At 62.6% G+C, this 56,362-nt stretch carries 56 protein-coding genes and 3 tRNA genes (1 of these 59 cut by a window edge); 16 read left to right on the top strand and 43 right to left on the bottom strand.

Annotated features, from left to right (window positions below):
• Positions 1-1,026, bottom strand: partial view of a ComEC/Rec2 family competence protein gene (locus tag RLDS_RS38560; RefSeq protein ID WP_021225765.1) — the 5' end (the start) only. It extends 1,116 nt beyond the left edge of the window; the window shows 1,026 of its 2,142 coding nt (coding positions 1-1,026); it begins with the start codon at positions 1,024-1,026; the stop codon falls past the left edge of the window.
• Positions 1,027-1,075: 49 nt separating this feature from the next.
• Here RLDS_RS38560 and gltX point away from each other — a divergent pair, with 49 nt between their 5' ends.
• Both gltX and RLDS_RS38550 read left to right on the top strand, forming a co-directional pair.
• Positions 1,076-2,533: a glutamate--tRNA ligase gene (gene gltX / locus RLDS_RS38555; RefSeq protein ID WP_031297965.1), complete on the top strand. Its 1,458-nt coding sequence runs from the start codon at positions 1,076-1,078 to the stop codon at positions 2,531-2,533.
• 20 nt (positions 2,534-2,553) lie between these two features.
• Positions 2,554-3,840, top strand: coding sequence for a citrate synthase (locus tag RLDS_RS38550; protein WP_021225763.1), 1,287 nt, complete (start codon positions 2,554-2,556; stop codon positions 3,838-3,840).
• A 72-nt stretch (positions 3,841-3,912) separates the two neighbouring features.
• Here RLDS_RS38550 and RLDS_RS38545 read toward each other — a convergent pair whose 3' ends face one another.
• From RLDS_RS38545 to RLDS_RS38535, 3 genes are all read right to left on the bottom strand, one after another.
• Entirely contained in the window at positions 3,913-5,286 is a 1,374-nt protein-coding gene (locus tag RLDS_RS38545) for a sensor histidine kinase (RefSeq protein ID WP_021225762.1), read from the bottom strand.
• Between the two features lie 55 nt (positions 5,287-5,341).
• A complete protein-coding gene (locus tag RLDS_RS38540; protein WP_021225761.1) occupies positions 5,342-6,508 on the bottom strand; it encodes a hypothetical protein in 1,167 nt (388 codons plus the stop codon).
• 72 nt (positions 6,509-6,580) lie between these two features.
• A complete protein-coding gene (locus tag RLDS_RS38535; protein WP_021225760.1) occupies positions 6,581-6,883 on the bottom strand; it encodes an Hpt domain-containing protein in 303 nt (100 codons plus the stop codon).
• 80 nt (positions 6,884-6,963) lie between these two features.
• Between RLDS_RS38535 and RLDS_RS38530 the strand changes: the two genes are divergently transcribed.
• A complete protein-coding gene (locus RLDS_RS38530) occupies positions 6,964-9,636 on the top strand; it encodes a coiled-coil domain-containing protein (RefSeq protein ID WP_021225759.1) in 2,673 nt (890 codons plus the stop codon).
• Between the two features lie 78 nt (positions 9,637-9,714).
• Here RLDS_RS38530 and RLDS_RS38525 read toward each other — a convergent pair whose 3' ends face one another.
• The 27 genes from RLDS_RS38525 to thiE form a co-directional block, all read right to left on the bottom strand.
• Entirely contained in the window at positions 9,715-9,984 is a 270-nt protein-coding gene (locus tag RLDS_RS38525; protein ID WP_021225758.1) for a DUF1467 family protein, read from the bottom strand.
• A gap of 9 nt (positions 9,985-9,993) precedes the next feature.
• Positions 9,994-11,631, bottom strand: coding sequence for a ribonuclease J (locus RLDS_RS38520; RefSeq protein WP_031297963.1), 1,638 nt, complete (start codon positions 11,629-11,631; stop codon positions 9,994-9,996).
• Positions 11,628-12,410 carry a type III pantothenate kinase gene (locus RLDS_RS38515; RefSeq protein ID WP_021225756.1) on the bottom strand — a complete coding sequence of 261 codons (783 nt, stop codon included), beginning with the start codon at positions 12,408-12,410 and terminating at the stop codon, positions 11,628-11,630. The genes RLDS_RS38520 and RLDS_RS38515 overlap by 4 nt, the downstream gene beginning before the upstream one ends.
• 11 nt (positions 12,411-12,421) lie before the next feature.
• A complete protein-coding gene (locus tag RLDS_RS38510) occupies positions 12,422-13,123 on the bottom strand; it encodes a biotin--[acetyl-CoA-carboxylase] ligase (protein WP_021225755.1) in 702 nt (233 codons plus the stop codon).
• A 2-nt stretch (positions 13,124-13,125) separates the two neighbouring features.
• Positions 13,126-14,562 carry an NADH-quinone oxidoreductase subunit NuoN gene (gene nuoN, locus RLDS_RS38505; RefSeq protein ID WP_021225754.1) on the bottom strand — a complete coding sequence of 479 codons (1,437 nt, stop codon included), beginning with the start codon at positions 14,560-14,562 and terminating at the stop codon, positions 13,126-13,128.
• Positions 14,562-16,115 (bottom strand): NADH-quinone oxidoreductase subunit M, encoded by a 1,554-nt coding sequence (locus tag RLDS_RS38500; protein WP_021225753.1) that lies wholly within the window; start codon positions 16,113-16,115, stop codon positions 14,562-14,564. The genes nuoN and RLDS_RS38500 overlap by 1 nt, the downstream gene beginning before the upstream one ends.
• Entirely contained in the window at positions 16,115-18,208 is a 2,094-nt protein-coding gene (nuoL, locus tag RLDS_RS38495) for an NADH-quinone oxidoreductase subunit L (RefSeq protein ID WP_021225752.1), read from the bottom strand. Before nuoL ends, RLDS_RS38500 begins: the two co-directional genes overlap by 1 nt.
• 8 nt (positions 18,209-18,216) lie before the next feature.
• Entirely contained in the window at positions 18,217-18,522 is a 306-nt protein-coding gene (gene nuoK / locus RLDS_RS38490) for an NADH-quinone oxidoreductase subunit NuoK (protein WP_009821720.1), read from the bottom strand.
• Positions 18,519-19,130 (bottom strand): NADH-quinone oxidoreductase subunit J, encoded by a 612-nt coding sequence (locus RLDS_RS38485; protein ID WP_021225751.1) that lies wholly within the window; start codon positions 19,128-19,130, stop codon positions 18,519-18,521. Before RLDS_RS38485 ends, nuoK begins: the two co-directional genes overlap by 4 nt.
• Positions 19,131-19,293: 163 nt before the next feature.
• On the bottom strand, positions 19,294-19,779 hold the full coding sequence (gene nuoI, locus RLDS_RS38480; RefSeq protein WP_021225750.1) for an NADH-quinone oxidoreductase subunit NuoI: 486 nt from the start codon (positions 19,777-19,779) through the stop codon (positions 19,294-19,296).
• Positions 19,776-20,825: an NADH-quinone oxidoreductase subunit NuoH gene (gene nuoH / locus RLDS_RS38475; RefSeq protein WP_021225749.1), complete on the bottom strand. Its 1,050-nt coding sequence runs from the start codon at positions 20,823-20,825 to the stop codon at positions 19,776-19,778. The genes nuoI and nuoH overlap by 4 nt, the downstream gene beginning before the upstream one ends.
• A 112-nt stretch (positions 20,826-20,937) precedes the next feature.
• Positions 20,938-22,944 (bottom strand): NADH-quinone oxidoreductase subunit NuoG, encoded by a 2,007-nt coding sequence (nuoG, locus tag RLDS_RS38470; RefSeq protein ID WP_031297958.1) that lies wholly within the window; start codon positions 22,942-22,944, stop codon positions 20,938-20,940.
• Entirely contained in the window at positions 22,937-23,305 is a 369-nt protein-coding gene (locus tag RLDS_RS38465) for a hypothetical protein (protein ID WP_021225747.1), read from the bottom strand. Before RLDS_RS38465 ends, nuoG begins: the two co-directional genes overlap by 8 nt.
• Positions 23,302-24,639, bottom strand: a complete 1,338-nt coding sequence (gene nuoF / locus RLDS_RS38460) for an NADH-quinone oxidoreductase subunit NuoF (protein WP_021225746.1) — start codon at positions 24,637-24,639, stop codon at positions 23,302-23,304. The genes RLDS_RS38465 and nuoF overlap by 4 nt, the downstream gene beginning before the upstream one ends.
• Positions 24,640-24,799: 160 nt before the next feature.
• A complete protein-coding gene (nuoE, locus tag RLDS_RS38455; protein ID WP_021225745.1) occupies positions 24,800-25,465 on the bottom strand; it encodes an NADH-quinone oxidoreductase subunit NuoE in 666 nt (221 codons plus the stop codon).
• Positions 25,458-25,790 carry a hypothetical protein gene (locus RLDS_RS38450; protein ID WP_021225744.1) on the bottom strand — a complete coding sequence of 111 codons (333 nt, stop codon included), beginning with the start codon at positions 25,788-25,790 and terminating at the stop codon, positions 25,458-25,460. Before RLDS_RS38450 ends, nuoE begins: the two co-directional genes overlap by 8 nt.
• Positions 25,787-27,022: an NADH-quinone oxidoreductase subunit D gene (locus RLDS_RS38445; protein WP_021225743.1), complete on the bottom strand. Its 1,236-nt coding sequence runs from the start codon at positions 27,020-27,022 to the stop codon at positions 25,787-25,789. Before RLDS_RS38445 ends, RLDS_RS38450 begins: the two co-directional genes overlap by 4 nt.
• Entirely contained in the window at positions 27,022-27,858 is an 837-nt protein-coding gene (locus RLDS_RS38440) for an NADH-quinone oxidoreductase subunit C (protein WP_021225742.1), read from the bottom strand. The genes RLDS_RS38445 and RLDS_RS38440 overlap by 1 nt, the downstream gene beginning before the upstream one ends.
• Position 27,859: 1 nt before the next feature.
• Positions 27,860-28,414, bottom strand: coding sequence for a NuoB/complex I 20 kDa subunit family protein (locus RLDS_RS38435; protein WP_031297956.1), 555 nt, complete (start codon positions 28,412-28,414; stop codon positions 27,860-27,862).
• Positions 28,405-28,779, bottom strand: coding sequence for an NADH-quinone oxidoreductase subunit A (locus RLDS_RS0128025; RefSeq protein ID WP_031297954.1), 375 nt, complete (start codon positions 28,777-28,779; stop codon positions 28,405-28,407). Before RLDS_RS0128025 ends, RLDS_RS38435 begins: the two co-directional genes overlap by 10 nt.
• 126 nt (positions 28,780-28,905) lie before the next feature.
• Complete coding sequence (locus tag RLDS_RS38430) at positions 28,906-29,721, bottom strand: inositol monophosphatase family protein (RefSeq protein WP_021225740.1); 816 nt, start codon at positions 29,719-29,721, stop codon at positions 28,906-28,908.
• Positions 29,722-29,758: 37 nt separating this feature from the next.
• Positions 29,759-30,094, bottom strand: a complete 336-nt coding sequence (locus RLDS_RS38425) for a hypothetical protein (RefSeq protein ID WP_236616841.1) — start codon at positions 30,092-30,094, stop codon at positions 29,759-29,761.
• A gap of 17 nt (positions 30,095-30,111) precedes the next feature.
• Positions 30,112-30,675: an elongation factor P gene (gene efp, locus RLDS_RS38420; RefSeq protein ID WP_021225738.1), complete on the bottom strand. Its 564-nt coding sequence runs from the start codon at positions 30,673-30,675 to the stop codon at positions 30,112-30,114.
• A 134-nt stretch (positions 30,676-30,809) separates the two neighbouring features.
• On the bottom strand, positions 30,810-31,388 hold the full coding sequence (locus RLDS_RS38415) for a M23 family metallopeptidase (RefSeq protein ID WP_021225737.1): 579 nt from the start codon (positions 31,386-31,388) through the stop codon (positions 30,810-30,812).
• The gene (locus RLDS_RS38410; protein ID WP_021225736.1) at positions 31,385-32,476 is read right to left on the bottom strand and encodes a L,D-transpeptidase family protein; all 1,092 of its coding nucleotides are present in this window, start codon (positions 32,474-32,476) and stop codon (positions 31,385-31,387) included. Before RLDS_RS38410 ends, RLDS_RS38415 begins: the two co-directional genes overlap by 4 nt.
• Positions 32,477-32,535: 59 nt before the next feature.
• Positions 32,536-33,306: an SDR family oxidoreductase gene (locus RLDS_RS38405; RefSeq protein ID WP_021225735.1), complete on the bottom strand. Its 771-nt coding sequence runs from the start codon at positions 33,304-33,306 to the stop codon at positions 32,536-32,538.
• Between the two features lie 15 nt (positions 33,307-33,321).
• Entirely contained in the window at positions 33,322-34,032 is a 711-nt protein-coding gene (gene thiE / locus RLDS_RS38400; RefSeq protein ID WP_021225734.1) for a thiamine phosphate synthase, read from the bottom strand.
• A 99-nt stretch (positions 34,033-34,131) separates the two neighbouring features.
• Here thiE and RLDS_RS38395 point away from each other — a divergent pair, with 99 nt between their 5' ends.
• Positions 34,132-35,259, top strand: coding sequence for a DmpA family aminopeptidase (locus tag RLDS_RS38395; protein WP_021225733.1), 1,128 nt, complete (start codon positions 34,132-34,134; stop codon positions 35,257-35,259).
• Positions 35,260-35,282: 23 nt separating this feature from the next.
• Here RLDS_RS38395 and RLDS_RS38390 read toward each other — a convergent pair whose 3' ends face one another.
• Together RLDS_RS38390 and RLDS_RS38385 are read right to left on the bottom strand one after the other, a co-directional pair.
• Complete coding sequence (locus tag RLDS_RS38390; protein WP_236616840.1) at positions 35,283-35,708, bottom strand: hypothetical protein; 426 nt, start codon at positions 35,706-35,708, stop codon at positions 35,283-35,285.
• A 100-nt stretch (positions 35,709-35,808) separates the two neighbouring features.
• On the bottom strand, positions 35,809-36,714 hold the full coding sequence (locus RLDS_RS38385; RefSeq protein WP_021225731.1) for a fructose bisphosphate aldolase: 906 nt from the start codon (positions 36,712-36,714) through the stop codon (positions 35,809-35,811).
• Between the two features lie 229 nt (positions 36,715-36,943).
• On the opposite strand from RLDS_RS38385, the gene RLDS_RS38380 reads away from it, so the two are divergent.
• Both RLDS_RS38380 and RLDS_RS38375 read left to right on the top strand, forming a co-directional pair.
• Positions 36,944-37,432: a TlpA family protein disulfide reductase gene (locus tag RLDS_RS38380; protein ID WP_040603763.1), complete on the top strand. Its 489-nt coding sequence runs from the start codon at positions 36,944-36,946 to the stop codon at positions 37,430-37,432.
• Positions 37,433-37,502: 70 nt separating this feature from the next.
• Entirely contained in the window at positions 37,503-38,702 is a 1,200-nt protein-coding gene (locus tag RLDS_RS38375; protein ID WP_021225729.1) for an MFS transporter, read from the top strand.
• A gap of 15 nt (positions 38,703-38,717) precedes the next feature.
• Here the strand turns inward: RLDS_RS38375 and RLDS_RS38370 are convergent, their stop codons facing one another.
• The 3 genes from RLDS_RS38370 to tkt all read right to left on the bottom strand — a co-directional run bounded on the left by RLDS_RS38370 (position 38,718) and on the right by tkt (position 43,011).
• A complete protein-coding gene (locus RLDS_RS38370) occupies positions 38,718-39,920 on the bottom strand; it encodes a phosphoglycerate kinase (protein ID WP_021225728.1) in 1,203 nt (400 codons plus the stop codon).
• Positions 39,921-40,002: 82 nt separating this feature from the next.
• On the bottom strand, positions 40,003-41,013 hold the full coding sequence (gene gap / locus RLDS_RS38365) for a type I glyceraldehyde-3-phosphate dehydrogenase (RefSeq protein ID WP_021225727.1): 1,011 nt from the start codon (positions 41,011-41,013) through the stop codon (positions 40,003-40,005).
• Between the two features lie 30 nt (positions 41,014-41,043).
• Positions 41,044-43,011: a transketolase gene (gene tkt / locus RLDS_RS38360; RefSeq protein ID WP_021225726.1), complete on the bottom strand. Its 1,968-nt coding sequence runs from the start codon at positions 43,009-43,011 to the stop codon at positions 41,044-41,046.
• Positions 43,012-43,193: 182 nt separating this feature from the next.
• On the opposite strand from tkt, the gene RLDS_RS56505 reads away from it, so the two are divergent.
• The 4 genes from RLDS_RS56505 (at position 43,194) to RLDS_RS38340 (ending at position 44,751) form a co-directional block, all read left to right on the top strand.
• Complete coding sequence (locus RLDS_RS56505) at positions 43,194-43,385, top strand: hypothetical protein (RefSeq protein WP_152528032.1); 192 nt, start codon at positions 43,194-43,196, stop codon at positions 43,383-43,385.
• Positions 43,378-43,713 (top strand): cell division protein ZapA, encoded by a 336-nt coding sequence (locus tag RLDS_RS38350; protein ID WP_021225724.1) that lies wholly within the window; start codon positions 43,378-43,380, stop codon positions 43,711-43,713. Before RLDS_RS56505 ends, RLDS_RS38350 begins: the two co-directional genes overlap by 8 nt.
• 211 nt (positions 43,714-43,924) lie before the next feature.
• Positions 43,925-44,512, top strand: a complete 588-nt coding sequence (locus RLDS_RS38345) for a 5-formyltetrahydrofolate cyclo-ligase (protein WP_021225723.1) — start codon at positions 43,925-43,927, stop codon at positions 44,510-44,512.
• Positions 44,509-44,751, top strand: coding sequence for a DUF2842 domain-containing protein (locus tag RLDS_RS38340; protein ID WP_021225722.1), 243 nt, complete (start codon positions 44,509-44,511; stop codon positions 44,749-44,751). Before RLDS_RS38345 ends, RLDS_RS38340 begins: the two co-directional genes overlap by 4 nt.
• Before the next feature lie 22 nt (positions 44,752-44,773).
• On the opposite strand, the gene RLDS_RS38335 is transcribed toward RLDS_RS38340, so the two are convergent.
• The 3 genes from RLDS_RS38335 to RLDS_RS38325 form a co-directional block, all read right to left on the bottom strand.
• Positions 44,774-44,850: transfer RNA gene (locus RLDS_RS38335), tRNA-Asp, on the bottom strand.
• Between the two features lie 86 nt (positions 44,851-44,936).
• A tRNA-Asp gene (locus RLDS_RS38330) sits at positions 44,937-45,013 on the bottom strand.
• Positions 45,014-45,054: 41 nt separating this feature from the next.
• The gene (locus RLDS_RS38325; protein WP_370034159.1) at positions 45,055-46,224 is read right to left on the bottom strand and encodes an AI-2E family transporter; all 1,170 of its coding nucleotides are present in this window, start codon (positions 46,222-46,224) and stop codon (positions 45,055-45,057) included.
• 145 nt (positions 46,225-46,369) lie between these two features.
• On the opposite strand from RLDS_RS38325, the gene RLDS_RS38320 reads away from it, so the two are divergent.
• Both RLDS_RS38320 and RLDS_RS38315 read left to right on the top strand, forming a co-directional pair.
• Positions 46,370-46,849, top strand: a complete 480-nt coding sequence (locus RLDS_RS38320; protein ID WP_021225720.1) for a hypothetical protein — start codon at positions 46,370-46,372, stop codon at positions 46,847-46,849.
• Positions 46,850-46,914: 65 nt separating this feature from the next.
• The gene (locus RLDS_RS38315) at positions 46,915-47,661 is read left to right on the top strand and encodes a class I SAM-dependent methyltransferase (RefSeq protein ID WP_031297948.1); all 747 of its coding nucleotides are present in this window, start codon (positions 46,915-46,917) and stop codon (positions 47,659-47,661) included.
• A gap of 16 nt (positions 47,662-47,677) precedes the next feature.
• Here the strand turns inward: RLDS_RS38315 and RLDS_RS38310 are convergent, their stop codons facing one another.
• From RLDS_RS38310 to thyA, 4 genes are all read right to left on the bottom strand, one after another.
• Positions 47,678-48,943: a dihydrolipoamide acetyltransferase family protein gene (locus RLDS_RS38310; RefSeq protein WP_021225718.1), complete on the bottom strand. Its 1,266-nt coding sequence runs from the start codon at positions 48,941-48,943 to the stop codon at positions 47,678-47,680.
• A 4-nt stretch (positions 48,944-48,947) separates the two neighbouring features.
• On the bottom strand, positions 48,948-49,952 hold the full coding sequence (locus tag RLDS_RS38305; RefSeq protein ID WP_031297946.1) for an alpha-ketoacid dehydrogenase subunit beta: 1,005 nt from the start codon (positions 49,950-49,952) through the stop codon (positions 48,948-48,950).
• Between the two features lie 71 nt (positions 49,953-50,023).
• Positions 50,024-51,313: a 3-methyl-2-oxobutanoate dehydrogenase (2-methylpropanoyl-transferring) subunit alpha gene (locus RLDS_RS38300; RefSeq protein ID WP_021225716.1), complete on the bottom strand. Its 1,290-nt coding sequence runs from the start codon at positions 51,311-51,313 to the stop codon at positions 50,024-50,026.
• A gap of 120 nt (positions 51,314-51,433) precedes the next feature.
• Positions 51,434-52,381, bottom strand: a complete 948-nt coding sequence (gene thyA, locus RLDS_RS38295) for a thymidylate synthase (protein WP_031297945.1) — start codon at positions 52,379-52,381, stop codon at positions 51,434-51,436.
• A gap of 161 nt (positions 52,382-52,542) precedes the next feature.
• On the opposite strand from thyA, the gene RLDS_RS38290 reads away from it, so the two are divergent.
• The 4 genes from RLDS_RS38290 to RLDS_RS38275 all read left to right on the top strand — a co-directional run bounded on the left by RLDS_RS38290 (position 52,543) and on the right by RLDS_RS38275 (position 56,286).
• Complete coding sequence (locus tag RLDS_RS38290) at positions 52,543-52,842, top strand: JAB domain-containing protein (RefSeq protein ID WP_021225714.1); 300 nt, start codon at positions 52,543-52,545, stop codon at positions 52,840-52,842.
• A gap of 108 nt (positions 52,843-52,950) precedes the next feature.
• Positions 52,951-53,027 (top strand) — tRNA-Pro (locus RLDS_RS38285).
• Between the two features lie 268 nt (positions 53,028-53,295).
• A complete protein-coding gene (locus RLDS_RS38280) occupies positions 53,296-54,930 on the top strand; it encodes a TldD/PmbA family protein (protein WP_031297942.1) in 1,635 nt (544 codons plus the stop codon).
• Between the two features lie 21 nt (positions 54,931-54,951).
• Entirely contained in the window at positions 54,952-56,286 is a 1,335-nt protein-coding gene (locus tag RLDS_RS38275; RefSeq protein WP_021225711.1) for a TldD/PmbA family protein, read from the top strand.
• Positions 56,287-56,362: the final 76 nt, after the last annotated feature.

Raw genomic sequence — 56,362 nt, 5'->3', positions numbered from 1 at the left:
GCCCAGCACGAGAAGCGCCGCGATGCAGGATCGCACGGTCGGCACCTCTGCCCCGGTCAGCCAGGTATAGCCGATGCCGACCAGCGCCCCGCCCCCGGCGGCGATCAGCATCAGAGGCCAGTCGAGCGCAGCCCTGCGGCTGAGCGCCATGACGCGCATCAACAGAAAAATCGTCGCACTAATCAGGGCCGTCACATGCAGGCCGCTGATCGACAACAGATGCGCTAGGCCGCTGCGCCGCATCGCCTCGGCGTCGGCTTCGCTGATCGCGCCCTGGTCGCCGGTGGCCAGCGCGGCGGCAATGCCTTCCGCCGGTCCTTCCACCTGCTCCAATATATGCGCGAACAATCGCGCGCGCAGCGGGGGCGCTTCGCGTGTCGGCTCCAGAACGGTAATCGGCTTCAATGCCTTTCCCGTCGCCCCTATGCCCTGAAAATAGGCGCGCGCTGCAAAGTCATAGGCACCCGGCACGGCTGGCGGCGCCGGGGGCATCAGCCGCGTGCGAAACCGGATGACAGCGCCTTTGCCCAACCCATCGGGCACATCTTCGACCGGAATATTGACCCGCACCAGGGTCGGCAGCGCAGGCGCATCGATTGGCCGGAGCATGGCGCGGACCATATCCTGCGCGGGCACGGAGCGCACCGACTGCACCCTGGCGGTCATGTCCACGAATGTCGCGCGCGCCAAAGGAGGTTGCCCCGGCAGCGCGGCCTTCCCCCATATCAACAGGCACCCGATGGTCGCCAGCACGGCGCCGGCGATCAGGATATGGCGCAGACGGCCAGATGTCGGCGACAATCCCCCGAGCGCGGCGACGCCCAGCGCAAAACAGCAAAAGGCTAGCCACTGCGCGGGATTGAGCAGCAGAAACCAGGCAACGATGCCCGCGCCAAGCCCGACCGGCGCCCACAGCGCGACCTGCTCACGCTCTGTCTCCAGCCAGGTTTCCAGCTTTGGGAAAAGCTGCGCCGCATGCGTCACGATCCGCCCGCGATAGGAGGTTTGTCGTGGCTCAAAAGCCATGCTAGGGGGCGTCGGATTCATCGATCAGATAAGGCGAATGTCAAAGAATATGACGGCGAGCGCAACGGGAAAGAACAAGCAGGTGGTGACCCGTTTCGCCCCGTCCCCCACTGGCTATCTGCATATTGGCGGCGCACGGACCGCGCTGTTCAACTGGCTGTTCGCGCGCCACCATGGCGGCAAGTTTCTCCTGCGGATCGAGGATACGGATCGGACCCGTTCCACTGACGATGCAGTCGCGGCCATTTTCGACGGACTGGAGTGGTTGGGCCTTGGCGGCGATGAACCGGCGGTTTTCCAGTTTGAACGCACGCCACGCCATGCCGAAGTCGCCGCGCAACTGCTTGCGGCCGGGCATGCCTATAAATGTTTCGCGACGCCCGAAGAACTGGCCGAGCTGCGCGAACAGCAGCGCGCCGCAAAGCAGCCCATGCGCTATGACGGCCGCTGGCGCGACCGCGATCCAGCTGAAGCCCCCGAACGCGCACCTTATGTAATCCGCATCAAGGCGCCGCGAGAGGGCGAAACTGTCATCCAGGACGCTGTTCAGGGTCGCGTGGTCGTTCAGAATGCCGAGCTTGACGACATGATCCTGCTGCGGTCTGACGGCACCCCCACCTATATGCTGGCCGTCGTCGTCGATGATCGCGACATGGGCGTCACGCACGTCATCCGTGGCGACGATCACCTCAACAACGCGTTCCGCCAGCTGACGATCATCAAGGCCATGGCCAGGATCGAGGATGGCTGGGACGAACCCGTCTATGCGCACATCCCGCTGATCCACGGATCGGACGGGGCGAAACTGTCCAAGCGCCATGGCGCGCTTGGCGTCGATGCCTATCGCGACGATATGGGAATGCTGCCTGAAGCGGTGCTGAATTATCTTCTGCGGCTTGGCTGGGGGCATGGCGACGAGGAGATCATCTCGATCGATCGCGCGATTGAACTGTTCGACATCGACGGCGTCGGCCGTTCTCCTTCACGGTTCGACATCAAGAAACTGGAAAATCTCAACGGTCATTATCTGCGCGAGGCCGACGATGCGCGCCTCGCTGCCCTCGTCGCGCCCCGCGTCGAGTCGCGTCTCAATACGCAACTCACCCCTGCGCAGACCGATATTCTGCGCCTGGCGATGACCCCGCTCAAGCCGCGTGCCAAAACGCTCGATGACATTGCGGAGGGCGCGGAGTTCCTGTTCAAATCTTGTCCGCTCGACTTTGACGAGAAGGCCTCCGCTCTGCTAGATGAGCCCGCGCGCGCGCTGCTGACAAAGACAGCCGACGCTCTGCGGACTGCTCCGTCCTGGACAGTCGAAGCGATCGAAGACGTGATACGCCGCGTGGCAGAGGATGCTGGCCTGGGGCTTGGCAAGGTGGCGCAACCGCTGCGCGCCGCCCTGACCGGCCGCACGGTCTCGCCGGGCATTTTTGACGTCCTCTTCCTTTTGGGAAGAGAGGAAAGCTTGGAACGGCTGACCGCAGCAGGGCACGCTGCGGCCGGTTGATGGCACTCAAGGAGAAAAACATGTCGGATAACAAGGCCAGTTTGACAATCGGGAGCGATGCCCAGGATTATGCCATCATGGATGGCACCATGGGGCCCCAGGTCATCGACGTTCGCAAGCTTTACGCCAACACCGGCATGTTCACCTATGATCCGGGTTTCACGTCCACCGCCAGCTGTGACTCGGGGCTGACCTATATCGACGGCGATGAAGGCGTGCTGCTGCATCGCGGCTACCCCATTGGCCAGCTCGCCGAACAGTCCAGTTTCATGGAGGTGAGCTACCTGCTGCTGAACGGCGAATTGCCCTCGGCCAAGGAACTGGACGAATTCACGCGCACGATCACGCGTCACACGATGATCCACGAACAGCTGACGACCTTCTACCGCGGCTTCCGCCGGGACGCCCATCCCATGGCGATCATGTGCGGCGTGGTGGGGGCCCTGTCGGCCTTCTATCACGATTCGACCGACATCAACGATCCGGAACAGCGCCGCATCGCCAGCCATAGGCTGATTGCCAAGATGCCGACGATCGCGGCGATGGCGTATAAATATTCGGTGGGTCAGCCCTTCGTTTATCCGCGCAATGACCTCAGCTACACCGCCAATTTCCTGCGGATGACCTTCTCGGTCCCGGCGGAAGAATATGAAGTCGATCCCGTCATCGTCGATGCGATGGACAAGATTTTCATTCTTCATGCCGATCATGAACAGAATGCCTCCACGTCGACCGTGCGCCTTGCCGGCTCGTCGGGTGCCAATCCCTTTGCGTGCATTGCCGCTGGTATCGCCTGCCTGTGGGGCCCCGCGCATGGCGGCGCCAATGAGGCCGCGCTCAACATGCTGCGTGAAATCGGCACGGTGGACCGGATTCCGGAATATATCGCCCGCGCCAAGAACAAGGACGATCCGTTCCGCCTGATGGGCTTTGGCCACCGGGTCTACAAAAATTACGATCCGCGCGCGACCGTCATGCAGAAGACGGCGAAGGACGTGCTGGAAAAGCTGGGCGTCGACGATCCGATTTTCGACGTTGCCAAGGAACTGGAGCAGATTGCGCTCAACGATCCCTATTTCATCGAAAAGAAGCTCTACCCGAATGTGGACTTCTATTCGGGCGTCATCCTGTCGGCCATCGGCTTCCCGACCGAAATGTTCACCGTGCTGTTCGCCCTCGCCCGCACCGTGGGTTGGGTTGCGCAGTGGAACGAGATGATCTCCGATCCCGCGCAGAAGATCGGTCGTCCGCGCCAGCTCTACACCGGGCCGACGCAGCGCGATTATGTGCCCGTCGACAAGCGCTGATCGGGACATCAGGCAACGAAGGCGGCGCCCGGATCGGGCGCCGTTTTTGTTTTGCACCCCAGGGGAGCGACGCTAATTCGTCGCCGGCAAGCTAAGGATGAACCGCGCGCCCTCGCCGACCGCGCCGCCAATTTCGATATCACCGCCCATCGCCCGGGCCAGACGACGGGAAATATAGAGGCCAAGGCCACTGCCACCGGCGTCATCGCGCCCCAGCCGTTCGAATTTTTCGAAAATCCGTTCCCGGTCCGCCATGGCCACACCATTGCCTTGATCGATCACCATGATCCGGGCTTGGCCACGCGCCTGTTCGGTGACCACCCGCACCATGCTGCCTTCGGGCGAGTAGCGGACCGCATTGCTGATCAGGTTGACCAGAATTTGCAGAACACGTCGAAATTCGCCGGTCGCCATCGCACTTGCATCTTCGGGCGGCGGAACGATCAATACCTGGCGATCCAGCGCCTTGACGCGAAGCAGACCGGCCGCGCGACGACCAAGATCGGCCAGATCCACGTCTTCCACGATGACCGAAAAATCCGGGCGATCAATCGCCTGAAGATCGACCAGATCGTCAATCAATGCCATAAGATGACGGCCGGCCGACGCAATGTCATTGGCATAACCAGCATAATCGGCCCGCAATGGTCCTTCCATCTGCGCGCTGATCGTGTCGGCATTGGCGATGATGCGCCCCAATGGCTGCCGCAAGGACCGGTCGAGCCGCTTGCCAAATTCTGCGGGATACAGCGTGACGTCAGGCTCCCGGACCAAGGGCGCCAGCACCATGTGATCCAGGGGGAAAGCTGATCCGCGATATCCGATCAACTGGCCTGCCAGATCGAACAAGGGATAGCCGGACAGTTGGAACAGCCGCGCAGGATCACTCGCCTGCGCTGCGACCTGATGCCGAAAGGCGCGGCGTTGCGCGACACCGCGCAGCATCGGCAGGTCGCCATCCTCTTCCGCACGCAGGTCAAAGAAGCCGGCAAAGCGCGACCCCGCCAAGGGTGGCGATGCGGGCAAGACGCCCTGAGGCCCGTGTCCGGCCGCCGTCATTTCGAACCGCAATTCGGTATCGATCTGCCACGTCCACCCTTCGGCGAGGGCGGCAAGATCAGCCTCGCGCCGGATCGTTTCCGTCGACTCCCCTTCAACTGGGCGTTCGTGCCAGTCGATGATCGCCATCGCTACGCCGCCCGCGTCAGGGCGCGCCCTCACCCACATATCGATCAGACCACGCTCGGCCGCCGCGATGACGGGACGGGACACCGCCCCATCCATCCGCTGGACCAGACGCGCGATGGCCGCGAGTTGCGGCACGGCCAACGCGGTGCCAATGTCGCCGCCCGCCTCCCTTTGCAGCCCCAATATGGGGGCGTCCGCGCTGAGCAGCCGCCCGTCCGCCGACAGGCTGGCGCGCAAAATGGTTGAGGGGCCGCTCATGACCCGAACCATAAATGCACGTCGTTAAAATGCACTAAACCGTGCAGGAGAAAATTCAGGCGCGCCGGCGCAGGATGAGCGCACCCGCAGACGCGATGGCAGCGAGCATGCTGAAGCGATAAGCCTCCTGCATGAAGCCAAGCGCGCCGCCGATGATCAACAGGCTCAGCAGCGTGGCGGGCGTCAGCACCATCCATGGCATTGCTCCACCCAGTCGTCGCCAGCGCAGCGCGACAACCAGCACCATCACGAGCAAGGCCAGGTCGAACGTGATCGCGCTGGCGCCAGCCAGGGTGATACCGATGAGGGCCAGGGCGGGCGTGGCAAAAGCGGTCCAGCCCTTCGGCGGCGGGCGCAATGCCAGTTCATCCAGATGGTCGGCGGAATCGGAAAGGAGGATTGCCAGCAGCATCAGGCAGAAACCCGGCAATATCCAGGTCAATTCGATGGGCACCAAAGCGATGGCAGCCAGCGCCATCGCGCCAATACGTACCTGAAAGGCCGGCACCTGCAGGCGCATCAAAGTCGCGCCGAGGGATCGCGCCACCGGGGCGAAGACATAATGTTCGACGCCGCCGCGATCATAGGCACGTGCCGTCTCCACGGAGGTAACGGCCTGCGCGACGAGGTCCGCTTGCTGCTGGCTCTCGACCATCGCTGCCCTGCCTTCCAGCAGGTCGGCCTCCGGCACCGTGATGCGTCTCGCGCCCTTCTGGACCGCGCTGCGCACCAGGGTCAGCGCAAGGTCCCAGTCGCCGATCATGTCGAGCGTTCCGAACAACAGACCGGGACTGATCCGGGCGAGCCCGGCCCAGCGTTGACCGGCATCGATCCGTTCAAGCGGAGCACTGGCGCGGGAATCGTCCGCGACCAGCAACGTATCCCCGGCCGCCGAGCCCAGATGATCGACATGCGCCTGGGCGACGATCGTCCCGTCCGCGATCAACAGTATATCGGTGTCGCGAGGTGCATCGCGCACCATCGACACCATGTCCCGCACCAGCGCGACGGCGATCCCGTCAGCGCTCAACCTGTCCACGGCCTGCGACAAGGCGGGGGTGATGACGCTTACCATCACGAAAATACGGTCTGCGCCGGCGCGTACCGCCTGTCGCGCCTGATATTCCACCAGCGTCTGCCCCGCAAAATGCAGACAGGCGCGCAGCCCCCCCGACGAATCAGCCGAAGCGCGGCTGGCGCTCAAAATGGCGGCGAAACTCATGATATGATGACGAGGACCCGTTCTTGACTGGCCATCTTTTCGCAAGGGCAAGCAGCGGACGCAAGTCCAGTGTCAATCGCGCGCCAGCATATCCAGCGTCGCCTGCAATCGCCGCAGGATTTTCGGATCGCCGGGGGCGGATTGCGCTGCTTCGTCCGCCAGTGCCATCAGGGATGTCAGTCCGAAGCTTGCCGCCAGACCTTTCAGCCGCCATGCGGCCAGATGCCAATTGGCATCACAGCGCGCACGCCCCAAAAGGTCAATCTGACGGGCGGCGCTTTCCAGGAACGCGACGCGCAGATCGGCGACGAGCGCCGTATCGTCGCCAACGGCGGCGGCCAGTGCCGCATCGAGAGCGCCAGGATCATAGGACATGGCGACCAACGCTATCTGGCTTGCGTTAAGTTTTGGTAACGGGGCATTTGCCTGCGCGCAAAAGCTGTTAAGGTGGTGAAATGACAGGGGGCAGCACAATCGTCGACTTTTGGCGCGATGAACCGATCGCGACGGAATCACAGCCGCAATCCGATGACATCCTGCTTCTCAAGCAGGCGGTCATGGACATTGATGAGGCCCCGACGGCGGATGATAGCGACGCCAAATGGATGGGGCCGGCGCCTGTCGCCCTGGGTGTCCTGGCCATTGGCTGGGTTGCTTTTGCCGGTTGGGGCATTGTGACGTCGGATGTGGCGCGCGCTGGCCCGGCCGGCTGGAGCCAGGCCATCGCCACTTTGGCTGCGCCGCTTATCCTGCTAGGCGTTCTCTACATGCTGTTCATGCGAAACAGCAGGACGGAAGCAAGGCGCTATCGCGACACATCGCGGGCGATGCGCGCGGAAGCCGACCTGCTCGAATTGCGCCTTGGGCATATCGTGACCCAGCTGGAATCCGCGCGCCGGACGATGCAGGATCAGGCCGAATTGCTCGACAGCTACGGCGCTGCGGCCAGCAGCAACATGGAAGCATCCGCCGAATTGATCGCAAGCCGCGCTCAGGTAACCGCGGAACGCGCCGAGGCGGCTGAACAGGCTGGCGCAGCGCTCATCCATCGGATGGACGCGCTGATCGAATCCATTCCGGCGCTGGAAGAGCGCAGTGCGCGCATTGCGGCACAAATCATGGACAATGGTCATGCGCTGGGCGAGCGGATCGATACGCTCGAAGCCAGGTTGCACACGCTGACGGAATTGTCCGACGATGCGCGGGCGCGCATGCTGGCCGCAACCAAAAGCCTCACCAGCCAGCTCAGCCAGCTTCAGGAAGCGACCCGCGCCTCCAGTGACGAAGTGGCGGGGATGGCCGACATCGCCGCAAACCGGATCGAGGCCACTGCCACCGGCGCGCGTCAGGCGATGGAGCAAAGCCGCGCGCAGTTGGAAGATCAATGCGCGGCGCTTTCGCAGCTGATGGAGAATATGCAGGACGGACTTGTGCGCTCCAGCGAGCAGGTGCGGACCGCCCTAGTTCATGGCCTGGAGACGACCCAGACCGCGATCGACGAGCGATTGGACGCCGTGGCGCAGAAAGCGCGGCAGACGCTGTCGACCATCGACGATAGCCTGACCCGGCGCGCCGATTCGCTGACGGCCCTTGTGGCGGCAGCGCAAACGGGAATCGACGCCAGCAGCGAACATGCGCTTGCCACATTGGCGCGCGACATGGACCAGATCGAGCAGGATTTGCGTGGGCGTTTGGGCGCGGCGCTGGATCAGGCGCAGGAAGCGCTGGCGCTCACCGATGGCCGTTTGAGCTTCCAGTCAGACGCGCTCACCGACCTTATTTCCCGTTCCCGCGCGCATCTCGACATGATCGGCGACCAGACCGTCGGCGGCCTGACCGAAGCGATCGGCGATGTCGAAGGCCGATTGCATCAGATCAATGATATCGTCCAAGGCCAGCGCTCGCTTCTCACCAGCCTTCATGGAGAACTTCAGGACAGCGCCAGCGTCGCCGAGACGCGGTTCGAGGCTCTGGAGCAGTCGGCAATGGCCAGAAACCAGAGGCTGACGGAAGCGCTGGAGCGACTGGCGGCGGAAGCGCGACGCATTGACGAGGCCCTGAGCGCTGGTGGCACGACGGCGGACAGGCTGATCGGCAATGCAGAAACGCTGATGGTCGCGCTTGATGCCAGCGTTCGCGAACTGGACGAAACCTATCCTGCTGCGCTCGACCGGTTCGACAACCGGATGGAGCAAAGCCGCAATCTGCTGGGCAGCGCAGCGCCCGAGATGGAGCGGCTGGAAGCGATTTCTCAGGCCCTTGTCGGCCGCGCGGAAGAAGCCGAAGCCTTGTTGCGGGGTCAGGGCGCACGGCTGACCGAATGGCTGGAAAGCACCCAGGGCGGATTGGAAGCCAATCGCGACCTCGTCAAGCGATTGCGTAGTGCGCTGGACGCGGCGCATCAGGATGCCACCCGAATTACCGAAGGCGCCGGCCCGCTGCTCGTCACGGCGCTCCTGCGCGTCAAGGACACGGCGGAGCAAGCGGCTGAACGGGCGCGCCAGGCGCTTGGGCGTGCCATTCCGGACGCGGCGAGGCAATTGGCAGACGCCAGTGAGGAAGCCGTTGAGAGCGTCATCAACGAAAAGGTCAGCGCGCAGATCGCTCAGATCGCGCAGGTTGCCGATCAGGCCGTTCAGGCCGCGCAACAGGCGTCGGAGCGCCTGACCCGCCAGCTTCTGACCATCGCCGATACCAGCGCCAGCATCGATCACCGCATCGAGGAAGCACGCCAGGCGACAGAGCAACGCGACCGCGATCATTTCGCGCGCCGTTCAGCGCTGCTGATCGAATCGCTCAACAGCACCGCGATCGACGTCGCCAAAATCCTGTCCAATGATGTTACGGACTCCGCATGGTCGGCCTATCTGAAGGGTGACCGCGGCGTGTTCACCCGTCGGGCGGTCAAGCTGCTCGACGCCGGGGAATCGCGCGAGATTGCCCTTCACTATGACGAGGACGCGGAATTTCGCGATCATGTGAACCGCTATATCCACGACTTTGAAGCCATGCTGCGGGTCATCCTGTCCGCGCGGGATGGCAATGCGCTCGGCGTCGCGATCCTGTCTTCCGACATGGGCAAGCTGTATGTCGCCCTTGCGCAGGCGATCGAACGCCTCCGGCAGTAGACCCCCGCCTATATTGCTCGCATGATGAAGCAGCGGCACATCCTGTCGGGGCACGGAGGCGCCAACTGACGCCGCCGATTATGACGCGGACTGATAGCCCGGCACCATGTCGATCGTGATCCAACCCTGGGTATAATTCAGATAATAGAGCGCAAATAGCAGCGCCGACAGGATGGTAGCCCTCAGGACCACCACCCCAGGGCGGAAATTGCTGGGCGCACTGTCAGCCTGCCCCCGCGTCAACGTCTCGCCCGTTTCGTCAGGCGTCCGCAGCCCGAAGGGCAGCATGATGAAGGCGCAGATCACCCACATCAGAAAATAGATGGCGAAAATCGCGTACCAGTTCATGCGTGGTCATTAGGCCCGAATAAGTAGCACGTCCACCAGAGGCTTCTTGCCGGTCCAGCGTGTTGCCGTCCGCCGCACCGCCAGGCGAATGCGCTCCCGCAAGGCTTCGTCTTCCTGAGATCCTTTAGCCATCACCGATCCGGCTTCCTGCGCTGCCTCTTCCAGGAAAGCCGCCTTATCTTCTTCAACGGGCACACCCTGGGTTCGCAACACAGGCGTCCCGATCAACTTGCCCTTGCGATCGATCGCCACCGCAACGCTGATCTGGCCATGAAGGCCGAGCTTGCGACGCTCGTTGATGGTCGCTCCGTCCGCAGGCAGGATGACGTCGCCATCCAGCACCAGCCGGCCCGTATCCTGCCGCCCGATAATCTCCGGCGCGCCGGGCGCCAGACGCAGCATATCGCCATTGGACTGAACCGGCGCATGGCGAATACCCGATGCGAGGCCAAGCCGCGCCTGTTCCGCCATGTGCCGGCGTTCGCCATGGACCGGCAGCAATATCTCCGGCCGGATCCAGCGATACATCGCCTCCAGTTCGGGACGACCAGGATGGCCGGATACATGCACCTCGGCCTGGCGATCGGTAACCATCAGAACGCCGGCGGTCGCCAACGCGTTCTGGATGCGGCCAATCGCGATCTCGTTTCCAGGGATCTGCTTAGACGAAAAGATGACCATGTCGCCTTCCGCCAGTTTGATCGGATGGCTGTTGAAGGCAATGCGCGACAGCGCTGCCCGGGCCTCCCCCTGCCCGCCGGTTGCGATGATCATCACCTCGCTGCGCGGCAGTGCCATCGCATCGTCCCAGTCAACGGTCGGCGGAAAGTCCTTCAAATAGCCCGCAGCCTTCGCTGTGCCGATAATCCGGTCAAGCGAACGGCCGGCGACGCACAATTTGCGACCTGCCGCGTTGGCCACCTCGCCCAATGTCTGCAAGCGCGCGGCATTGGACGCGAAGGTCGTCACCAGAACACGACCTTTCGCGCTGGCGACAGTCTGCATCAAACCTTCGCGGACATCACCTTCCGATCCGCTCGCCTCTGAATTGAAGACATTGGTGCTGTCGCACACCAGCGCGAGCACGCCGTCATCTCCGATAGCCGTCAATTCCTCGGGCGTGGACGGTTGCCCCAGCAAAGGCCGCTCATCCAGCTTCCAGTCGCCGGTGTGGAATATGCGCCCATAAGGCGTATCGATCAGGACCGCATTGCCCTCCGGAATGGAGTGCGCCAGCGGAACATAGCGAAAGCCGAAGGGACCAAGTGCGAAACTGCCTTCATTATCGATGACATTCAGTTCGACGTCATCGCTCAGTCCTTCTTCCTCCAGTTTCAGTCGGATCAGCCCGGCCGTGAAGGGCGTTGCATAGAGCGGCACGCCAAGATCGGCCGCCAGATAGGGGATCGCGCCGATATGATCTTCATGCCCATGCGTCAGCACGATGCCGAGCAGATCGTCGCGCCGCTCCTCGATGAAGCTGAGGTCCGGCAGGATCAGTTCCACGCCAGGATAGGCCGGGTCGGCAAAAGTGAGGCCAAGATCGACCATCACCCATTTACCTTGGCAGCCATAGAGATTGACGTTCATCCCAATCTCCCCCGACCCACCAAGGGCCAGGAAGAGCAACTCATTTCCAGGTGTCATTCTTTATTCAAACTCCGTTCGTACAACAGCGCCAGGCCCTGAATTGTCAGGTCAGGCGCTATCGCATCGAAAATATCGCTATTATCATTGAAGAGGACCGCCAGGCCCCCGGTCGAAATCACTTTTGCGGGTCGGCCGATCTCCGAGCGGATGCGCGCGACCAGACCTTCCATCATCGCCACATATCCCCAGAAAACCCCGATATGCATCTGCGCCTCTGTCGTCCGGCCAATCACCGATCGGCTTTCCGGCGGCGCGATGGCAATCTTAGGGAGCTTGGCCGCTGCAGCGACCAGGGCATCGAGTGACAAGTTGATGCCAGGGGCAATAATACCGCCTTTATACGCGCCGGTATAATCGACGACGTCAAACGTCGTGGCCGTGCCGAAATCAATAACGATCAAATCTTCGGCATAGAGATGGTGGGCGGCGATTGCGTTTACAACCCGGTCCGCACCAACGGAGGCCGGTTCCGCCACATCGAGACGGATGCCCCATGGCACTGCGCTCTGCCCGGCGATCAACGCCGTCGTCTTAAAATATTTGTCGGCCAGCACTTGTAGATTATGCAGTGCCCGGGGCACCACGGTCGCGATGATGACCGCATCGACATCGGCAATCGTGAAGCCTTCCAGCATCAGAAGCTGGTTAAGCCATACGGCATATTCGTCGGCCGTGCGGCGCGGATCGGTCGCAATCCGCCAGCGCGCCTTGATCGTGCTGCCCTCCAGCAGGGCGAACACGACGTTGGTATTGCCCGCGTCGATCGCGAGAAGCATGGTCCGATCCTTCAATTGAGGATGATGTCGCCCGCGTGAATGGCACGGCTCTGCCCATCCGCCAAGCGAAGGATCAGCATACCCTGGCGATCCAGCGTGTCGAAAGTCCCATCCACCTGCTCTCCATCCGGCTGGAGCACGCGCATCGCGGTCCCCCGGGAATGCGCGTTGAGCAGCCAGTGCGTCCTCACAGGGTCCAGCCCATGCGCGCGCCAGACGGACAACCAGTGCGCGAATAATGGAGCGAGGCGCTCTATCAGGTCGCCGGCTTCGGCTTCGCTCGCGCCCTGCGCATGCAGGCTCGTGACAGGACGATCCAGTCCTTCGGGGTAGCCGGTGACGTTGACGCCGATCCCGACAATGACTGCGTCCCCTGCGCGCTCCAGCAATATGCCGGCGATCTTTGCGCCATCGACCAATATGTCGTTGGGCCATTTGATCCGGGCGTTCCCGGCGCACAGCGGTGCAATCAGCGCATGGACCGCATTGGCAGCGACCAGCGCCAAACTATGCGCTGGCGGATCTCCCGCTGTCAGGCGAACCAGAGTGGACGCATGGAGATTGCCGGCCGGACTTTCCCAATGCCGGCCCATCCGCCCGCGCCCGCCGTTTTGCCTGCCGGCGCGCAGCCAGCTGCCTTCGGCCGCGCCCTGCTCCGCCAAAGCCAGCATATCGGCATTGGTGGAGCCGGTTTCGGCGACGAAGCGGATCAATGTCAGAAGAGCGACGCCGCGGCGGCGGCGCTGACAGCATCGAGCGCGGGGTTCAGCAGATAACCAAAGACGATCACGACTGCGCAAGCGGTCAGGATGACATTTTCAACCATCCCACCCTTTGCTTCATAAGCGGCGGCAGGCTCGTCAAAATAGATCGTCTTGATAATCTTGAGATAATAGAAGGCGCCAATCACCGATGCCGCGATACCAAAGGCTGCTAGCGCGGTCAGATCAGCGGCCACAGCGGCGTCGAACACCAGGAACTTCGCCCAGAAGCCGAAGAGCGGCGGGATACCCGCCATCGAGAACATGAAGATCGCGAAGGCGGCCGCCAGCCCTTTGCGCGACTGCGACAGGCCGGCCAAGCTGGCGATCGTTTCGACGGGGCGTCCCTGCGCGTCACGCATCTGCAGGATGCAGGCGAAGGCGCCAATGGTCATGACGACATAGATCGCCATGTAGCTCATGGTTGCGGCAACGCCAGCCGGCGTGCCGGCGGCAAGGCCGATCAGCGCAAACCCGACATTGTTGATCGACGAATAGGCCATCAGCCGCTTGATGTTCGACTGGCCGATCGCCGCGACGGCGCCAAGGATGATGGATGCCAGTGCAACGAAAATCACAATTTGCTGCCAGTCGAGGCCCGCCGGGCCGAGCGCTTCGATCGCGACGCGGACAGCCAGCGCCATGGCGGCTACCTTGGGCGCGCTGCCGAAGAAGGTGGTGACCGGGGTGGGCGCGCCTTCATAGACGTCGGGCGTCCACATATGGAACGGCACCGCGCTCATCTTGAAGGCAAGGCCGGCCAGCAGGAACACCATGCCGAACAGTTCGCCGTTCGACACGCCATCACCCATGGCAACCGCAATACCGTCCAAGGCGGTCGTGCCGGTAAAGCCGTACAGCAGCGCCGCGCCATAGAGCAGGATGCCACTCGCCAGCGAACCCAGCACGAAATATTTGAGGCCCGCTTCAGACGAGCGCGCATCCTGGCGCATGAAGCTGGCCAGCACATAGGCGGCAAGGCTCTGCATTTCCAGCCCGACATAGAGGGTCAGAAGGTCGCCGGCGGACACCATCATGCCCATGCCGATGGCGCTGAAAAGGATCAGCACCGGATATTCGGGCCGCTCCTTTCCGTCCGCCTGAAAATAGCGGGGGGCAAGAAGGATGGCGGCAGCAGCGGCTGCGTAGATCATGCCCTTGGCAAACGCGGAGAACGCGTCTGCCCGAACCAGGCCGTCGAAAGCAACCGGCCCGTTGGCCAGCGATGTCGACAGAGCCAAGCCCGCAATCGCCAGCGTCAGCACAGCGAGCCAGTTCACAAAACGACTGCTCGCTTCTCCGCCCCAGGCGGCCACGAGCATGAGCACCAGACCGCCAACGGTCAGGACCAATTCCGGCGCGACGGCCAGAAGGGAAGCGGATTCAATCATCAGTGCGCCTCCCCGTGCGCGCTTGCTTCTTCATGGGTGGCGCCGCCAGCAGGCATCGCCGCGCCCATCTTGATATGGGAATCACCTGCGGGCGCCGCAGGAGCGAGGCGCGCTTCGAGCGCGCGAATATCGGATCGCATCGGCGCGAGGAAGCTTTCGGGATAAACACCCATCCACAGCACCGCCGCGGCGATCGGGGCCAATAGCGCAATTTCGCGCATCGACAGGTCAGGCATCGCTGCCGCATCGGCATTGACCTGCTCACCATAGGCGATGCGGCGATAGAGGTAGAGCATATAGGCCGCGCCCAGGATGATGCCCGTGGTGCAGACCAGTGCAACCCAGCTCGACGCCTGGTAAATGCCCATCAGCGACAGGAATTCACCGACGAAGTTCGATGTGCCCGGCAAACCGACCGACGCCATGGTGAACAGCAGGAACAGCACCGCATATTTGGGCATGTTGATGCTGAGGCCACCATAGCGGCTGATCTCACGGGTATGGAGACGATCGTAAATGACGCCGACGCAGAGGAATAATGCGCCCGACACCAAGCCGTGGCCGAGCATGACCATCATCGCGCCTTCGATACCCGCCTGGTTGAAGGCGAACAGGCCAACCGTCACGATCGCCATATGCGCGACCGATGAATAAGCGATCAGCTTCTTCATGTCCGACTGCACGAGCGCGACGAGGCTGGTATAGACCACCGCGACCATCGAAAGGCCCCAGACCAGCCAGGCCAGCTGCGCCGACGCCTCCGGGAACATCGGCAGCGAAAAGCGGATAAAGCCGTAGCCCCCCATCTTCAGCAACACGCCCGCCAGAATGACCGACCCTGCGGTCGGCGCCTGCACGTGCGCGTCGGGCAGCCAGGTGTGGACCGGCCACATCGGCATCTTGACCGCGAAGCTGGCGAAGAAGGCCAGGAACAGCCAGGTCTGCGCGCCCGGAGCAAAATTATAGGCCATCAGCGCCGGGATTTCGGTCGTGCCGGCTTCATGGACCATCCACATCATCGCGATCAGCATCAGAACCGAGCCGAGCAGCGTGTAGAGGAAGAATTTGTAGCTCGCGTAGATGCGATCCGCGCCGCCCCAGATACCGATGATAAGATACATCGGAATGAGCCCGGCTTCGAACATCACGTAGAAGAGATAGATGTCCTGTGCCGTGAAGACGCCGATCATCAGCACCTCCATGAACAGGAACGCCGCCATATATTCGCCGACGCGCTTCTGAATCGCCTGCCAGCTCGCGCCAATGCAGATCGGCATCAGGAAGACGGTCAAGACGATCAGCATCAACGCGATGCCATCAATACCCAGCGCCCAGGCAAAGCGCCCGAAGATCGGGGCATATTCCTGGAACTGCCATTGGGCGGCCGTGCCGGCCTGGTCGAAATTCGCCCAGAGCACGATGCCGAGCAGCAAATCGACCAGCGTCGCGATCAATGCGATCCAGCGTGCGCTGTTTGCGCCCGCGAAGAGACAGGCGATGGCCCCCGCCATCGGCACTGCCATCATCAGGGAAAGGATGGGGAAGCCGTCCATTATCGTGTCATCGCCCAGGTTGCGGCTGCGGCGAGGCCAATCAGCATCACCAGCGCGTAAGTGTAAAGGTAGCCGGACTGAATCCGACGCGTGATCTTGTTGCCCTGCACGACCAGCGCAGCCAGGCCATTCGGTCCGAAGCGGTCAATGAAGCCGACATCCCCGAACTTCCAGAAGAAGCGGCCGATGGCAAAGGCAGGCCTGACGAACAGGAAGTGATACAGTTCGTCAAAATACCATTTATTCAGCAGGAACTGGTAGAGCGCACCGAAGGTCGAGACGAAGCGCTGCGGCCAGTCGGTGTTCTTGATGTAGGCAAGCCACGCGATCAGCAGCCCAATCGCCATCACCGTGAAGGGACCGAACTTGACCCAGGTCGGAACCGCATGGGCAGCGTGCATGAGATGGCTGTTGAAGGCGAGTGCCCCCTTCCAGAACTCCACGCCGCCTTCCGCGCCGATGAACTGATCATGGAAGACGAAGCCGGCAAAGACCGCGCCCAAGCTCAGCACGATCAGCGGGATCAGCATCACTAGGCCGCTTTCATGCGGATGATAGCCGCCGGTTCCCGTAGGCAAGGTATGCGCCGCGGCGCCATGCGCATGCGGCTCGTCCCCGGCATCTTCCTGCGCAGGCGCATTATCATGTTCCGACCCGTGGCCGTGCGTATCATGATCGTCATGCCCATGCGCATCGTGAAGCGCATGCTGGATATGTTCCGACGCGGCCCAGCGCGGTTTGCCGAAGAAGGTCAGGAACACCAGGCGCCAGCTGTAGAAGCTGGTGAGCAATGCCGCGAATACGCCGACATAATAGGCCCCGACGCCTGCTCCCCCGGCCGCGAAGGCCGCTTCCAGGATGCCGTCCTTCGAATAGAAGCCGGCAAAGCCAACGCCCACGAGCGGGATGCCGACGCCGGTGATCGCCAGCGTGCCGAGAGTCATCGTCCAGAAGGTGATGGGGATGCTTTTACGCAACCCACCATAATAGCGCATGTCCTGTTCATGGTGCATCGCATGGATGACAGAGCCCGCGCCCAGGAACAACAGCGCCTTGAAGAAGGCGTGCGTGAAGAGGTGGAACATTGCCGCGCCATAGGCGCCGACGCCCGCCGCGAAGAACATATAGCCCAGTTGCGAGCAGGTCGAATAGGCAATGACGCGCTTGATGTCGGTCTGCACCGTGCCGACCGTCGCCGCGAATAGACAGGTGGCAGCGCCGATGAAGGTCACGAAACCGAGCGCCGTGGGCGAGGTTTCGAACATCGGCGACAGGCGACACACCATGAACACGCCGGCCGTGACCATCGTCGCGGCATGGATCAGCGCCGACACAGGCGTCGGGCCTTCCATCGCATCGGGCAACCAGGTGTGGAGGCCAAGCTGCGCCGACTTGCCCATCGCACCGACGAACAGCAGCAGGCAGAGCACGGTCATGGTGTCGAAACGATGACCCAGGAACCCGATGGTCGAACCCGCCATCGACGGCGCGGCTTCCAGAATTTCCGGGATCGAAATGGTGTTGAACACCAGATAGGTGCCGAAAATCCCCATCATGAAGCCGAGGTCGCCGACGCGGTTGACCACGAACGCCTTGATCGCGGCGGCATTGGCCGACGGCTTGCGGAACCAGAAACCGATGAGAAGGTAGGACGCCAGACCCACGCCTTCCCAGCCGAAGAACATCTGCAACAGATTGTTCGCGGTCACGAGCATGAGCATCGCGAAGGTGAAGAGCGAAAGATAGGCGAAGAAGCGCGGCTGATCCGGCTCCTCGTCCATATAGCCCCAGCTATAGAGGTGAACGAGGCTGGATACGCTGGTGATGACGACCAGCATCACCGCCGTCATCGTGTCGACGCGTAGCGCCCACTGGGCATCGAAGCTGCCGCTTTCGATCCAGGTGAAGAGCGGCGTTACGCTTGCTTCGGCCTGGCCGGTGACGAACGGGATGAAGATCATCCAGCTCATCGCGCAGGCAATGAACAGGGCGCCAGTGGTTACGATCTTGGCGGGCAGCTTGCCCAGGGCCTTGTTGCCAAGGCCGGCAATGGCAGCCGCCAGCAGCGGGAGAAGGACGATAAGCTGGATCATGAAACGGCTCAGCCCTTCATCTGGTTGATGTCATCGACGGCGATGGTGCCGCGACCGCGGAAATAGATGACGAGGATCGCAAGGCCGATGGCCGCCTCACCCGCCGCGACGGTCAGCACGAACATGCTGAACACCTGCCCGACAAGGTCGCCCAGAAAGGCGCTGAACGCGACGAGATTGATGTTCACGCTCAGCAGGATCAGCTCGATCGCCATCAGGATGATGATGACATTCTTGCGGTTGATGAAGATGCCCAGCACCCCCATCACGAACAGGATGGCGCTGACCACCAGATAATGTTGCAGGCCGATCACAGCTCCACCCCCTGCCCCACGGGCTGATTGACATTGCGCACGGCATCCTGCGGCCGGCGCTGGTTCTGGCGCGCGATATTTTGCGGACGAACACCGCCGCGGGCGCGATGCGTCAGGACGATGGCGCCGATCATGGCCACGAGCAGTACAATGCCCGCCGCTTCGAACAGGAAGATGTAGCGCGTGTAGAGAAGCGCACCGATCGCCTGGATATTGGAAAGCTCCGGGTTCACCGGGCCGGCGCGCTGCGCCAGCTCGATCGGGCCGACGCTCCACAGGCCGATACCCAGCACGATTTCGGCCAGCAGGACCAGCGCCACCAGCAAACCGAAGGGCAGATAGCTGACGAAGCCCGCCCGCAATTCGGCGAAATCAATGTCCAGCATCATGACGACGAACAGGAACAGCACGGCTACGGCGCCGACATAGACGATGACGAGCAGCATCGCGATGAATTCGGCGCCCAGCAGGATCATCAGGCCAGCGGCGTTGAAGAAGGCCAGGATCAACCACAGGACCGAATGGACGGGGTTGCGCGACAGGATCGTCAGCGCGCCGCTGCACACCACGATCGTGGCAAACAGGTAAAAGGCGATTACATGGATCATTGGATATACTCGGCCCCCTCGGCCCCTACCCCGTTCATCCTGAGTAGCTGCTGAGCTTGTCGAAGCAGCGTATCGAAGGACGCGCACAGAGCCTTCGATACAGGACCTCGACAAGCTCGGTCCTTACTCGGGCCGAACGGCTCTTGGAGATTCCGCACGCCCATTACCGATAGGGCGCATCGGCGGCAAGGTTCGCGGCGATCGCGCGTTCCCACTTGTCGCCATTTTCAAGAAGCTTGGCCTTGTCGTAGATCAGCTCCTCGCGGGTTTCGGTCGAAAATTCGAAATTCGGCCCTTCGACGACCGCGTCCACCGGGCAGGCTTCCTGACAGAAACCGCAATAGATGCACTTGGTCATGTCGATGTCGTAGCGCGTCGTGCGACGGCTGCCGTCCTCGCGCGGCTGCGCCTCGATGGTGATGGCCTGCGCCGGGCACACCGCCTCGCAAAGCTTGCATGCAATGCAGCGTTCTTCGCCGTTGGGATAGCGGCGCAAGGCATGCTCGCCCCGGAACCGCGGCGAGATCGGGTTCTTTTCATAGGGGTAGTTGATCGTCGCCTTGGGCTTGAAAAAATATTTCAAGGTCAGGGCGTGCGCCTTCACAAACTCCCAGAGGGTGAAGGATTTGACGTAATAACCGAGGCTCATTGTGCGCCTCCATAGCGCGTCAGCATGAGGAAGCCCGACACCAGGAACACGAACAGCAGCGAGGTCGGCAGGAAGATCTTCCAGCCCAGTCGCATCAGCTGGTCATAGCGGTAGCGGGGCACCGTCGCCTTCACCCAGGAGAAGACGAAGAAGAAGAACAGGATCTTGGCGAACAGCCAGAGGATGCCGGGCACCAGATAGAGCGGCGCCCAGTCGAACGGCGGCAGATAACCACCCCAGAACAACACCGCGTTGAGCGCGCACATCAGGATGACGTTGGCATATTCGCCCAGCCAGAACAGCGCGAAGGCCATCGACGAATATTCGGTCTGATAGCCCGCGACCAATTCACTTTCCGCTTCAGTGAGGTCGAACGGCGCACGCGCTGTTTCCGCCATGGCGCTGATCAGGAACATGATCGCCATCGGGAAGAGCAGCGGGTTGAAGCCGTTGCCGTTCAGAAAGCCATAATAACCCTTCTGGCTTTCGACGATGTCGGTCAGGTTGAAGCTGCCCGCCCACAGAACGACGCAGATCAGGATGAAGCCGATCGAGACTTCATAGCTGATCATCTGCGCGCTGGCGCGGATTGCAGAATAGAAGGGATATTTGGAGTTGGACGCCCAGCCCGACAAAACGACGCCATAGACGCCGAGCGAACTTATCGCGAGGATGTAGAGCAGGCCGACATTGATGTCCGCCAGCACCACGCCCACCTGGAACGGCACCACCGCCCAGGCCATCAGCGCAACGGTGAAGGTGATGATCGGCGCGATCAGGAACAGGGTCTTGTTCGCGGCGGAGGGAATGATGGTTTCCTGCAGAAAGACCTTGAGGCCATCCGCGAAGGACTGGAGCAGGCCGAACGGTCCAACGACGTTGGGCCCGCGGCGCAACGCCATCGCCGCCCAGATCTTGCGGTCGGCATAGATGATCATGGCGACCGCCAGCATGACCGGCAGCGCGATCAGCAAGATGCCGATGACGGTGGAGAGCAGCCAGGCGCCTTCAAACGGCAGGCCAAGATTTTGGAAAAAGGCGGTCATGCTTCCCCGACCCCAGAACCGTTCGGGCTGAGCCTGTCGAAGCCCAGTCCTTCTTCAAGAAAAGTGCAGCCCTTCGACACGCTCAGGGCGAACGGAGATTTACGCGGGGCCATCATTCCGCAGCCTCCGCGTAGCTTTCACCATGGATCAGTTCGGCCGAACATTGCTGCATCGTCGGACTGGCGCGGCAGATCGCGTTGGTCAGGTAGAAATCCTTGATCGGCGAACCAAACTCGCCGGTCGCGCCGGTGGGCAGGCTGGGCGTTGACCAGCCGAAATCGACCAGACCTTCCCGACCCAGCGCCGGCACAGCCCTGGCCATTTCAGCGCGCAACTGTTCGAAGCTATCGAAAGGCAACGTCACGCCCATGACATCGGACAAGGCGCGCAGGATCGACCAGTCTTCGCGCGCATCGCCCGGCGCGAACACGGCCTTTTCACCGCGCTGCACCCGGCCTTCCAGATTGACATAGGTGCCAGGCTTTTCGGCATAGCTTGCGCCCGGCAGGATCACGTCCGCCGCATGCGCGCCCTTGTCGCCATGATGGCCGATATAGACTTTGAAGCTGCTGCCGAACGCAGCATAATCGACCTCGTCCGCGCCAAGCGCGAAGAGCAGCTTCGGCGCGGCCTGTGCCATCGCCTTGATGCCGCCATCCATCGCATAGCCCAGCATCAGCCCGCCCATGCGCGAAGCGGCGAAGTGAAGGACATTATAGCCGTTCCACTGGTCCTTGACCAGGCCCAGCGTCTCGACGAGCGCCAGTGTCTCGCCATGCGCCCCGTCCTTGGCGAGCACGCCGCCGCCGACGATCATCGCCGGACGCGCGGCTTTGCCGAAGGCATCGAGCACGGCTTCGGGCAGCTTGGCGAGCAGCCCGGCATCATTGCCCAGCCATTCGACCTTGTAGGTGAGATCGACTTCCGGTCCGACCGCAAAAATCCTGGCGCCTCGCTTGATCGCCTTGCGGATGCGGGTGTTCACCAGCGGCGCTTCCCAACGCAGGTTGGTGCCGACCAGCAATATGACGTCCGCCGTCTCCAGATCAGCGAGCGGCGTGTTGAACACAACCGACGACAGGCTCGACACATCATAGGCGAGGCCGGTCTGCCGCCCTTCCAGCATGGTGCCGCCCAGCTTTTCGACGAGCAGCTTGCCTGCAAACATCGTTTCGCAATCGAGCAGGTCGCCAGCGATCGCCGCGACGCTGCCGCCATGCTGGACAGCGGCGATCGCCTGGAACGCCTCTTCCCATGTCGCGGCGATCAGCTTGCCGTCCTTACGGACGAATGGCTTGTCGAGCCGCTTGCGCACCAGCCCGTCGACATTGTGCCGGGTCTTGTCCGACGCCCATTCCTCATTCACGTCATCATTGATGCGCGGCACGGCGCGCAGCACCTGACGCCCGCGACTGTCGAGGCGGATATTGGTCCCCACCGCGTCCATGACGTCGATCGCATGGGTCTTTTTCAGCTCCCATGGGCGCGCTTCGAACGCATAGGGCTTGGACGTCAGCGCACCGACCGGGCAAAGGTCCACCACATTGCCCGACAGCTCGCTCTTGGCGGCATGTTCCAGATAGGTGGTGATCTGCATGTTCTCGCCGCGATAGATGGCGCCGATTTCCGGCACGCCCGCGACTTCCTCGGCAAAGCGCACGCAGCGGGTGCACTGGATGCAACGGGTCATGACCGTCTTGACGATCGGCCCCATATATTTCTCTGTGACGGCCCGCTTATTCTCTTCGTAGCGGCTACCACCCCGACCATAGGCGACCGACTGGTCCTGCAAATCGCATTCGCCACCCTGGTCGCAGATCGGGCAGTCGAGCGGGTGGTTGATGAGCAGAAACTCCATCACCCCCTCGCGCGCCTTCTTGACCATTTCGGTCTGGGTGAAGATTTCCTGATTGTCGGCGGCGGGCAGCGCGCAGCTCGCCTGCGGCTTGGGCGGCCCGGGCTTCACCTCGACCAGGCACATGCGGCAATTGCCGGCGATCGACAGCCGCTCATGATAGCAGAAACGGGGGATTTCCTTCCCCGCCAACTCGCAGGCCTGCAGGACAGTCGCCCCTGCCGGCACTTCGAGTTCTACGCCGTCTACTTTGACTTTAGGCATTGGGACGACCCCGGAATAGATTCCAATTCGGCGCGACGACCGCGACGAACATGACAAGAAACAGGGCATAGCCCCAGGTAAAGCCCCATGTCTGGGACAGGAAAAAGCCCTTGATGACCTGAATGCCCGCGCCAGCCACATAGAGATAGACGCCAAGAGCCTTGGCCAGCCCGGTCAGGTAGGCGCCGAACACCGCCATCACCATCCCAACCAGCGTCGCGATGACGATCGGTTCGCCATAGAGGGACGGCGCGTCCGCCAGCGCGAACACCAGCGTGACGAAGAAGGCCGCCCAGATAAGGGCAAAACCCCATCCGAACACCCGCAGCGTCTTGTAGCCGGTGACAGGCTGCTCGATCACTCGGCAGCCTCCATCACCGGCGCGCCGCGTTCGGCGATCCGGCGTTCGATCTCCGGGCGGAAATGGCGGATCAGGCCCTGGATCGGCCAGGCCGCCGCATCACCCAGCGCGCAGATGGTGTGACCTTCCACCTGCTTGGTCACCTGGAACAGCATGTCGATTTCGCTCTGGTCGGCGTCGCCGGTGCGCAGCCGCTCCATCACGCGCCACATCCAGCCCGTGCCTTCGCGACACGGCGTGCACTGCCCGCAGCTTTCATGCTTGTAGAAATAGGACAGGCGGGAAATCGCGCGGACGATGTCGGTCGACTTGTCCATGACGATGATGGCGGCGGTGCCAAGGCCCGATCCGAGCGCCTTCAGCCCGTCAAAGTCCATCGGCGCGTCCATGATCTCCTTCGCCGGCACCAGCGGCACCGACGAACCGCCGGGGATCACCGCCAGCAGATTGTCCCAGCCGCCGCGAATGCCGCCGCAATGGCGATCGATCAGCTCGCGGAACGGAATGCCCATGGCCTCTTCGACCACGCAGGGCTTGTTCACATGACCGCTGATCTGGAACAGCTTGGTGCCCAGATTATTGGGCCGCCCGATGGAGGCGAACCATTCGGGCGAGCGCCGCAGGATGGTCGGGCCGACCGCAATCGATTCGACATTGTTGACCGTCGTCGGGCATCCATAAAGGCCCGCCCCCGCTGGGAAGGGCGGCTTCAGGCGCGGCTGGCCTTTCTTGCCCTCCAGGCTTTCGATCTGCGCGGTTTCCTCGCCGCATATATAGGCGCCCGCGCCGCGATGGACGAACACGTCGAAATCATAGCCCGACCCGCAGGCATTCTTGCCCAGGAACCCCTTGGCATAGGCCTGCTCGACGGCGGCGAAGAGGACCTTCGCCTCGTAGATGAACTCGCCACGGATATAGATATAGGCCGCGCGCGCGCGCATCGCGAAACCGGCGATCAGCGCACCTTCGATCAGCTTGTGCGGATCGTGACGGATGATTTCGCGGTCCTTGCACGAACCGGGTTCGGATTCGTCGGCGTTGATAACTAGGAAGCTCGGCCGGCCATCCTTGCTTTCCTTGGGCATGAAGCTCCACTTCATGCCGGTCGGGAAGCCCGCGCCGCCACGACCGCGCAGGCCCGATGCCTTGATGCGGTTGATGATTTCGTCCTGGCCCATCTCCAGCAGGGCCTTGGTATTGTCCCAGTCGCCGCGTTTCATCGCCGCGTCGATGCCCCAATCCTGGAAGCCGTAGACGTTGGTGAAGATGCGGTCCTTGTCCTCCAGCGGGCCGACGAACGGCGGCGGCGGGGGCGGAGCGGTTTCGTCAGTCATGCGAAGAGTCCCATCTGACAGCCGTTCGCCCTGAGTAGGGGCTGAGCGAAGTCGAAGACCCGTATCGAAGGGTCACGCGCAACAACCGTCCTTCGATACGCCACTTCGACAAGCTCAGTGGCTACTCTGGACGAACGGAGAATGTGGGGTGGAATGGTCATCACCAGCTCCCCCGATAGTCGTGATTTTCACCGACCATTTCCTGCAGACTGGTCGGCCCGCCCTCGGGGCAGCTGGTCTGGCGCTCGATCTGCGGCCCGATCTTCGGCTGCTTGCCGGCGGCCAGGTCGTCCAGGATCGCACCCATGCTGTCGTAGGTCAGGTCTTCGTAATTGTCGTCGTTGATCTGGACCATTGGCGCGTTGGCGCAGGCGCCCAGGCACTCGACCTCGGTCAGGGTGAACAGGCCGTCCGGCGTGGTCGCGCCCTTCACCAACCCCTTGTTCTTGCAGGCCGCGAACACATCGTCGGAGCCGCGCAGCATGCAGGGCGTCGTGCCGCACACCTGCACATGATAGCGGCCGACCGGCGCCAGATTATACATGGTGTAGAAGGTCGCGACCTCATAGACGCGCATATACGGCATATCGAGCTGCCGGGCGATATACTCCATCACCGGCACGGGCAGCCACCCTTGCGTCTGCGTCTCCGCGCCGACCTGCCGTTGCGCCAAGTCGAGCAGTGGCATCACCGCGGACTGCTGCCGCCCGGCGGGATAGCGGGCAATGACCTTCTCGGCTTGCGCGGCGTTCTCTTCCGTCCACGCAAACGCGCCCCAGCGCGCGCGGGTCTCGGCTTCGTCGGGGATATGGGGTGCGTCAGCCATGCGTTTTCTTCTTGCGGTCTAGAGCGGCAGTTGCGCTTTCCGTGTTCCAATATTCGCGGGCCAGCCGAAACTTCCCGACGCGATCATATTTCCGATCCTGCTCGATCGAAGCGCGCTTCATAACCACCCACCAGCGCCAACCAACAAAGGCTACCCATGCGGCCTGAGCGCTCCAAAAAACGCCTTCCGCCACCACGTTGCCGCGCGAGAACAAAGTCATCCAAATGGCGATGGTCGCGAAATTCGGAATTAGCAGCAGCCGATAGTTCCGCTTGCCGTCCCAACAGCTATCAACCCAAGAACAGATGCGGGCGAAGGCACTCACCGGTCACACTCCCCGAACACGATGTCCATCGCGCCGAGAACGGCGGTGGTATCGGCCAGCATGTGGCCCTTCATCATGAAGTCCATCGCCTGCAGGTGGCTAAAGGCGGTCGGGCGGATCTTGCAGCGATAAGGCTTGTTGCTGCCGTCGGCGACCAGATAGACGCCGAATTCGCCCTTGGGGCTTTCGGTCGCCACATAGACCTCGCCGGCGGGCACATGGAAGCCCTCGGTATAGAGCTTGAAGTGGTGGATCAGTGCTTCCATCGATCGCTTCATCTCGCCGCGCTTGGGCGGCACCACTTTGCGGTCGAAGCTCGCGGTCGGACCTTCCGGCATCTCATTGAGGCACTGCTTCATGATCCGCGCGGACTGGCGCACTTCCTCGACGCGGACCATGAAGCGGTCGTAGCAGTCGAAATTGGTGCCGACCGGAACGTCGAAGTCCATCCGGTCATAGACGTCATAGGGCTGCGCCTTGCGGATGTCCCACGGGATACCCGACCCGCGGATCATCGGGCCGGAAAAGCCCCATTTCAGCGCGTCTTCCTTGCTGACTACCGCGATGTCGACGTTGCGCTGCTTGAAAATGCGGTTGTCGACCACCAGGCTCATCGCATCCTCGAACAGACGCGGCAAACGCGTGTCGAGCCAGTCGGCGATGTCGGTCAGCAGCTTTAGCGGCACATCCTGATGCACGCCGCCCGGCCGGAAATAGGCCGAATGCATGCGCGCGCCCGACGCCCGCTCGAAGAAGTTGAGGCAATCCTCGCGAATCTCGAACAGCCACAGGTTGGGCGTCATGGCGCCCACGTCCATGACATGGGAGCCGAGGTTCAGCATGTGATTGCAGATGCGGGTCAGCTCCGCGAAGAATACTCGCAGATATTGCGCGCGCAGCGGCACTTCCAGGTTCAGCAGCTTCTCGACCGCCAGCACATAGCTATGCTCCATGCCGAGCGGCGAGCAATAGTCGAGCCGGTCGAAATAGGGCAAAGCCTGCAAATAGGTCTTGTACTCGATCAGCTTTTCGGTGCCGCGATGCAGCAGGCCGACATGCGGGTCGCAGCGCTCGACGATCTCGCCGTCCAGCTCCATGACCAGGCGCAACACGCCATGCGCCGCCGGGTGCTGCGGGCCGAAGTTGATCGTGTAATTCTGGATCTCGGTATCACCATAGGCCGGATCGGCCGCGTCGGTGCGATGGTCCAGTTCGTCCAGATAATCGGCCATTACGCCTTGTCCTCCGGCTTGGCTGCGCCCTTGCCCTCGTCGGTATGCTCTTCCGGCTTCACCGGCGCATCGTCCGACTTGGCGGCTGCCTTCGCATTGGCCGGCTCGCCAGCACCCGTATCGCTCTTGCTCTCCGTCGTCTTGGGCGTGTCGCCCTTCGCATCACCCTTGGGCGCAGCAGGCGGCGGCGGTGGAGCAGGCGCAGGCGTCGGCGCGCCGGGCGCCTGCCCGGCCTTTTCATCGCCCGGCAGCACATATTGCGCGCCTTCCCACGGGCTCATGAAATCGAAACTGCGGAAATCCTGCGCCAGGCGGACCGGCTCATAGACGACCCGCTTATCCTCTTCGGAATAGCGCAATTCGACATAGCCCGTCAGCGGGAAGTCCTTGCGCTGCGGATGCCCCCTGAACCCGTAGTCGGTCAGGATGCGGCGCAGATCGGTATTCCCCTCAAACACCACGCCATACATGTCGAACACTTCGCGCTCCAGCCAGCCGGCGACCGGCCAGATGTGCGTGACAGTCGGCACCGGCATATTCTCGTCCGTGCTCACCTTCACGCGAATGCGGTGGTTCCGGGTGACACTCAGCAGATGATAGCAGACCTCGAACCGCTCGGCCCGATCGGGATAATCGACCCCGGCAATCTCCATCAACTGCTGATAGTGCGCCAAGTCGCGCAGCGTGACCATGGCGTTCGCCAATTCCTCGCGCACGACAGTGAAGCTCAGTTCATCAGCATGATCGACGGTGTCGACCAGCATCGAACCCAGCAGGGCGGCGATTTCATCCGCGATGCCGTCGATGGTCGCGATCCGGGGTGCAGAATGGCTCATATTAACGCTCGATCGTCCCGATGCGGCGAATCTTCCGCTGCAACTGCATCACGCCATAGAGCAGCGCCTCGGCAGTCGGCGGGCAACCGGGGACATAGATGTCGACCGGCACGATGCGATCGCAGCCGCGAACCACCGAATAGCTGTAATGATAATAACCGCCGCCATTGGCGCAGCTGCCCATCGAAATCACATATTTCGGGTTGGACATCTGATCATAGACCTTGCGCAGGGCCGGCGCCATCTTGTTGCAGAGCGTGCCCGCGACGATCATCACGTCCGACTGGCGCGGCGACGCGCGCGGCGCAGCGCCAAAACGCTCCATGTCGTAACGCGGCATGTTCACATGGATCATCTCGACCGCGCAGCACGCCAAGCCAAAGGTCATCCACCACAGCGATCCCGTGCGCGCCCACTGAAACAACTCCTCGGTCGACGTGACAAGGAAGCCCTTGTCGCTGACTTCGCCGTTCAGCGCGTTGAAGAAGTCCTGGTCGGGTTGGGTGCCCACCGGCGGCATGGTGCCGGGGATGGGCCGCTCAAGTTCTACTCCCAATCGAGTGCTCCCTTCTTCCACGCATAGACGAGGCCGAGCACCAGCTCCGCTATGAAGATCATCATCGTCGCCCAGCCGGCCCAGCCGATCTGGTCCAGGCTGACCGCCCAGGGAAACAGGAACGCCGCTTCAAGATCGAAGATGATGAAGAGAATGGCGACCAGATAGAAACGCACGTCGAACTGGCTGCGCGGCTCTTCGAACGCGGGGAAACCGCATTCATATTCGCTGAGCTTGGCCGGGTCTGGCTGATGCGCGCCAGTCAGGCGGCCGACCAGCATCGGCAGAAAAACGAAGGTGCCGGAAAGCAGCAAGGCAATCCCGAGAAAAATCAGGATCGGCAGATATTGGGCAAGATCGACCAACGGAGTCCCCTGGGCGAAAAGGTTGTGGGCGCGCTTTAGGCCCGCTGCATATGCGAAGCAAGGGGCCAAGGGCATGAGAATGAATCGCAAAAAGGCCAAGTCATTGAAGCGCTTGGCCCTTGTCGGTCATCGCAACGCGCCAGCAACCAATTTATGCAATTTGGAATGGATCGCGTCATTGCCCGCGATCACTTCCCGGCGGTCGATCATCTGGTCGCCGCCGCGAAAATCGCTGACGAAGCCACCGGCTTCGCGCACCAGCAACATGCCCGCAGCCACGTCCCAGGGTTGCAGGCCACTTTCCCAAAAGCCGTCATAGCGGCCGGAAGCGACATGGGCGAGGTCGAGCGACGCCGCGCCAAAGCGGCGAAGCCCTGCAACCGAAGGCGCAACCGCGCCGAAGATGCGTGACCATTGCGCCATGTCGCCATGGCCCATGAAAGGAATGCCGGTCGCGATGACACAATCGGCCATGTCGCGCCGCGCCGACACGCGCAATCGCTGGTCATGACGCCAGGCGCCCCGGCTCTTTTCCGCCCAATAGCTTTCATCCGTCACCGGCTGATAGATAAGGCCAGTCGTCACTTCCCGCTTGTTGCCGCCATAGAGCGGCTCCTCGACCGCGATCGAGATGGCGAAATGGGGAATGCCGTGCAGGAAATTGGTCGTACCGTCGAGCGGGTCGATGATCCAGCGCGGCTTGGTCGGGTCACCGGCAATTTCGCCGCCTTCCTCCAGCAGGAATCCCCAGTCAGGCCGGGCCTTCTGCAATTCCTCGACCAATGTGCGTTCGGCCTGCTCATCGGCCTTCGACACGAAATCGGCCGGCCCCTTGCGGCTGACCTGCAGATGCTCGACCTCGCCGAAGTCACGACGCAGTTTCGAACCCGCCTTGCGCGCGGCGCGCTCCATGACGGTGAGAAGGCCGGAATGCGATACCATGTTCATTCTCCGCCGCCCGTACCGGCGGCTTGCTGGGTTATTTCTTGGGTGCAGCCGCAGGCGCAGCAGGCGGGCGATAGCCGCAGGCACCGGCGATCACGGCCAGCATCTGCGACGCGTCCTTGCGGTCGACCTTGCCGGGATTGGCGGCAACCACCTTGTCCACCGCGCCGCTGATCTGCGACACCGAATTGCTGTAGAGGCATTCGAACAGCTTGTTCTTCACCGGCTGTTCGACCTCATCGGACTGGAGCGCGCTGCTCATGACCCGCAGCACGAACGCTGCATTGGCAAGCTGGGCCTTGGACGGCCCGGCCTGCGCCTGAACCGCCGCCGGAAACAGGCCCGCCGCCAGCGCACCTGCCAGCATCATGCCGCGCCCCATGCCCATTACTCGGCCCGCTTCACATATTCGCGTTCGTAGACATCGACCACGATGCGCGTGCCGGTGACAATATGCGGCGGAACCATGACGCGCACGCCATTGTCGAGGATCGCGGGCTTGTAGCTGGCCGAGGCGGTCTGCCCCTTCACCACGGCGTCCGCTTCCACCACGGTCGCTTCAACCGTTTCGGGCAGTTGAACGCTGATCGGCCGTTCTTCATACATTTCCAGCATGACCATCATGCCGTCCTGCAGGAAGGCCGATGCCTCACCCACCAGATCCTGCGGCAGGTTGATCTGCTCGTAAGTTTCGGTATCCATGAAGACGAGCATGTCGCCTTCGGCATAAAGATACTGAAAATCCTTGGTATCAAGCCGGATGCGCTCGACGGTTTCGGCCGACCGGAAGCGCACATTATTCTTGCGGCCGTCGATCAGGTTCTTGAGTTCCACCTGCATATAGGCACCGCCCTTGCCGGGCTGGGTATGCTGGATCTTCACAGCGCGCCACAGGCCGCCGTCATATTCGATGTTGTTGCCGGGACGAATCTCGACGCCGCTGATCTTCATGGGAAGAGCCTGCCTATATGTCTGAATGGATAAAGAGCCGGCCTCATGGGAGGCTGGGCGCGCCTTTACCCGGTGATCGACAACAGGGCAAGGGGGGCCGCATTCTGCCGCCACGCTGCCAGGACAAACACCCGTCATTGGCGACGAAGCAGCGGGTAGGGATTGATCGGCGTTCCGCCATACCAGGGCTCGCCCGGCCGCATCTCGTGAATGGCGAAATGCAGATGCGGCGCCGCGTCGTCTGCATTGCCTGTGCTTCCGACCGTCCCGATCATCTGACCACGCCGCAGCCCCTGCCCTTCTCTCAGCCCTGGCGCATAGCTGTCGAGATGGGCGTAATAATAGATGCGTCTGCCATCAGGCGAGCGCTGATACACGGTCCGCCCGCCCTCCTCGCTCCAGAACAGTTTTTCGACGCGGCCGTCCGCGGCAGCGACAACACCCCTCCCGCGCGCGGCCATGATGTCGATCGCATCATGCGGTCGCGCGCCACCCGCCCGCGCCTGCGTGAACGTATCCACCAGAGCGGATGGCGGCACGCCCTCGACCGGAACGACCAGTTCGCCAGTCTCGGCCGATTGCGCGGGACGGAACGATCCCGGAGATCGCGGAGACGATGGCGCGTCGGCGGGGACGATGCGCACGCAGAAATGAGCAAATGCGATACAAAGGAGCAGCGCAGCAACGCCCCCGCCCCACGCCTGGGGCCTCACACCTGGAACTTCGCCTTGACGCCGGTCTTCACCATCTGCGCAAGCCGTGCGGCATCCCAATTGGTCAGGCGGATGCAGCCATGGCTTTCCGTGCGGCCGATCGTCTGCGGTTCAGGCGTTCCGTGAATGCCATAATGATCTTTGGACAGGTCGATCCACACAACGCCAACCGGGCCGTTGGGCCCCGGCTTCAATACCGCCTTCTCGTCCTTCGATGACGCATCCCAGAAGAGGTCGGGATTATAATGAAATTCCGGATTGCGGCTGACGCCCTTGATCGTCCATTCGCCGATCGGCAGCGGGTCATGCTGCGAGCCGGTGGTCACAGGAAATTGCGCGATCATGCGGTTGTCGGCGTTATAGACCTTCAGCAGCCCTTCTGATTTGTCCACGACAATATGGTCGGCCTGTGGCTGGTCCTTGGCGACGCCCAGGCTTGCCAGCGTTTCGCCCCAGCCGCGTTCATCGCCCTTGATCTGCGCGACCGGCTGATTGTCGATGGCGGGCACGCGGATGGTGGCATCCGCTCCGACCTTTGTCGTGGGTGAATTGAGCGCCACCAAGGCCTCGGGTGTCGTATGGAAGCGCTCGGCCAGCTTTTCCATCAGGTTGCGATAGGTCAGCGCCGGCAAGCTGGCCTGCTCGTTCAATCCCTTGGGGATGGTGAAAAACGGTCCGCGCGCGAAATCCGCCGGGATTTTGACCAGATATGTGGTCGGCCGTGCTTCGCCTTCCAGCAGCATATTGGCGGTCTTCTGGTCAAATTCCCCCGTCACCGGCAGGTCATGCGCTTCCTGGAAACCGCGCAGCGCCGCCTTATAGCTCATCCCATCCTTGCCATCGAGCACGCCCGGCGAAAATCCCCACCGATCAAGCGCCACCTGCGCCATCAAAATGCGATTGGGCTGTTTGGGGGTCTGTTCGGGAACGACCTCAAAATCATAGGCCGCATTTTTTGCCGCCATCTGGGCTGCCGCGTCATTGCCTGCCTTGGCGGCCTCCTGCGCCGGCTGGCTGTCATTGGCGTCGGTGACGGTCACATTGCAGGCGCTGCACAGGAAGGCGGCAAGCAGGACGGGATTTCGCAAGGCATATTCTCCATTTCGGTGCAGCAACAACGCCGCATGGAGAAAAGGGATGCGCGGCCCTAATGCGCGTAAATCATCTTGCGCGTCATCCCGCCATCGACCGCGATCTGCTGCCCGGTGATGAACGCAGCACCTTCCGAAGCCAGAAACGCCACCGTGGCGGCAATATCCCCCGGCTCGCCCACGCGGCCCACCGGATGCTGCTCGCGGTCGATATCGCGATGGTCCGCCGGCGCGCGCTCCGATGCCTTGGCCCATGGGCCCGTCTCGATCCAGCCGGGCAGGATGGCATTGCATCGGATATCGGGGCCAAGGCTGATGGCGAGTGCGTGATTGAGCGCCAAGAGAGCGCCCTTGGCTGCCGCATAGGCCTCACAATGCGGCTCCGACTGGATCGCACGCGTGGACGCCATCAGCACGATGCTGCCCTTGCGTTGCCGCAGCAATGGCACGGCGGCGCGCGTCATCAGAAATGCCCCGGTGACATGACTGTCCTGCCATCGCCGCCAATCCTCAAGCGCCAGCTTGTCGATCGGCCCGCTGACCGGATCGGCCAGACCTGCATTGGACACGAGCAGGTCCAGGCCAGAGGGCGCATCGTCCTTGATCCAGTCACTCAGGGCATCAAACGCTTTTGCCACCGCCGCTTCATCGCTGACATCGGCTTCCAGCGCCAGCAGGCGATCATTGGGCATCTCGGCCTTCAGATCACGGACAGCTTCGCCATCCTTGTCCATCGCGACGACGCGCCACCCCTCGGCAATCAGATGCTGAACGATGCCCTTGCCAATGCCCTGCGCGCCGCCGGTAACGATGCCGGTCCGGGTCATGATGCGTTCCTTTCGTCAGGCGCGCGGGGGCGGCGTCTTGCTCGCCAGAACGTCCGCGAACGCCGCGACCCCAGCGCGCGGCCCTGCCGGATGGTTCCACACCGCCCCGCTGACCGCCAGGAAATCCGCGCCCGCCGCTACCAGGGGGGCGGCATTATCCGCCGTGATGCCGCCAATCGCCACGCAGGGCAGTTCGAACAAGGTCGTCCACCAGCCAAGGATGGACGGCTCCGGGCGGTGCATCGTTTCCTTGGTCGACGTCGGGTAAAAGGCCCCGAAAGCGACATAATCCGCGCCCGCCTCGCCGGCCTCCATGGCCAGATGCCGGCTGTCATGGCATGTCACGCCAATCTGCACCTTGGGGCCAAGCAGCTTGCGGGCGACCTTGGGGTCGCCATCGCCCTGCCCCAAATGCACGCCATCCGCGCCCAGACGCTGCGCCAGCACCACGCTGTCATTAATGATGAAGGCCACATCCCGGTCCGCGCACAATGCCTGCAGAGGCTCTGCCGCGCGCGCGATGTCGTCGTCCGGTATTCCCTTGAGCCGCAGCTGAAAAGCGGCGACGTGCCCGCCATCGAAGGCCGTCGCAAGCCGATCGACGAAGCTCGCGTCGATCGCCGGAGGCGAAATCAGGTAAAGCTGGCAGGCGGGGCGAAAGCCCTGTTCGAACTGGGCTGCGAATTGCGGGTCGAGCGCCAGTTCCTCGTCGGTAAAATCGGTCATGGCCGCCTTATAGCTGCTCCGCCGCCCGCGCCAAGGCCGGCTATGGATCGAACCACAGCCCGCTGATAGCATGATCGCAATTTATTGGGGGATGTTTCCATGCGCTGCGTTCTGGCCCTTTTGCTTCTGTTGCCCGCCGTGCCGATCCAGGCCCGAACCGAAGATCGGCCCCGCGCGCGCGAAGCGGGCGTCACCGTCGGCATCCTTCGCCCCGGCCCGCTGAACGCCATCACCGATGTCAAAGGCGTCAAGGTCGGCCATGTGACATTGCCACGCAGCCGCGACGTGAATACGGGCGTCACCGCGATCCTGCCCCATGGCGGCAACATCTTTCAGGACAAGGTGCCGGCCGGCTTCGTCGCCTATAATGCGTTCGGCAAGTTCATGGGGTCGACCCAAGTCGTGGAACTGGGCGAAGTCGAAACGCCGATCCTGCTGACCAATACACTGAACGTGGCGGAAGCTGCAGCCGCTGCCGTCGAATGGACCCTGGCGCAGCCGGGTAATGAGGAGGTCCGGTCGGTGAATGCAATCGTGGGCGAAACCAATGATGGCCTGCTCAACGACATTCGCGCGCGCCATGTCAGCATCGCCGATGCGCGCCGCGCGATCGAGACTGCAGCCGCTGGTCCGGTGGAGGAAGGCGCGGTCGGCGCTGGCGCCGGCACTGTCGCCTTCGGGTTCAAGGCCGGAATCGGAACCGCCTCTCGCGTCCTGCCGGCATCGCTGGGCGGATGGACGATCGGCGTGCTTGTCCAGGCCAATTATGGCGGCGTTTTGACCATTGCAGGCGTTCCCGTGGGCGTGAAACTCGGCCGTTACGACTATCGGCAACAGGTGGAGGACAGGAAAGCCGACGGCTCCGTCGTCATCGTCATCGCCACCAACGCACCTTTGTCCGATCGCAACCTGCGCCGGGTCGCCGAGCGCGCCTTTGCCGGCATCGCCCGGACCGGGTCGAGCTTCTCCAACGGCTCAGGCGACTATGCGCTGGCATTTTCGACGGCACAGGCCGTGCGGCGAACCGCCGAGAGGCGCAAGGGCGTGGCCAATGTTGAGGACCTGCCCAACGATGATATCTCGCCGATCTTTCAGGCCACGATAGAAGCGACAGAGGAAGCCGTCCTCAACGCCCTTTTCAAGGCGCACACGGTCGAAGGCCATCGCGGCACCGCGCAGGCGCTGCCCCTGGACAAAGTACTGCCGATGCTGGAGACGGCTCCTTGACGCTCGTTAGCTTCAGCCTGAAATCAAAAGTCGCTGGGCGCTATCCGTTTCCACGCAGCGAAAGACGAGGTGAACATGGAAGGTTCGTCGAGACGATGCGCCAGAAAGCGGATTGATCGTCGCCCGTTTCGAACCGGGGGATCGAGTTCCAGCACAACATTGGGATAGGCGATCAACGCTCCGTTAAATAACCCGGCAGCCTGAAGCTCTTGCAGAGTCCATTCGCCGCGCAGTCCGGCGATCTGCTCCCAAGGGACTGTCAGGCTGCGCAAAAACCCGATGGGCCATGTCAGGCCTTGCGCGTCCACCCGCACAGGGTAATGGCGAAGTGAGCGAAGAAACAGAACAAACCAGCCGACCAGGGCTAGGCTGATCACCGACAGTATAAGAGCCGCCCAAACACTCCATAGTGCGACCAGCAGATGCACCACCATGGTTTCGAGCAGCATGAGGCCCAGCAGAACCCAAAGCATTGGCGCAACGGCACGATAGTAGGAAAAGGCGGCACCAGGAGAATCTATTTCTTTCCTGGGGCCGCCCCTCATATGGTTATGCCGCGACCGGCTGCTTTGCCGTCGACGCCGCGTGGATTTCGTCGATCGCCTCGCCCAGCGCCGCGTTGAATTCCGCGTCGCTCATCTGATGGCGCAGGTCGTTCAACAGCGCCCGGCTGAAGCTCGCGATGATGCCGCGGTTCTTCGCCAGTTCGGCGCACGCCTCGGTGCGGCTGAAGCCGCCGGACAGGGCGACGACGCGCAGCACCTTGGGGTGATCGACCAACGGATCGAACAGGCCCGCCTTCGCCGGCAGCGACAATTTGAGCATAACCTGCTCGCCTTCGGGCAAGCCATCCAGATTTTTGAGGATTTCTTCCAGAAGGATCTGATCGGCCTCGGCGCGTTCAGGCGACTTGATGTTCACTTCCGGCTCGATGATCGGCATCAGACCGCCGGCCAGCACTTGGCGACCGATATCGAACTGTTGCGCGACGACGGCGGCAATGCCTTCGCGATTGGCGAGATTGATGACCGACCGCTCCTTGGTTCCGAATACGCCCAGACCCTTTGCGCGGGCCAGAAGCGCGTCAAGTTCCGGCATCGGCTTCATCATCTGGACGCCATTGGCTTCATTCTCCAGGCCCTTGTCGATCTTGATGAAGGGCACGACGCCCCGATCAATCAGCGCCGCGGGGGTCGGTTTGCCGTCGACCGTGCCGTCCATCGTCCGTTCGAACAGGATCGCGCCTAGAACCTTCTCTCCACTGAAGGCCGGCGCGGTGATGATGCGGCTGCGCATCGCGTGGATCAGGCCGAACATTTCCTCATCATTCGACCAGGCACCTTCCTCGATCCCGTAGCCCTTGAGCGCCTTGGGCGTCGAGCCGCCGCTCTGGTCGAGCGCGGCGATGAAGCCGTTTCCTTCGGCGATCTTCTGCTTCATATCCTGATCCAGCATCTGCACATACCTTCTCTCATGGCGCTGCCCCTCCGGCAGCGCAAAAATCGGGCGATCCACTGCTTTAGTGGCGGGGATCGCACGGACGGATAGTCCGCCCTGCCCGTTGAGGCTGTTAGCGAGCGCCATGCCGCACCGCAAGAATGTTCGCCCCTTTTGGTCTTTGCGGCCAGAACAGCGCCTGCTAGCGATAGGACGGGGTGTGCAGGGGGCAACATTCATGCAGGTGATGCGCAGGTTCATTTTCCTAACAGCAATGCTGCTGGCATGGCCGACCCAAGCCGCGACCAAGCCTGTCGTTGGCGCCACAGCGCCGGATTTTGAACTGACGCTGGTCGACGGTCGCAAAATATCCCTCGCCGACCTCAAGGGTCAGGTCGTTGTTCTGAATTTCTGGGCGACATGGTGCGTCCCCTGCCGCAAGGAATTGCCGACGCTGGACAGCTATTATGCGATCCAACAGGCCCACGGCCTCAAGGTCTTTGCGATCACCACCGAGGACTCGGTGCCCTTGGCGCGCCTGAAAAAGCTGTTTGCCGCCATGCGCATCCCCTCGGCGCGGCGGATAAAGGGGCCTTATGGACCGCTGACAGGTGTCCCGACCAACTTCGTGATCGATCGGTCCGGCGTGCTGCGCTATGCGCAATCGGGCGCCTTCGATCTGGAAGATCTCAACCGGGTCCTTATTCCGCTTTTGCGGGAACCCGTGCCGTCCTGACTTATTGCAGCGCACAATTTCCCGGTGACCTAGCCTTGATTGGTTTCGCATGACCACCCATTAGGCACTGATGACGACATATCCCGCTTCGCCGCGATCCGACCTTGGCCGCCCTGTCATTTTCCTCATGGCGCTGGCGTGCGGGGTCATTGTCGCGAACCTCTATTATGCCCAGACCCTGATCGACGTGATCGGACCGGAAATCGGCATGTCCGCCGGCATGGCGGGCTTGATCACGACGCTCACGCAATTGGGCTATGGCCTGGGCCTCTTCCTGATTGTCCCCATCGCCGACCTATTCGAAAATCGGCGCATCGTTTTGGCTTCGATCGGCGTCACCGTCATCGGCTGCCTTGCCGTCGCGGCTTCGCAGGGGCCGGCCAGCTTCCTCGTCGCCTCGATCGTCACTGGCGTCGGCGCCACCGGCGCGCAGGTGCTGGTCCCGCTTGCGTCGCATCTGGCCGCGCCCGAACGGCAGGGCCGCGTCGTCGGCACGGTGATGAGCGGCTTGCTCTTCGGCATCATGCTCGCGCGCCCCGTTGCCAATTTCCTCGCCGGGTCATTGGGTTGGCGATGGATCTTCATTCTCTCTGCCATCGCGATGGCGCTGATCGGCGGTGCCTTATGGCTCCTCTGCCCGCAACGGCTACCGCGCGGCGACATGCGCTATGGCGAGGCGCTGGCCTCAACCTTCAGCCAGTTGCAGCAACATCGCGTCGTGCGGATGCGTGCTTTCTATCAGGCGATGATGTTTGCGGCCTTCAATCTGTTCTGGACCGCGGCACCTCTGGCGCTGATCCGGGAATTCAATCTGAGTCATGCCGAAATCGGAGCGTTTGCCCTGGCTGGCGCTGGCGGGGCGCTGGTCGCGCCCGTCGTCGGCTGGCTGGCGGACCGCCGCCTCACCCGCCCGACTTCGCTCGTTGGCCTTGCCGGCCTGTCGATCGGGTTCCTGCTGGCGGACTGGACCGTCGCGGCCGGCAGCCTCATCGGCTTCACGGTGATGGCGGTGATGATCGATGCGGCGGTGCAATTGAGCCAGATCACCGGTCAGAAACTGATTTTCTCCATCGACCCTGACGCGCGCGGCCGGATCAACGCGGCCTATATGACTGTCATGTTCGTTGTCGGCGCGCTGGGCTCTGTCATCGGATCAGCCACTTACGAAGCAGGGGGATGGTCGGCCAGCGCTCTCGCCGGCGCGGCCATCGGCGGCATCGCAACCCTTTGCTTCCTGCTGTTCGACCGGGGCGCCAGCGCATCGCACTGACGCCCTGACCGGCTTTTAGCCCATCAGCGCCTTGACACCTGGCAGGTCCTTGCCTTCCATCCATTCGAGGAAGGCGCCGCCCGCGGTCGACACGAAGCTGAAATCGTCCGCCACCCCGGCATGATTGAGCGCCGCCACAGTGTCGCCGCCCCCAGCTACGGACGTCAACTGCCCTTCCTTGGTTAGCGCCGCGGCAGTCTTGGCAAGGGCAACCGTCGCCGCGTCGAAGGGCGCGATTTCGAACGCACCCAATGGCCCGTTCCACACCAGCGTACGGCAATTTTTGAGCGCGTCGCCTAATGCTTCGACGGCGGCGGGGCCGACATCCAGGATCATCTCATCGTCGGCGACTTCATGCACATTGCAGGTCCGAAGCGAACCAGGGTTGGCGGCAAATTCCTTGGCCACGACAACGTCATAGGGCAGATGGATGGTGCATCCCGCCGCCTCGGCCCGATCAAAGATCGTATCGACGGTATCGCTCAACTCCTTCTCGCACAGCGATTTGCCGACATCGACGCCACGCGCGTAAAGGAATGTGTTGGCCATGCCGCCACCGATGATCAGATGATCGACCTTTGCGACCAGATTGTTGAGCACGTCCAGCTTGGTCGATACCTTCGCGCCGCCGACGACCGCCGCAACCGGCTTGACAGGCTCGCCGAGCGCCGCCTGCAACGCATCCAGCTCTTTCTCCATCGACCGCCCGGCAAAGGCGGGTAGCTTGTGCGCCAGCCCTTCGGTGGACGCATGGGCGCGGTGGGCCGCTGAAAAAGCGTCGTTGACATAGAGGTCGCCGATCGCGGCGATCGCATCAACCAACGCCGGATCATTCTTTTCCTCACCGGCATGGAAACGCGTATTTTCGAGGATAGCGATGTCGCCGTTCCGCATCACCTTGATGCCGTCGATGGCGGCTTCGCCCTGGCAGTCGGGAATGAACTGCACCTCGCGGCCCAGCACCTGCGTCAGCGGACGCGTGATCTTGCTCAGCGAATATTCCGGGTTCTTCTGTCCCTTAGGACGACCGAAATGCGCCAGGATCAGCACCTTCGCGCCGCGATCGGCCAGTTCCAGCACCGTCGGCATGGCAGCGCGCAGCCGCGTGTCATCCGTCACCGACCCATCCTGCATCGGCACGTTCAGATCCTCGCGCACCAGCACCACCTTGCCGGTGATATCGCCCATGTCGTCGAGTGTCTTGAACGGCTTGGCCATGATCGCTCCTAAATTTATTCTTGAATATCTTACCGCAGGCGAAAAACCCCGCCGGTCTGATCCGGCGGGGCTCATAAGAGGCTTACAGGAACTTCGCCATGACGCCAGTGGTATCGATCATGCGGTTGGAAAAGCCCCATTCATTGTCATACCAGCTGAGCACGCGAACCAGCGATCCGTCGATCACCGCCGTTTCCAAGCTGTCCACGGTCGAGCTGCGCGGGTCGCCATTATAGTCGATCGACACAAGCGGCTCGTCCGAATAGCCGAGCACGCCCTTGAGCGGACCGGATTCCGACGCCGCCTTGAGCAGGCCATTGACCTCCTCCTTGGTCGTCGCCTTCTTGGCGATGAACTTCAAATCCACGACCGACACGTTCGGCGTCGGCACGCGCACCGACGATCCGTCGAGCTTACCCTTGAGTTCGGGCAGCACCTCGCCGACCGCGCGGGCCGCGCCCGTGGTCGTCGGGATCATCGACAGGGCAGCGGCGCGGGCGCGACGCATGTCCTTGTGGATCTGATCCAGCGTGTTCTGATCGTTGGTGTAGCTGTGGATCGTGGTCATGAACCCCTTTTCGATCCCGATGGCATCGTTCAGGACTTTTGCCAGCGGGGCAAGGCAGTTGGTGGTGCAGCTGGCGTTGGAGATGACGATGTCATCGGCGGTCAGCTGGTCATGGTTGACGCCGAACACGATCGTCTTGTCGACATTGGTGCCGGGCGCGGAAATCACGACGCGCTTGGCTCCGGCGGTCAGATGGGCCCCCGCCTTGTCCTTGGACGTAAAGATGCCAGTGCATTCCAGCGCGATTTCCACGCCCAGTTCGGCGTGCGGCAGGTTGGCGGGATCGCGCTCGGCCGTCACCTTGATCTTCTTGCCGTCGATGACCAGGAAATCGCCGTCGACGCTCACATCCCCGGCCCAATTGCCATGAACGGAATCGCGCTTGAACAGCAGCGCATTGGCGTTGGCGTCGCCCAAGTCATTGATGCTGACCAGTTCCAGGTCATGGTCCGTGCGCGACAAGATGGCGCGCGCCACCAGGCGGCCGATACGTCCAAAACCGTTAATTGCTACCTTCGTTGCCACTGCACTAGCCTCCTGGTCTGTTGTTGTCGGTTAGGAATTGAGCGCCGCTTCAATCTGCGGCGCGATCTTCGCGGCGGTCAGGCCGAAATGATCGTAAAGCGCGGGCGCGGGCGCCGACGCGCCAAAGCTGTCGATCCCAAAACGCAGGCCGGCAATGCCGGTATAGCGTTCCCAGCCAAAGGTCGTTCCCGCCTCGATCGACACGCGCAGCACATGCTGCGGCAGCAGATCGTCCTTGTAGGATTGCGGCTGCGCCTCGAAATGCGCCCAGCTGGGCATGGAAATGACGTCCGCGCCAATGCCTTTGTCTTCCAGCGCCTTCGCGGTGGCGGCGGCGATTTCAACCTCTGACCCCGTGGCGATCAGCACGACCTTGCGCTCTGCCGTCGCCGCGATCAGGCGGTAAGCACCCTTTGCGCACAGATTCTCGCTCTTTTCGGTGCGAAGCTGCGGCAGGTTCTGGCGGGTCAGCGCCAGAACCGACGGGCCGGTCGAATCCTTGAGCGCCAGTTCCCAGCACTCCGCCGTTTCGACGATGTCCGCCGGGCGATAGACGTCCAGGTTCGGGATCATGCGCAGCGACATGACATGCTCGATCGGCTGGTGCGTCGGGCCATCCTCGCCAAGACCGATCGAGTCATGGGTCAGGACGTGGATCACACGCTGCTGCTGAAGCGCCGCCAGGCGGATGCCACCGCGCATATAGTCGGAGAAGACCAGGAACGTGCCCCCATAAGGGATGACCCCGCCATGCAGCGCCATGCCGTTCATCGCGCAGGCCATGCCGAATTCGCGGATGCCATAATAGACATAGCGTCCGGCATAATCGTCGCGGGTCAGCGGGCCGGTCGACTTGGTCTTGGTGTTGTTCGATCCGGTAAGGTCGGCCGAGCCGCCCAGCGTTTCGGGCAGCAAGTCGTTGATCGCGCCCAGCGCCAGCTCGCTTGCCTTGCGCGTGGCGACCTTTTGCGGATTGGCGATCAGGCTGTCGATATAGGCATCCAGAGAAAAGTCAGCGGGCAGTTCGCCGGCCATCCGCCGGGAAAATTCGCCGCCTTGCGCATGCCCTGCCAGTCGTTCCTCCCAGGCGGCGCGACGATCGCGCCCCTTCGCGCCGATCGCCTTCCACGCGGCGGCGACATCGTCGGGGATAACGAACGGTTCGGCGTCCCAGCCGAGGAAGGCGCGCGCAGCGGCGACCTCATCCTCGCCGAGCGCAGAACCGTGCACGCCCGACGTGCCCGCCTTGTTCGGCGCGCCATAGCCGATCTTGGTCGCGCAGGCGACGATCGACGGGCGCGGATCGGCAACAGCTTCCGCCAGCGCCCGGCGCACATCGGCGACGTCATGGCCGTCGCACGACACGACATGCCAGCCGGTTGCGGCATAGCGTGCCAGCACATCCTCGCTGCTCGACAGGTCGACCGCGCCATCGATGGTGATCTTGTTGTCGTCCCACAGGACGATCAGACGCCCCAGGTTCAGGTGCCCAGCCAGCCCGATCGCTTCATGATTGATGCCCTCCATCAGGCAGCCGTCACCTGCAATCACCCAGGTGCGATGGTCGACCAGATCGTCGCCGAATTGGGCGTTCAGATGGCGTTCGGCAATCGCCATGCCGACGGCGGTCGCAAGGCCCGAACCCAGCGGCCCGGTCGTGGCTTCGACACCAGCCAGTTCGAAATTTTCCGGGTGCCCGGCGCAGGGACTGTGCAGCTGGCGGAAACTGGCAATATCCTCGATCGTCGGACGAGCATAGCCGGTCAGATGCAACAGGCTGTAGATCAGCATCGATCCGTGGCCAGCCGACAGGACGAAGCGATCCCGATCGGCCCAGTCGGGCTTGCTTGGATCGAACTTCAGATGGTCACTGAACAGGACCGTCGCGACATCCGCCATACCCATGGGCATTCCGGGGTGCCCGCTATTGGCGGCCTGCACGGCGTCCATGGACAGCGCGCGGATGGCGTTGGCGAGCGACTTTTCGGAAACGGTCATGGTAGGCGGGCGTCTTTCCTGGGCTGGCGCGCTGCAAAAGGGCGCGCGCAAGGCGGCGAGTCGAGTTGCGGTTTCCTTTGTCGCGTCAAGTCCCATGCGTCAACCATGGCCGGGGGCAAAGCCGCGCCCGTCCGCATGCCGGCGGGCTTTTGCGATGGCTGCGCTTTGGCTATGACGAGTCCATGGCAAGTGAGCGGATGATGCAGGCGATCGGTGCGCTGGAACGGGCTGTCGGCCGGCTTGAGCAGGATGTGGCAGGCTATATGTCGGCCGCCGCGTCCCCCAACCCATCGATCGACGTGCCCGCGGCTCATGCCGCGCTCCGCTCGCTCGATGCCTTGATCAGCGAACTTAAGGGGCGCAGCGATGGCTGAAACGACGTTGCAAATCGCCGGGCGTCACTATGACATCCGTTGCCGCGACGGGGACGAACCGCATCTCGCGCAGCTGGCAAACTTAATAGAGGAAAAAGCTCGGGTCGCTCAGCGATCTACACCCGGCCTGACCGAAGTGCGCACGCTTTTGTTCGCCGCGCTGTTTCTGGCCGACGAACTGACCGATCTGCGCAAAGCGGAAGCGGGCCGCCAGGAAAAGCTGAGCCTGGAGGCCGACGACGATCAGGCGGCGCAGGCGGTCGAGCAACTGGCGGGCCGTATCGAAAAGCTGCGCGAGACCCTTGCCGCGGCGGCCGCGGCCGCTTAGATTGTAGGACGACGGGCACTGCGCGGCACGAGCTTTAGCGAACATCCCTGAGGCGATAATCACATCCACGGGGGCTGTCCCTGGGCGGGTTCAGGCCCGATCTACATGGTCCCCACCTGACGTTGAGGCGTCAGAGGATTTTCCAGCAAACGACCGAGGCGGTCCCGTCACCCTCCCCAGCCCGAACGCCCAGCCTGAACGAAAGCCGATGATGAGCGACCAGAGCCCCGCCGCCGACAAGGTCAGCCTGCGCGCAATGGCCCGCCAGCGTCGGCGCGAGTTCGTCACCGCGCTCGATCCCTTCGCCCATCGCTTCGCCTTCAAGGCCATGCCCTCGCCGCTCGTGCGAAGCCTCGCCGATGCCCATGTCGTGGCGCTCTATATGGGCCTCGACGATGAAGCGCCGGCGCAGCGGCTCGCGCCGCAGCTATTGGCCATGGGCAAGGTGGTCGCCCTGCCGCGCGTCCTTGACCGACTGGGCGGCATGGATTTTCTGGCATGGAATGGCGATGACACGCTGGTGCCCGGCCTCTATGGCACGAGCCATCCAGGCGCGGCAAGCGCCCCCGTCAGTCCGGACGCCATCATGGCGCCGCTTGTCGCTTTTGATCGCGCGATGAACCGGTTGGGTCAGGGCGGCGGCTATTATGATCGCGCCTTCGCGCGCTTTCCCGATGCGCTGCGCATTGGGATGGGCTGGTCGGTTCAGGAACTGGATGCCGTGCCGGCAGACCCCTGGGATTTGCCGCTGCATATGATCCTGACCGAAGTGGAAATGATCGAGGGGACAGAAGCATGACCATCGACCCCCGCCACCATCACCAACCCAGTTGGCGCAAGCCTGTGGGCATGTTGGCGATCGTAGGGCTCATTCTGGCATGGGCCGTCATGGTGGGCAGCCTCTCCGGCTGGATCGGCAGCCTGCCCGTCTGGGCGCAGGTGCCTGTCTATGTCGTGCTGGGCGTCGTATGGATCTGGCTCCTGCCGCTCAAGCAATTGATGCGGTGGATGGAAACCGGGATCTGGCAGAAATATTGATGTCCTGCCTCCATGGCAGGAATGGCGCGAGTGACGGGGCTCGAACCCGCGACCTCCGGCGTGACAGGCCGGCGCTCTAACCAACTGAGCTACACCCGCGCAGGGCGGCATCTTATCACGACCCCATGGTCGCCAGACGATGCATATCTGAAAACCTTTGTTCCGCTTTCCCAAACCTGGAAAAGTGGCGCGAGTGACGGGGCTCGAACCCGCGACCTCCGGCGTGACAGGCCGGCGCTCTAACCAACTGAGCTACACCCGCGTTCGGTGTGGGCGGCCGTCTATGCGGGACAGAAGATACTGTCAACCGTCCGCGCCATCTGTTTCGTCCTTATCCGCATTTTCTTTCACGCGCGGCACCGTCAGCGTCCCCTGCTCGAACAGGAAACCCGCGATATCGGGCGTTCCAGCCGCCGCCACGACAGTTTGCAGGATGATAAGCAACGGCACCCCCAGCAGTGCGCCGGGCGTTCCCCATACCCATCCCCAAAATGTGAGGGACACCAGGATCAGCAGGGGGTTCATGGTCAATCGCCGCCCCAGCAGCATCGGCGTGACGACATTGGCCTCGACCAGATGAAACGCGATCTGCAAGGCGGCGGGCAGCAGCGCGAACCACACGTCATCGAACACCATCAAACCGCCCAGCGCCAGCAAGGCGGCCGCCAGCATCGGACCGAAATAGGGCACGAAGTTCAGCAGGGCGACGATCCCGCCCCACATCAATGGCGAGGGCATGCCGATGAGCCACAGCGCCACTGCCACGGCCAGGCCAAGGCACAGATTGATCGTCGCGATCGTGATGACATAGGCCGATGTCGCATCGACCACATTCTGGATCACACGGGCGACCGCCAAAGCCCCGTCGAAACTGCCCCGGCTGTTGATCGTCCGCCGCCGCAGCCGGGTCCACCCCGCCAGGAAAAAATAGATGATCAGCAAGGCAAAGACCATCTGGATGATCGCCGCTGGCGCCGACGTCGCAGCAAATTGCAGCAGCGATCGCGGCGCGTCGACCACCGCCGTCTGCGCAGCCGCCACCGGCCCCGTCGCCAGCATCTGCACCGTTTCATCGACGAAGCGCTGCAAATTGGAATACAGGTCAATGACCGGAGCCAGATTGGCCTGAATCTGCGGCAGACGCTGGGGCAGCGCGCTGAACCAGTCGGTCGCCGGCACGACGATCAGGACCAGCGCCGTATTGGCCACCAGCAGGAACCCGATTACCGCCAGCAATGCCGCCAGTCCCGATGGCAGGCCGCGTCGCTCCATCCATTCCAGCAATGGCACCAGGGCGATCGCGATCACCAGCGCGGCCGTCAACGGCAGGAAAAACTCCGCGCCCGCGCGTAGGGCAAAGGGCAAGGCGACGATCAGCCCCAGTCCGGTCGACAGCGCGATCGACGCGAGCAGACGGTCGCGCCTGCGGTTTATTTCCTGTTGTTCCGCCGCCGTCACGCCCGATTCTCTCATCCTGCTCACACCAGGGATGTGCGCTGCCCGCTGCCCTACGTCAATTTGCAAAGCCTAAGGACTGTTGACAGGGAAAAGAGCCACTTAACCATTTTTTCGTTTCCAGCCGCTATCCGGGGCTGTGCCGGCAATTGGGGGGCGTGGCATGACTATCATATCGTTGCGGCTGGCCGTCCTTATGGCGATGCAGGGGCTGGCGGCGTCAGTCGCCCCGGCTTCCGCGCAAACGCCGCTGCGGCTGACGAGCCAGACCTTCGTCGAACGCGTGGCTGCGGACATTAACGGGCGCCCGCGTCGAATCGTCGCCAGCGCCAGGCAGGCAGCGCCCGGCGACCAGTTGATCGTCATTCTGGACTGGCGCAACGATGGCCCTGCCCCGCTTCGCAATGTCGTTATCACCCGCCCTGTCCCACGCGGGCTGGAACCAGACATAGATGACTCGATGATGCAGATGTCGGTCGACGGCGGCGCTCATTGGGGACGGCTGGAGGATCTATGGCTGTCAACGCCGCTTGGTGGCGTGCGCCGGGCCGTTCCCGCAGACGTGACCCATATACGCTGGCCACTGCCGCATGCCGCGCCCGGCCAGTCCGGCCGCCTCAGCTATCGCCTGCTCCTGCGATAAAGGCATCGTCAGGGGCTTGAGACCGGTCGCCAGCTATCCTAGGGCGATGCGCCGACCGGAGACCCATGATGCCCAAAGACGCCGAGCGCGCCTATCTCGCCAATCTTGGCGCGCAGGGCGTCGAACATTCGCTCAACAAGCCTTTTTCCGATCCGGAATGCGGCATTCACCTGGCGTCCATCGGCTTCATCATGCGGTTGCTGCCGCCCCCGCCTGCCCGCATCCTTGACCTGGGCTGTGGCGGCGGCTGGACCAGCATCTTCTATGCGCGCCTGGGTTATCAGGTGACAGGGCAGGATATCGCGCCGGACATGATCGCCGTGGCGCGCGACAATGCCCGGCTCAACGTCGTGGAGCCACGCACGGACTTCGTCTGCGGTGACTTCGAGCATCTCGATCTGAACGGCCAATATGACGCCGCTATCTTCTTCGATTCGCTGCATCATGCCGAGGATGAAGCGCTCGCCATCCGCTCCGCCTGGCGCGCGCTGAGGCCCGGCGGCATCCTGATCACCCATGAACCGGGCGAAGGTCACAGCCAGTCCGAGGAATCGATCGAGGCAATGGCGCGGTTCGGCGTCAACGAACGCGACATGCCGCCTCATCTCATCATGGCGCGCGGCAGGGAGGCGGGCTTCACCGGCTTTCGCGTCCTGCCCATGCCTTCGTTACTTTACAGCACCTTTTATCAGCCGCGCGACTATTCGGGCCGCTGGCTCAGCAAGCGCCGGTGGAAGATGCTGGCCCGTGCGGCCCGCATGATCTTCCAGCCGGACGTGCGGGAAGGCGCCGTCGTCGTGATGACGAAATAGGCGCCCGCCCTCTCCGTCAATCGACGAACAGGAACGCCGGCGCTTCCAGCAACTTGCGCACCGCCTGCACGAAACTCGCGGCGTCCCAGCCATCGACCACGCGGTGGTCGCAACTGATCGACAGGTTCATCAGCTTCGCCGCGACGACCTCTTTGCCTCGAAGCACCGGACGCTCGATCACGCGGTTGGGACCGATGATCGCCACCTCGGGCCGATTGATCACGGGCGTGGTGGCCACCCCGCCCAATGGGCCGAGCGATGTCAGCGTCAGGGTCGACCCGCTCAGTTCCTCGGACTTGGCCTTGCCGCTGCGCGCCGCTTCCGCCAATCGACGGATTTCGGACGCCAATTGCCAGACGTTGCGATCCTGCGCGTCGCGGATCACCGGCACCATCAGACCCGCATCTGTCTGCGTCGCCATGCCCAGATGCACCGACCCATGGCGCGTGACCACGCCCGCATCATCATCATAACGGGCATTGAGCATGGGAAAATCGGGGATCGCCTTGCAAATCGCGACGATCAGCAAGGGAAGCATCGTCAGTTTCGGTCGATCGCCGCGACCGGCGTTAAGCTGTTCGCGCAGCTCCTCCAGCGCGGTCACGTCGATTTCCTCGACATAGGTGAAATGCGGAATGTCACGCTTGGACGCGGCCATGTTTTCCGCGATCCGACGACGCATGCCGATCACCTTGACCTGCTCATTGGAGCGGCGCGCGGACCGCCCGGCGGGCGCATAGCCCTGCCCCGCCCCATAAAGCAGGTAGGCGTCCAGGTCGGCGTGGCGGATTCGATCGCCGCTCGGCTTCACCTGACCCAAATAAATGCCCAGTTCCTTCGCCCGGGCGCGCACGGCGGGCGACGCGAGCACAGGCTCGTCCTTCGCGACGGCCGGCTCTGGCGTGGGTGTGGGTTCAGGCGCAGGCGTCGGCGTCGGAGCGGGCGGTGCTTCCGGCGCGGCAGCCTCCTCCACCATGGCCTCGCCCGGCGTTTCCGCTTCGATCGTCTCTTCGCTCGGCGGGGGCGCAGCGGGGGCATCGCCCTCCACCTCGATTTCGACAAGCATCGACCCGATCGGCACCTGATCGCCCGGCTCGCCTGCCAGCCGCACGACGGTGCCCGCCACCGGGCTTTCCATCTCGACCGTTGCCTTGTCCGTCATCATGTCGGCGATGGGCTGATCCTCCTCGACCCGGTCTCCCACCTTGACGTGCCAGCCGACAATCTCGGCCTCGGAAATGCCTTCGCCGATATCCGGCAGCTTGAATGTAAAGAGAGCCATGCGCTCAATCCTTCATGATCTTGGTGATGGCCTCGCGAATGCGCACGGGTCCAGGGAAATAGGCCCATTCCAGGCTGTGCGGATAAGGCGTGTCGAAGCCGGTGACGCGCTCGATCGGCGCTTCGAGATGGTAGAAGCATCGCTCCTGCACCTGTGCGAGAAGTTCCGCGCCAAAGCCGCTGGTGCGCGTCGCTTCATGCACGATCAGGCAGCGGCCCGTTTTACGCACTGACGCCTCGATCGCCTCGATATCTAGCGGCACCAGCGTGCGCAGGTCGATGATCTCCGCGTCGACGCCCATTGCCGCGACCGTGTTCTCGACGACATGCACCATCGTGCCGTAGCACAGGATCGTCAGCGCTTCGCCCGCCCGCGCTGTGCGCGCCTTGCCCAGCGGGATGCGATAATAGCCCTGTGGCACCTGCGCCTGCGCATGCCCCGCCCAGCTTTTGGCGGGCGTATCATAATGGCCATCGAACGGACCGTTGTAGATGCGCTTGGGTTCGAAGAAGATCGTCGGGTCATTATCCTCGATCGCAGCGATCAGCAGCCCCTTGGCGTCATAGGGCGTTGACGGGATGACCGTCTTGACGCCCGACACATGGGTAAAGATGCCTTCGGGCGACTGGCTGTGCGTCTGGCCGCCAAAGATGCCCCCGCCAAAAGGCGACCGTACCGTCATCGGCGAAACAAACTCGCCCGCCGACCGATAGCGCAGACGCGCCGCCTCGCTCACCAGCTGGTCGAGCGCGGGATAGATATAATCGGCGAACTGGATTTCCGGCACCGGGCGCAGGCCATAGGCACCCATGCCCACCGCCACGCCGATGATCCCGCACTCGGTGATCGGTGTGTCGAACACCCGGTTCTTGCCATATTTCTGCTGAAGGCCCGCCGTGGCGCGAAACACGCCGCCGAAATAGCCGACATCCTCGCCCATGACGACGACGTCCGGGTCCCGGTCCATCATCACGTCCAGCGCACTGTTGATCGCCTGGATCATGTTCATTTGCCGCACGTCGGTCTTCGTTTCATCCTGCGTCATGTCCGCGTCCACGGCATCGATATCATGTGTCTCCATCACAGCCCGGCCGCCTTCCATTCGTCCAGCATCTGCTGCTTCTGTTCCTCCAGATGCCAGGGCATTTCCTCGAACACGTCTTCGAACATGCTCTCCATCGGATGGTGCAGCCCATGACCCAAAATGCCGTTCTTCTCCGCCTCGCGCGCGGCATCGCGGACATGCTCGGCCAGTTCCTTGTCCATCGCGGCGTGGCGATCCTCGTCCCAGATGCCCAGCGCAATGCAATGTGCCTTGAGCCGCGCGATCGGATCGCCAAGCGGCCATTGGCTGCTTTCCTCAGCCGAGCGGTAGGCGCTGGGGTCATCCGACGTGCTGTGCCCCTCGACGCGATAGGTGAAATGTTCGATCAGCGTCGGACCTGCATTGGCGCGGGCGCGATCCGCCGCCCAGCGCGTCGCGGCATAGACCGCCAGCACGTCATTGCCATCGACGCGAAGGCCGGCGATGCCATAGCCCACGGCGCGCGCGGCGAAGGTCGTCGCCTCCGCTCCGGCAAATCCCGAAAAGCTGCTGATAGCCCATTGGTTGTTCACGACATTCATGATGACCGGCGCGCGATAGACGCTCGCAAAGGTGCAGGCGGAATGAAAATCCCCCTCCGCCGTAGACCCCTCGCCGCACCAGGTTGCGGCGATGCGCGTGTCGCCCTTGGCCGCGCTTGCCATCGCCCAGCCGACCGCCTGGGGATATTGCGTCGTCAAATTGCCGGAGATCGAGAAAAAGCCGGCCTCCCGCGCCGAATACATGATCGGCAGCTGGCGGCCCTTCATCCGGTCGCCCTTGTTGGAATAAATCTGGTTCATCATGTCGACGAGGGACCAGTCCCGCGCGATCAATATCCCCTGCTGGCGATAGCTGGGGAAGCACATGTCGTCGCGTGACAAGGCCATTGCCGCGCCGATCGACACCGCCTCCTCACCCGTCGACTTCATGTAGAAACTGGTCTTGCCCTGTCGCTGGGCGCGAAACATCCGGGCGTCGAACGCCCGAGTCAGCGCCATGTAGCGCAACATCTTGAGCAATGTCTCGGCCGGCAACCGTGGGTCCCAAGGCCCCACCGCTTGTCCATCGTCATCCAGCACCCGCACCAGGCCATAGGCCATGTCGCGCATGTCAGCGGGCTGAGCGGCCTCATCGGGTCGCGGCTGCGCGCCAGCGGCGGGGATATCGAAATGGGTAAAGTCCGCCGCCTCACCCGGCCGCGCCGGCGGTTCGGGAACGTGCAGCTTCAGCGAAGGCAGGTTGCGCCTGGCCTGTCCTTCCACTGATCCAAGGGGATCGCTCATCCTGGCTCCTATGGTGCATTGCAATAATATTGCTTCGTGCAGATATTATATTTCAATGCGCCGGAAGGCAAGCCTTACTGACCCAAATTCCTTTTCACCTGTCGCTGTCGATGTCAGCTTTCACACGGCGACGGGCGCAGCAATATGGGCTTGCGGGCTATAATCCAGCACCTCGAAATCTTCGATCCTGTAGTCGAAAATGGATGAAGGCCGCCGATGGATCCGTAGTTTTGGCGCCCCTTGCGGAACGCGCGACAATTGCTCCTCCACCAATGCCGCGTGGTTGAGATACAGGTGCACGTCGCCGCCCTGCCAGACGACTTCGCCAGGCAGCAGGTCGCATTGCTGGGCCAGCATCCGTGTGATCATGGTCAGCCCGAAAATATTGAACGCAAAACCGAGGCCCAGGTCGCAACTGCGCTGAAAGAGCAGGCCGTTGAGCTTTCCGCCCGCGACCTGAAATTGATAGGTCATGTGACAGGGCGGCAGCGCCATCTGCGGCACCTCCGCCACATTCCATCCGGTAAACAGCAATCGGCGCGATCCGGGGGTGGAGCGGATCGCGTTGACCAGGTCGGCAATCTGGTTCCGGCCCTTCTCGGCCTTGCGGTACAGCCCGTCGCCCGCCGGTTCGTAGATCGGCCAATTCACCCATTGCGCCCCATAAACCGGCCCCAGGTCGCCCCATTGCCGGGCAAATTCGATATCCTCGATAATGCGCGCCTCAAAAGAGTCGCGGTCGATCGCCTCACCGGTGGCCCGGCGATAGGCATCGAGCGGCCAGTCGGTCCAGATATGCACGCCCTGCCGCACGAGCTCGCGGATATTGGTGTCGCCGGTCAGAAACCACAGCATCTCGCGCGCGGCGACCTTCCAGTAGACCCGCTTGGTGGTCAGCAACGGCACCGCATCATCAGCCAATGAAAAGCGGAGCGTCGCCCCCAATATCGACCGCGTACCAATGCCGGTCCGATCGATCCGCTCGTCGCCATGGGACCAGATGTGGCGCATCAGGTCGAGATATTGCTGCTCATAATGGGGCGCAGACGAAGCATGTGTCTCGGTCAAGATGATGTCCTGCAAAAAATGACTCTCGCGCATGTGGCTCTAACCCAGCCAGCCCCGCCCGCCAATCGTGGTTCAATATGGAGATTGTTGCGGCCGGTTAACTCCAAAGCGGAGAGGCTTCTGTCTGGTGCGGCGTCTTCTGTTGATCGCACTGTCGCGCCATGTCGGAAGCATCGGCCCTGTGCGTGACGGTATTGGATGAAGGCTGGCGTCCCTGCGGCCTGCTGCCGGTGGTCGACAACTGGACGACGCTCCTGCACAGCCTTCTACGCGAGGACCATCGCTGGATCGCCCTGTTGCAACGTCGCCCGGCCGGCGAGACAGCCACGCCCCGGCGCGACGACATTGCCCTGACGCGCGCAGTCATCCGGGGCATCAGGCCGATCGACCTTCTTCTCGCCGATCACCTCATTGCCGCGGGCGATCAATGGTTCAGCTTCCGCGCCGCCGGGCTTCTCTAAAGCCCCGCAAAAAAAGCGGCGCTGCCCGCTTGCCAGCCCGGAACGCCCTCTCTATAGGCGCACTCCTGCCTTACGGGGTCGCCGTCAAAAAGCGGCTTCGGCATCGGTCGGGGAATAGCTCAGCCTGGTAGAGCACTGTCTTCGGGAGGCAGGGGCCGGAGGTTCGAATCCTCTTTCCCCGACCACATTTCTTCTCACAAAACTTCATTGCGGGCCGGCTCTTTGCCGCGTCCGCTATCGATCGTTCTGCGCGCCCTTATCCTGCCTATCTGTTTTCGACAGATGACATATGTCGAAAGCGGCGGAACCAAAGTTGTGCGACCGTAAAAGATGTTTGACCCGGCTCGTCGCGGCGGCAATGATGCCGTCTTATCAAGCCAATACGGCCGGTGGCCAGATATTCGGCATAATCCGACCCGCATCATGCGGGCATGGGCAGGTGGGAGACACATCTTGCATAGACGCGATTTTCTGGCCTTCGGGGCCATGGGCGTGGGCGGCCTCGTGCTGCCGGCCGCTTTCGGGCGGGTCATCGCCGCAGAAGCGCTGGATAGCGCCATCGACGTGGCGGTGAAGAAGCAGTTGGCGGACGCTGCGATGAATGCGGCCAAGAGCGCCGGCGCGACCTACACCGACGTGCGGATCGGCCGATATCTGCGCCAGTTCGTCATCACGCGCGAACGCAACGTGGAAAACATCGTCAACACCGAATCGACGGGCGTCGGCGTACGCGTCATCGCAGACGGCGCATGGGGCTTTGCCGCAACCAACGACATGACGGCAGACGCCGTCGCCAAGGCCGCGCGCGAAGCGGTCGCCATCGCAAAGGCCAATGCACCGGGCCAGAGCGCGCCGGTGCAACTCGCGCCGGTCAAGGGCGTGGGCGAAGTCAGCTGGCGCACGCCTATCGTCAAGAACAGCATGACCGTGCCGATCAAGGACAAGGTCAATCTGTTGATGGGCGTCAACGCCGCCGCGCTGGATGCGGGCGCCAGCTTCATCCGCTCCACGCTGTTCCTCGTCAACGAACAGAAATATTTCGCCAGCACCGACGGCAGCTATATCGACCAGGATGTGCACCGCATCTGGGCACCGATGGAAGTGACCGCCGTCGATCAGGCGAGCGGCAAGTTCCGCACGCGCGAAGGCCTTTCCGCTCCCATGGGCCTCGGCTTTGAGTATCTCGATGGCGCGGCGTCTGGCAAAACCGTACTGCCCAACGGCGTGACGGTCTATGGCCAGTCCTATGACATGAAGGAGGACGCGATCGCCGCGGCCAAGCAGGCCAAGGCGAAGATCGCCGCCCCCTCGGTCAAGCCGGGCAAATATGACCTGGTGCTCGATCCGTCGCACACCTGGCTCACCATCCACGAATCGGTCGGCCACCCGCTCGAACTCGATCGCGTGCTCGGCTACGAAGCCAATTATGCCGGCACCAGCTTTGCCACCATGGACAAGCTGCAAAGCCATTTCCAATATGGCAGCGACAAGGTGAACATCGTCGCCGACAAGACCCAGCCCGGCAGCCTGGGCGCCGTCGCCTATGACGATGAAGGCGTGAAGACCAAAAAATGGGACCTGATCCGCGACGGCAAGCTCGTCGGCTATCAGGCGATCCGCGATCAGGCGCATATCGAGGGCAAGACGGAGTCGGACGGCTGCTGCTACGCCGACAGCTGGTCCAACGTGCAGTTTCAGCGCATGGCCAATGTCAGCCTGGAACCCGGCAAGCAGAAGATGAGCGTGGCCGACATGATCGCCGACGTGGAAGACGGCGTCTACATCATCGGCGACGGCAGCTTCTCGATCGACCAGCAGCGCTACAATGCGCAATTTGGCGGTCAGCTTTTCTACGAAATCAAGAATGGCAAGATCGGCCAGCAGATCGAGGATGTCGCCTACCAGATTCGCACGCCCGAATTCTGGAATGCGTGCGCGGGCATATGTGACGCCAGCGATTATCGCCTCGGCGGTTCCTTCTTCGATGGCAAGGGCCAGCCTGCGCAGGTGTCCGCCGTATCGCACGGCTCCTCGACCGCGCGGTTCAACGGCATCAATGTCATCAACACCGCGCGTTCGCTCGGCTGATACGCTTTAGGAGATAAACAGATGAGCATCCTTCCCGAAGCGCAGGCCAAGGCGATCCTGACCAAGGTCGTGGGCTTTTCACAGGCCGACGAATGCACCGCGCAACTGAATGGCGCGACGCGCGGCAATGTCCGCTTTGCCCGCAACGACGTGTCGACCGCCGGTGTGACCGATGACGTCCAGCTTGCCGTGCAGGTCGCGTTCGGCAAGCGCGTGGGCACCGCCACAATCAACCAGTTCGATGACGCCTCGCTCCAGCGCGTGGTGCGGCGCGCCGAGGAGCTGGCGCGACTGGCGCCGGAAAACCCCGAATTCATGCCTGCCGTACCGCAGCAGACCTACCTCAAGACCGACACGTTCAGCGCGCCGACCGCCGCCATCGACCCCGCCTATCGTGCCAAGGTCGCCAGCGATTCGATCGGGCCTTGCCGCGCGGAAAATCTGGTGGCCGCAGGCTATTTGGAAGATCAAGCGGGCTTCGTCGCCTTCATGAACAGCAAGGGCAATTACGGTTATCAGACCTCCACCAGCAGCGACTATACCTGCACCGTTCGCACGCAGGACGGCCGCGGCTCGGGCTGGGTCGGCCATAATGTCCAGGACGTCGCCCAGTTCAACGCGGGCGAGGATATTCGCGTCGCCATGCGCAAGGCCAGCGCCTCTGCCGGCGCGCAGGCGCTGGAGCCGGGCAAATATACCGTCATCCTGGAACCCGCCGCGGCCGCCGGCCTTGTCGCCTTCATGATGTATTTCTTCGACGCGCGGTCAGCGGACGAAGGGCGCAGCTTCCTTTCCAAGAAGGGCGGCGGGAACAAGCTGGGCGAACAGGTTTACGGTCCGCAGGTGACGATGTTCACCGACCCGGCCTATCCCGGCGCGGCGGTCTATCCCTGGGACGATGAAGGCCTGCCGCGCAAGAAAATGCCGATCATCCAGAACGGCAAGCTCATGAACATGAACTATAGCCGCTACTGGGCGCAAAAGCAGGGCAAGCCCGAACAGGCCGGCTTTGGCAACATCATCATGGAAGGCGGCACCAAATCGACCGCCGACCTCATCCGCACGACCGAGCGCGGCATATTGGTGTCACGCACCTGGTATATCCGCATGGTCGATCCGCAGACCGTCCTGCTCACCGGCCTGACCCGCGACGGCACCTTCTATATCGAAAATGGCCAGATCAAATATCCGATCAAGAATTTCCGTTTCAACGAAAGCCCCGTCATCATGCTCAACAATGTCGAGGAATTCGGCAAGCCGGTGCGGGTGAAGAGCGACGAATCGGATACGACCATGGTCATTCCGCCGATGAAGCTGCGCGACTTCACCTTCACGTCGCTATCGGACGCGGTGTAGTATTGGCGTTGACTACGAAGAGATGGTCCATCCTCCCCCTGTGGGGGAGGTGGCAGCCCGAAGGGCTGACGGAGGG

It is taken from the genome of Sphingobium lactosutens DS20, from assembly GCF_000445105.1.
GTDB classification, from domain to species: domain Bacteria; phylum Pseudomonadota; class Alphaproteobacteria; order Sphingomonadales; family Sphingomonadaceae; genus Sphingobium; species Sphingobium lactosutens.
Note: the sequence above shows the minus strand (reverse complement) of the source record. Positions and strands in the feature narration are given on the sequence as shown.

Coding starts and splice junctions, on each gene's coding strand:
- gltX (WP_031297965.1), top strand. CDS start 1,076: ATGACGGCGAGCGCAACGGGAAAGAACAAGCAGGTGGTGACCCGTTTC.
- RLDS_RS38550 (WP_021225763.1), top strand. CDS start 2,554: ATGTCGGATAACAAGGCCAGTTTGACAATCGGGAGCGATGCCCAGGAT.
- RLDS_RS38545 (WP_021225762.1), bottom strand. CDS start 5,286: ATGAGCGGCCCCTCAACCATTTTGCGCGCCAGCCTGTCGGCGGACGGG.
- RLDS_RS38540 (WP_021225761.1), bottom strand. CDS start 6,508: ATGAGTTTCGCCGCCATTTTGAGCGCCAGCCGCGCTTCGGCTGATTCG.
- RLDS_RS38535 (WP_021225760.1), bottom strand. CDS start 6,883: ATGTCCTATGATCCTGGCGCTCTCGATGCGGCACTGGCCGCCGCCGTT.
- RLDS_RS38530 (WP_021225759.1), top strand. CDS start 6,964: ATGACAGGGGGCAGCACAATCGTCGACTTTTGGCGCGATGAACCGATC.
- RLDS_RS38525 (WP_021225758.1), bottom strand. CDS start 9,984: ATGAACTGGTACGCGATTTTCGCCATCTATTTTCTGATGTGGGTGATC.
- RLDS_RS38520 (WP_031297963.1), bottom strand. CDS start 11,631: ATGACACCTGGAAATGAGTTGCTCTTCCTGGCCCTTGGTGGGTCGGGG.
- RLDS_RS38515 (WP_021225756.1), bottom strand. CDS start 12,410: ATGCTTCTCGCGATCGACGCGGGCAATACCAACGTCGTGTTCGCCCTG.
- nuoN (WP_021225754.1), bottom strand. CDS start 14,562: ATGATTGAATCCGCTTCCCTTCTGGCCGTCGCGCCGGAATTGGTCCTG.
- RLDS_RS38500 (WP_021225753.1), bottom strand. CDS start 16,115: ATGGACGGCTTCCCCATCCTTTCCCTGATGATGGCAGTGCCGATGGCG.
- nuoL (WP_021225752.1), bottom strand. CDS start 18,208: ATGATCCAGCTTATCGTCCTTCTCCCGCTGCTGGCGGCTGCCATTGCC.
- RLDS_RS38485 (WP_021225751.1), bottom strand. CDS start 19,130: ATGATCCATGTAATCGCCTTTTACCTGTTTGCCACGATCGTGGTGTGC.
- nuoI (WP_021225750.1), bottom strand. CDS start 19,779: ATGAGCCTCGGTTATTACGTCAAATCCTTCACCCTCTGGGAGTTTGTG.
- nuoH (WP_021225749.1), bottom strand. CDS start 20,825: ATGACCGCCTTTTTCCAAAATCTTGGCCTGCCGTTTGAAGGCGCCTGG.
- nuoG (WP_031297958.1), bottom strand. CDS start 22,944: ATGCCTAAAGTCAAAGTAGACGGCGTAGAACTCGAAGTGCCGGCAGGG.
- nuoF (WP_021225746.1), bottom strand. CDS start 24,639: ATGACTGACGAAACCGCTCCGCCCCCGCCGCCGCCGTTCGTCGGCCCG.
- nuoE (WP_021225745.1), bottom strand. CDS start 25,465: ATGGCTGACGCACCCCATATCCCCGACGAAGCCGAGACCCGCGCGCGC.
- RLDS_RS38445 (WP_021225743.1), bottom strand. CDS start 27,022: ATGGCCGATTATCTGGACGAACTGGACCATCGCACCGACGCGGCCGAT.
- RLDS_RS38440 (WP_021225742.1), bottom strand. CDS start 27,858: ATGAGCCATTCTGCACCCCGGATCGCGACCATCGACGGCATCGCGGAT.
- RLDS_RS38430 (WP_021225740.1), bottom strand. CDS start 29,721: ATGGTATCGCATTCCGGCCTTCTCACCGTCATGGAGCGCGCCGCGCGC.
- RLDS_RS38425 (WP_236616841.1), bottom strand. CDS start 30,094: ATGATGCTGGCAGGTGCGCTGGCGGCGGGCCTGTTTCCGGCGGCGGTT.
- efp (WP_021225738.1), bottom strand. CDS start 30,675: ATGAAGATCAGCGGCGTCGAGATTCGTCCCGGCAACAACATCGAATAT.
- RLDS_RS38405 (WP_021225735.1), bottom strand. CDS start 33,306: ATGACCCGGACCGGCATCGTTACCGGCGGCGCGCAGGGCATTGGCAAG.
- thiE (WP_021225734.1), bottom strand. CDS start 34,032: ATGACCGATTTTACCGACGAGGAACTGGCGCTCGACCCGCAATTCGCA.
- RLDS_RS38395 (WP_021225733.1), top strand. CDS start 34,132: ATGCGCTGCGTTCTGGCCCTTTTGCTTCTGTTGCCCGCCGTGCCGATC.
- RLDS_RS38390 (WP_236616840.1), bottom strand. CDS start 35,708: ATGCTGCTCGAAACCATGGTGGTGCATCTGCTGGTCGCACTATGGAGT.
- RLDS_RS38385 (WP_021225731.1), bottom strand. CDS start 36,714: ATGCTGGATCAGGATATGAAGCAGAAGATCGCCGAAGGAAACGGCTTC.
- RLDS_RS38380 (WP_040603763.1), top strand. CDS start 36,944: ATGCGCAGGTTCATTTTCCTAACAGCAATGCTGCTGGCATGGCCGACC.
- RLDS_RS38375 (WP_021225729.1), top strand. CDS start 37,503: ATGACGACATATCCCGCTTCGCCGCGATCCGACCTTGGCCGCCCTGTC.
- RLDS_RS38370 (WP_021225728.1), bottom strand. CDS start 39,920: ATGGCCAAGCCGTTCAAGACACTCGACGACATGGGCGATATCACCGGC.
- tkt (WP_021225726.1), bottom strand. CDS start 43,011: ATGACCGTTTCCGAAAAGTCGCTCGCCAACGCCATCCGCGCGCTGTCC.
- RLDS_RS56505 (WP_152528032.1), top strand. CDS start 43,194: ATGGCAAGTGAGCGGATGATGCAGGCGATCGGTGCGCTGGAACGGGCT.
- RLDS_RS38350 (WP_021225724.1), top strand. CDS start 43,378: ATGGCTGAAACGACGTTGCAAATCGCCGGGCGTCACTATGACATCCGT.
- RLDS_RS38345 (WP_021225723.1), top strand. CDS start 43,925: ATGAGCGACCAGAGCCCCGCCGCCGACAAGGTCAGCCTGCGCGCAATG.
- RLDS_RS38340 (WP_021225722.1), top strand. CDS start 44,509: ATGACCATCGACCCCCGCCACCATCACCAACCCAGTTGGCGCAAGCCT.
- RLDS_RS38325 (WP_370034159.1), bottom strand. CDS start 46,224: ATGAGAGAATCGGGCGTGACGGCGGCGGAACAACAGGAAATAAACCGC.
- RLDS_RS38320 (WP_021225720.1), top strand. CDS start 46,370: ATGACTATCATATCGTTGCGGCTGGCCGTCCTTATGGCGATGCAGGGG.
- RLDS_RS38315 (WP_031297948.1), top strand. CDS start 46,915: ATGATGCCCAAAGACGCCGAGCGCGCCTATCTCGCCAATCTTGGCGCG.
- RLDS_RS38310 (WP_021225718.1), bottom strand. CDS start 48,943: ATGGCTCTCTTTACATTCAAGCTGCCGGATATCGGCGAAGGCATTTCC.
- RLDS_RS38305 (WP_031297946.1), bottom strand. CDS start 49,952: ATGAACATGATCCAGGCGATCAACAGTGCGCTGGACGTGATGATGGAC.
- RLDS_RS38300 (WP_021225716.1), bottom strand. CDS start 51,313: ATGAGCGATCCCCTTGGATCAGTGGAAGGACAGGCCAGGCGCAACCTG.
- RLDS_RS38290 (WP_021225714.1), top strand. CDS start 52,543: ATGTCGGAAGCATCGGCCCTGTGCGTGACGGTATTGGATGAAGGCTGG.
- RLDS_RS38275 (WP_021225711.1), top strand. CDS start 54,952: ATGAGCATCCTTCCCGAAGCGCAGGCCAAGGCGATCCTGACCAAGGTC.